General features: G+C 72.9%; 43 protein-coding genes, 1 tRNA gene and 1 rRNA gene (1 of these 45 running past the window's edge). 25 read left to right on the forward strand and 20 right to left on the reverse strand.

Annotated elements, in window-relative coordinates; translation table 11 throughout:
* The 3 genes from rrf to IF09_RS0131300 form a co-directional block, all read left to right on the forward strand.
* Positions 1 to 97 (forward strand): 5S ribosomal RNA (gene rrf, locus IF09_RS42100); the annotation flags it as partial.
* Positions 98 to 102: 5 nt separating this feature from the next.
* Positions 103 to 178 (forward strand) — tRNA-Thr (locus IF09_RS0131295).
* Between the two features lie 184 nt (positions 179 to 362).
* The gene (locus IF09_RS0131300; protein ID WP_030301481.1) at positions 363 to 977 is read left to right on the forward strand and encodes an HdeD family acid-resistance protein; all 615 of its coding nucleotides are present in this window, start codon (positions 363 to 365) and stop codon (positions 975 to 977) included.
* Here IF09_RS0131300 and IF09_RS0131305 read toward each other — a convergent pair.
* Complete coding sequence (locus tag IF09_RS0131305; protein WP_063607454.1) at positions 974 to 3,535, reverse strand: SpoIIE family protein phosphatase; 2,562 nt, start codon at positions 3,533 to 3,535, stop codon at positions 974 to 976. The genes IF09_RS0131300 and IF09_RS0131305 overlap by 4 nt on opposite strands.
* 192 nt (positions 3,536 to 3,727) lie before the next feature.
* On the opposite strand from IF09_RS0131305, the gene IF09_RS0131310 reads away from it, so the two are divergent.
* From IF09_RS0131310 to IF09_RS47455, 9 genes are all read left to right on the forward strand, one after another.
* A complete protein-coding gene (locus IF09_RS0131310; RefSeq protein ID WP_199920512.1) occupies positions 3,728 to 9,250 on the forward strand; it encodes a HAMP domain-containing protein in 5,523 nt (1,840 codons plus the stop codon).
* Positions 9,251 to 9,527: 277 nt separating this feature from the next.
* Positions 9,528 to 10,205 (forward strand): response regulator, encoded by a 678-nt coding sequence (locus IF09_RS0131315; protein WP_030301487.1) that lies wholly within the window; start codon positions 9,528 to 9,530, stop codon positions 10,203 to 10,205.
* A 143-nt stretch (positions 10,206 to 10,348) separates the two neighbouring features.
* A complete protein-coding gene (locus tag IF09_RS0131320) occupies positions 10,349 to 13,120 on the forward strand; it encodes an FtsK/SpoIIIE family DNA translocase (protein ID WP_051833187.1) in 2,772 nt (923 codons plus the stop codon).
* A 217-nt stretch (positions 13,121 to 13,337) separates the two neighbouring features.
* On the forward strand, positions 13,338 to 14,234 hold the full coding sequence (locus IF09_RS0131325; protein WP_030301491.1) for a helix-turn-helix domain-containing protein: 897 nt from the start codon (positions 13,338 to 13,340) through the stop codon (positions 14,232 to 14,234).
* Between the two features lie 115 nt (positions 14,235 to 14,349).
* Positions 14,350 to 15,846: a 30S ribosomal protein S12 methylthiotransferase RimO gene (rimO, locus tag IF09_RS0131330; protein ID WP_030301493.1), complete on the forward strand. Its 1,497-nt coding sequence runs from the start codon at positions 14,350 to 14,352 to the stop codon at positions 15,844 to 15,846.
* Positions 15,843 to 16,499, forward strand: coding sequence for a CDP-diacylglycerol--glycerol-3-phosphate 3-phosphatidyltransferase (pgsA, locus tag IF09_RS0131335; RefSeq protein ID WP_030301499.1), 657 nt, complete (start codon positions 15,843 to 15,845; stop codon positions 16,497 to 16,499). Before rimO ends, pgsA begins: the two co-directional genes overlap by 4 nt.
* A gap of 86 nt (positions 16,500 to 16,585) precedes the next feature.
* Positions 16,586 to 17,086 carry a CinA family protein gene (locus IF09_RS0131340; protein ID WP_030301501.1) on the forward strand — a complete coding sequence of 167 codons (501 nt, stop codon included), beginning with the start codon at positions 16,586 to 16,588 and terminating at the stop codon, positions 17,084 to 17,086.
* A 109-nt stretch (positions 17,087 to 17,195) separates the two neighbouring features.
* The gene (locus IF09_RS0131345) at positions 17,196 to 17,576 is read left to right on the forward strand and encodes a helix-turn-helix domain-containing protein (RefSeq protein WP_030301503.1); all 381 of its coding nucleotides are present in this window, start codon (positions 17,196 to 17,198) and stop codon (positions 17,574 to 17,576) included.
* 268 nt (positions 17,577 to 17,844) lie between these two features.
* The gene (locus IF09_RS47455) at positions 17,845 to 18,096 is read left to right on the forward strand and encodes a hypothetical protein (protein WP_078613565.1); all 252 of its coding nucleotides are present in this window, start codon (positions 17,845 to 17,847) and stop codon (positions 18,094 to 18,096) included.
* Here IF09_RS47455 and IF09_RS0131350 read toward each other — a convergent pair.
* From IF09_RS0131350 to IF09_RS0131365, 4 genes are all read right to left on the reverse strand, one after another.
* A complete protein-coding gene (locus tag IF09_RS0131350; protein ID WP_106975176.1) occupies positions 18,044 to 18,814 on the reverse strand; it encodes an SDR family NAD(P)-dependent oxidoreductase in 771 nt (256 codons plus the stop codon). The two genes, IF09_RS47455 and IF09_RS0131350, sit on opposite strands and share 53 nt — an antisense overlap.
* Before the next feature lie 36 nt (positions 18,815 to 18,850).
* Positions 18,851 to 19,648: a DNA-formamidopyrimidine glycosylase family protein gene (locus IF09_RS0131355; protein WP_030301507.1), complete on the reverse strand. Its 798-nt coding sequence runs from the start codon at positions 19,646 to 19,648 to the stop codon at positions 18,851 to 18,853.
* A gap of 167 nt (positions 19,649 to 19,815) precedes the next feature.
* Positions 19,816 to 20,502 (reverse strand): hypothetical protein, encoded by a 687-nt coding sequence (locus tag IF09_RS0131360; RefSeq protein WP_051833177.1) that lies wholly within the window; start codon positions 20,500 to 20,502, stop codon positions 19,816 to 19,818.
* Positions 20,503 to 20,712: 210 nt separating this feature from the next.
* Positions 20,713 to 25,305, reverse strand: coding sequence for an ATP-dependent helicase (locus tag IF09_RS0131365; protein WP_030301511.1), 4,593 nt, complete (start codon positions 25,303 to 25,305; stop codon positions 20,713 to 20,715).
* Between the two features lie 97 nt (positions 25,306 to 25,402).
* On the opposite strand from IF09_RS0131365, the gene IF09_RS0131370 reads away from it, so the two are divergent.
* The 3 genes from IF09_RS0131370 (at position 25,403) to IF09_RS0131380 (ending at position 27,493) form a co-directional block, all read left to right on the forward strand.
* Positions 25,403 to 26,239, forward strand: a complete 837-nt coding sequence (locus IF09_RS0131370) for an AraC family transcriptional regulator (RefSeq protein ID WP_030301512.1) — start codon at positions 25,403 to 25,405, stop codon at positions 26,237 to 26,239.
* A 250-nt stretch (positions 26,240 to 26,489) separates the two neighbouring features.
* Entirely contained in the window at positions 26,490 to 27,188 is a 699-nt protein-coding gene (locus IF09_RS0131375; RefSeq protein ID WP_158710093.1) for an AzlC family ABC transporter permease, read from the forward strand.
* Positions 27,185 to 27,493 (forward strand): AzlD domain-containing protein, encoded by a 309-nt coding sequence (locus IF09_RS0131380; RefSeq protein WP_030301516.1) that lies wholly within the window; start codon positions 27,185 to 27,187, stop codon positions 27,491 to 27,493. The genes IF09_RS0131375 and IF09_RS0131380 overlap by 4 nt, the downstream gene beginning before the upstream one ends.
* On the opposite strand, the gene IF09_RS0131385 is transcribed toward IF09_RS0131380, so the two are convergent.
* Positions 27,490 to 28,452 carry a hypothetical protein gene (locus tag IF09_RS0131385; RefSeq protein WP_030301518.1) on the reverse strand — a complete coding sequence of 321 codons (963 nt, stop codon included), beginning with the start codon at positions 28,450 to 28,452 and terminating at the stop codon, positions 27,490 to 27,492. The two genes, IF09_RS0131380 and IF09_RS0131385, sit on opposite strands and share 4 nt — an antisense overlap.
* 82 nt (positions 28,453 to 28,534) lie before the next feature.
* Between IF09_RS0131385 and IF09_RS0131390 the strand changes: the two genes are divergently transcribed.
* Both IF09_RS0131390 and IF09_RS0131395 read left to right on the forward strand, forming a co-directional pair.
* Positions 28,535 to 28,729, forward strand: a complete 195-nt coding sequence (locus IF09_RS0131390) for a DUF3046 domain-containing protein (RefSeq protein WP_030301520.1) — start codon at positions 28,535 to 28,537, stop codon at positions 28,727 to 28,729.
* Positions 28,730 to 28,945: 216 nt separating this feature from the next.
* Entirely contained in the window at positions 28,946 to 30,070 is a 1,125-nt protein-coding gene (locus tag IF09_RS0131395) for an AI-2E family transporter (protein ID WP_030301521.1), read from the forward strand.
* On the opposite strand, the gene IF09_RS0131400 is transcribed toward IF09_RS0131395, so the two are convergent.
* A complete protein-coding gene (locus IF09_RS0131400) occupies positions 30,021 to 30,782 on the reverse strand; it encodes a Clp protease N-terminal domain-containing protein (protein WP_030301523.1) in 762 nt (253 codons plus the stop codon). The genes IF09_RS0131395 and IF09_RS0131400 overlap by 50 nt on opposite strands.
* Before the next feature lie 64 nt (positions 30,783 to 30,846).
* Positions 30,847 to 31,224 carry a hypothetical protein gene (locus tag IF09_RS0131405; protein WP_030301526.1) on the reverse strand — a complete coding sequence of 126 codons (378 nt, stop codon included), beginning with the start codon at positions 31,222 to 31,224 and terminating at the stop codon, positions 30,847 to 30,849.
* 723 nt (positions 31,225 to 31,947) lie between these two features.
* Here IF09_RS0131405 and recA point away from each other — a divergent pair.
* From recA to IF09_RS0131420, 3 genes are all read left to right on the forward strand, one after another.
* Complete coding sequence (recA, locus tag IF09_RS0131410) at positions 31,948 to 33,057, forward strand: recombinase RecA (protein ID WP_030301528.1); 1,110 nt, start codon at positions 31,948 to 31,950, stop codon at positions 33,055 to 33,057.
* A gap of 3 nt (positions 33,058 to 33,060) precedes the next feature.
* The gene (gene recX, locus IF09_RS0131415) at positions 33,061 to 33,702 is read left to right on the forward strand and encodes a recombination regulator RecX (RefSeq protein ID WP_037636509.1); all 642 of its coding nucleotides are present in this window, start codon (positions 33,061 to 33,063) and stop codon (positions 33,700 to 33,702) included.
* A gap of 96 nt (positions 33,703 to 33,798) precedes the next feature.
* Complete coding sequence (locus tag IF09_RS0131420; protein WP_030301530.1) at positions 33,799 to 36,339, forward strand: FtsX-like permease family protein; 2,541 nt, start codon at positions 33,799 to 33,801, stop codon at positions 36,337 to 36,339.
* A gap of 442 nt (positions 36,340 to 36,781) precedes the next feature.
* Here the strand turns inward: IF09_RS0131420 and IF09_RS0131425 are convergent, their stop codons facing one another.
* From IF09_RS0131425 to IF09_RS0131455, 8 genes are all read right to left on the reverse strand, one after another.
* Positions 36,782 to 37,174 (reverse strand): rhodanese-like domain-containing protein, encoded by a 393-nt coding sequence (locus tag IF09_RS0131425; RefSeq protein WP_030301531.1) that lies wholly within the window; start codon positions 37,172 to 37,174, stop codon positions 36,782 to 36,784.
* Positions 37,165 to 37,728 carry a cysteine dioxygenase gene (locus IF09_RS0131430; protein WP_030301532.1) on the reverse strand — a complete coding sequence of 188 codons (564 nt, stop codon included), beginning with the start codon at positions 37,726 to 37,728 and terminating at the stop codon, positions 37,165 to 37,167. The genes IF09_RS0131425 and IF09_RS0131430 overlap by 10 nt, the downstream gene beginning before the upstream one ends.
* Before the next feature lie 61 nt (positions 37,729 to 37,789).
* Positions 37,790 to 37,876 (reverse strand): putative leader peptide, encoded by an 87-nt coding sequence (locus IF09_RS48620; protein WP_311318651.1) that lies wholly within the window; start codon positions 37,874 to 37,876, stop codon positions 37,790 to 37,792.
* A 33-nt stretch (positions 37,877 to 37,909) separates the two neighbouring features.
* Positions 37,910 to 39,493: an FAD-dependent monooxygenase gene (locus tag IF09_RS0131435; protein ID WP_030301533.1), complete on the reverse strand. Its 1,584-nt coding sequence runs from the start codon at positions 39,491 to 39,493 to the stop codon at positions 37,910 to 37,912.
* A 202-nt stretch (positions 39,494 to 39,695) separates the two neighbouring features.
* The gene (locus IF09_RS0131440; protein WP_030301535.1) at positions 39,696 to 40,589 is read right to left on the reverse strand and encodes an amino acid ABC transporter permease; all 894 of its coding nucleotides are present in this window, start codon (positions 40,587 to 40,589) and stop codon (positions 39,696 to 39,698) included.
* The gene (locus IF09_RS0131445; RefSeq protein WP_030301537.1) at positions 40,586 to 41,260 is read right to left on the reverse strand and encodes an amino acid ABC transporter permease; all 675 of its coding nucleotides are present in this window, start codon (positions 41,258 to 41,260) and stop codon (positions 40,586 to 40,588) included. Before IF09_RS0131445 ends, IF09_RS0131440 begins: the two co-directional genes overlap by 4 nt.
* Before the next feature lie 84 nt (positions 41,261 to 41,344).
* A complete protein-coding gene (locus IF09_RS0131450; RefSeq protein WP_030301539.1) occupies positions 41,345 to 42,196 on the reverse strand; it encodes a glutamate ABC transporter substrate-binding protein in 852 nt (283 codons plus the stop codon).
* A gap of 87 nt (positions 42,197 to 42,283) precedes the next feature.
* Positions 42,284 to 43,069, reverse strand: coding sequence for an amino acid ABC transporter ATP-binding protein (locus IF09_RS0131455; RefSeq protein ID WP_030301540.1), 786 nt, complete (start codon positions 43,067 to 43,069; stop codon positions 42,284 to 42,286).
* 275 nt (positions 43,070 to 43,344) lie between these two features.
* Here IF09_RS0131455 and IF09_RS0131460 point away from each other — a divergent pair, with 275 nt between their 5' ends.
* Positions 43,345 to 44,049, forward strand: coding sequence for a response regulator transcription factor (locus IF09_RS0131460; RefSeq protein ID WP_030301542.1), 705 nt, complete (start codon positions 43,345 to 43,347; stop codon positions 44,047 to 44,049).
* An 11-nt stretch (positions 44,050 to 44,060) separates the two neighbouring features.
* Positions 44,061 to 45,473, forward strand: coding sequence for a sensor histidine kinase (locus IF09_RS0131465; protein ID WP_030301543.1), 1,413 nt, complete (start codon positions 44,061 to 44,063; stop codon positions 45,471 to 45,473).
* A 34-nt stretch (positions 45,474 to 45,507) separates the two neighbouring features.
* Here the strand turns inward: IF09_RS0131465 and IF09_RS0131470 are convergent, their stop codons facing one another.
* A complete protein-coding gene (locus IF09_RS0131470; protein ID WP_078613563.1) occupies positions 45,508 to 47,709 on the reverse strand; it encodes an endo-beta-N-acetylglucosaminidase in 2,202 nt (733 codons plus the stop codon).
* Positions 47,710 to 47,765: 56 nt separating this feature from the next.
* Positions 47,766 to 49,031: a glycoside hydrolase 5 family protein gene (locus tag IF09_RS0131475; protein ID WP_030301552.1), complete on the reverse strand. Its 1,266-nt coding sequence runs from the start codon at positions 49,029 to 49,031 to the stop codon at positions 47,766 to 47,768.
* Positions 49,032 to 49,230: 199 nt separating this feature from the next.
* Between IF09_RS0131475 and IF09_RS0131480 the strand changes: the two genes are divergently transcribed.
* The 3 genes from IF09_RS0131480 to IF09_RS0131490 are packed head-to-tail and all read left to right on the forward strand — an operon-like array spanning position 49,231 to position 55,656.
* Complete coding sequence (locus IF09_RS0131480) at positions 49,231 to 53,502, forward strand: NEW3 domain-containing protein (protein ID WP_030301554.1); 4,272 nt, start codon at positions 49,231 to 49,233, stop codon at positions 53,500 to 53,502.
* An 18-nt stretch (positions 53,503 to 53,520) separates the two neighbouring features.
* Positions 53,521 to 54,630, forward strand: coding sequence for a LacI family DNA-binding transcriptional regulator (locus IF09_RS0131485; RefSeq protein WP_030301556.1), 1,110 nt, complete (start codon positions 53,521 to 53,523; stop codon positions 54,628 to 54,630).
* A gap of 27 nt (positions 54,631 to 54,657) precedes the next feature.
* On the forward strand, positions 54,658 to 55,656 hold the full coding sequence (locus IF09_RS0131490) for an ROK family protein (RefSeq protein WP_051833179.1): 999 nt from the start codon (positions 54,658 to 54,660) through the stop codon (positions 55,654 to 55,656).
* Positions 55,657 to 55,702: 46 nt separating this feature from the next.
* Here IF09_RS0131490 and IF09_RS0131495 read toward each other — a convergent pair whose 3' ends face one another.
* Entirely contained in the window at positions 55,703 to 56,698 is a 996-nt protein-coding gene (locus IF09_RS0131495; RefSeq protein ID WP_030301559.1) for a TAXI family TRAP transporter solute-binding subunit, read from the reverse strand.
* 32 nt (positions 56,699 to 56,730) lie between these two features.
* Positions 56,731 to 57,671, reverse strand: the 3' portion of a protein-coding gene (locus IF09_RS0131500; RefSeq protein WP_051833181.1) for a LysR family transcriptional regulator. It continues 16 nt past the right edge of the window; the window shows 941 of its 957 coding nt (coding positions 17–957); its start codon lies beyond the right edge, outside the window; it ends in the stop codon at positions 56,731 to 56,733.

Raw genomic sequence — 57,671 nt, forward strand, 5'->3', positions numbered from 1 at the left:
GGAAACGCCCGGTTACATTCCGAACCCGGAAGCTAAGCCTTTCAGCGCCGATGGTACTGCAGGGGGGACCCTGTGGGAGAGTAGGACGCCGCCGAACAACCCGCCCTTTTAGCTCAGTCGGTAGAGCGTCTCCATGGTAAGGAGAAGGTCAACGGTTCGATTCCGTTAAAGGGCTCCAAAGAAAAGGCCCCCGCCTCATGGCGGGGGCCTTTTTGCATTTCCGGGAGTCGGCTGCTCCGTCGTCTCGTCCGCCGGCGGGCGGGTTGCACCATAGCTCTCTAAAATGGGCGCGAAGGGTGGACAAGGCACGACCGGCGGCCACGAGGTGCCCTGAGGGGCGCCCGGCAGGCCTGGGAGGCGTGATGACCGTACCCTCTGGCGCGGCGGCACCGCAGCACACGCAGAGCGACCCCGAGGACGTCCTGAAGCGGGTCGGAAGTACCTGGCACTGGGCACTCGGTTTCGCCCTCGCGACCCTGATTCCAGGCATCCTGGTACTCGTCTGGCCCGACGAAACGCTGCACATCCTGGCCGTCATCATCGGTCTGCAGCTTCTTGTTGCGGGTGTCTTCCGTTTCGTAGCCGCCTTCTCGCACAGCAGCGACGGCGGCAGCAGACTGGCCGGCGTTCTGGTCTCCATGCTGGCGTTCCTGGCCGGCGTCCTGGTACTGCGGCATCCGATGCAGACGATCGGCGCGCTGTCCCTGATCCTCGGGGTCTTCTGGCTGCTGACCGGAGTACTCACGGCATACACCGCGATCGCAAGCCGCACGCTCGTGCACCGAGGCCTGCTCTTCGGCCTGGGAGTTCTCGCCACCGTCGCAGGAATCGTCGTGCTCTGCTTCCCCGTGGACTCGGCGGTCGCACTGACACGGCTGCTGGGACTCTGGCTCGTCCTGCTGGGAGTGTTCGAAGTGGTGATGGCCTTCGCCCTGCGCTCCGCCACCCGTCATCCGAGGCGCCAGGAGGTGCCCTAGTCGCTCTCGCGCTGGTGGGGGACGCGGAAGGCCAGGATGGCCATGTCGTCCGAGGCGGGTTCGGCCGCGAAGCGTTCCACTGCACGGAGGACGCGGGACGCGACGGCGCCTGCGGTGAGGCCCGTGCACGTGGTGAGGACCTCCGCGAGGCCGTCGTCGCCCAGCATGCGGGTGCCCTCGCGGCGTTCCGTCACGCCGTCCGTGACGCAGAGGAGGACGTCGCCCGGGTCCAGGGTGAGGGTCTGCTCGTAGAGGTCGAGGTCGTCGATCACGCCGAGCAGGGGCTGCGGGTCCGCGGCCGGGGTGACCTGGCCGTCCGGGCGTAGCCGGAGCGGCAGCGGGTGGCCTGCGCAGACGACCTTCATCAAGGCGCCGCCGTCCGGCTGCGGGTGGAGCTCGCCGTACAGAAGGGTGAGGAAGCGGCTGCGGGCGCCCTCGTCGAGGATGGCCGCGTTGAGCCGCTCCAGTACCGCCGGGCCGCCCAGTCCTTCGCGGGCCAGGAGGCGCAGGGCGTGCCGGGCGAGGCCTGTGACGGCGGCCGCCTCGGGGCCCGTGCCGCAGACGTCGCCGATGGCGAAGCCGTACGCTCCGTCGCGGATCGGGAAGACGTCGTAGAAGTCGCCGCCCACCTCGTTGCCCTCGCCGGCCGCGCGGTAGATGACCTCGACCTCCATGCCGGGGATGGCCGGGGAGCCGGGCGGGAGCAGGCTGCGCTGCAGGGAGCGGCTGATGGCGGTGCGCTCGGAGTAGAGGCGGGCGTTGTCGAGGGCGAGGGCGGCGCGGCGCGACAGGTCCTCGGCGAGTTCGAGGATCTCCTGGCGGAAGTGCTCCTCGGACGGCTTGCCGAGGGTGAGCATGCCGATCACGCGGTTGCGGGCCAGGAGGGGGAGGACGACGGTCTCCCCGCCGACCGCCGAGGTCGTCGCCGGCCAGGGGCGGGCGCCGGCCTCGCGGACCGGTTCGGGCGGGCTGACCCTGGAGAGGAGGGCCTTGAGGCCGTCGATGCGTTCCTCGTCCTCGTGCAGGACGTACGAGAGGTACGGGTCGGAGGACTGGTCGGCGATGGTGTAGACGGCGCACCAGGTGGCCAGGGTCGGGACGGTCATCTGGGCCATGAGGGCCAGGGTCTGGTCCCGGTCGAGAGTGCCGGCGAGCAGGTCGGAGGCCTCGACGAGGAAGGACAGGGAGCCGCGGCGCAGGCGTTCCAGTTCGCCGAGGCGGGCGGATTCGACGGCGAGGGCGATGCGGTCGGCGGCGAACTGGAGGCGCAGGGCCTCGGCGTTCGAATAGCGGCCGGGGCTCTCGGTGGCGACGCCGAGCGAGCCGGTGAGCCGGCCTTCGACCTTGAGCGGGACGGTGATGACCGAGCGCATCCCGGTGGCTTCCAGGAGCGGGACGGCTCCGGGGACGGCGGAGAGGTCGTCGTGGACGGCGGGCATGCGGGCGGAGCCGTACCGGTTGGTGCCGGCCTCGACGGGGACGCGGGCGAAGCGCTGGCGCGTGGAGGGGAGCCCGGTGGTGGCGCGGACCTCGAGCTCCGTCTCGTCGTCGGTGGCCAGCAGCAGGAACGCGGCGTCGGCGTCGAGCATGTCGCGGGCGCGCTCGACGGTGCGCTGGAGGAGTCCGTCGAGGTCGTCGGGGGCGGGGGAGCCGATGAAGACCTCGAAGGGGTCCGCGGGGCGGGGCTCGGTGAGCTGGAGGTTGTCGGAGGGTGCCACCCGTACGGGGGTCTGGAGCAGGGCCCGCTCGTCGTCGTGGACCAGCAGGCAGACGATGGAAGGCTCCCCGTGGGCATCGCGGACCCGCAGGTGGGAGGCGTACACGGGGATCACGCGGCCGTCGGCGCCGCGGATGCCGTAGCTGCCCTCCCAGCGGGACAGGCGCAGGGCCTCGGCGATGCCGGTGCCGGTGCCGGGGGTCTGGGGCCAGGCGGCGAGCTCGGCGAGGGGCCGGCCGAGGACCTTCTCGGCGGTGTAGCCGAAGACGTGCTCGGCGTCCTCGTTCCAGGCGGAGATGGCGTCGGAGGCGTCGATCTGGAGGACGGCGACGCGGACCCGGCTGTCGGCGAGCGGGAGGAGCCGGTCCGGGACGACGGGTCCGGCGGAGCGGGTACCGACCGGCCGGTCTGGCAGGTCGAGCCGGAACCACACGTGCTTGTGGGTGGCGGTGTACTCGACGCCCCAGCGGGTGGCGAGGGCGGCGCAGAGCATCAGCCCGCGGCCGTTCTCGCGGTCGGGGTCGGCGTACGGGCGCTCGTCGGGGTGGCGGAGCGGGAGCTCGCGTTCGGGATACCGGTCGGCGATCTCGACGCGTACGCCGTCTCCGGAGCGCAGGCACAGCACCTCGGCCTTGGTTCCGGCGTGGACCACGGCGTTGGTGACGAGCTCGCTGGTGAGGACCACGGCGTCGTCGACGATGTCCGCGAACCCCCAGCCCTGGAGGGTGTCGCGGACGAACGCGCGGGCTGCGGCGACCGAGCGCCCGAGGGGGTCGAAGCTGGCAGCCGCCCGAGCCGTGATCACGAGTCTCCTTCGACGCGGTTGGACATCGGATGCCAGGTTACTTACCTTCGCGGTCGGCTTGGTGCCGTCGTCCGGGATTCGACCCGCAGGGTGCGGCCGGTGTGCGATGGTGCCGAAGTGTTATGGCCGGGTTCGGCCAGGGTGAAACACTGGGCAGGATCGGATAGCCGGGCGTGCGACTCGCCGGGTGTCGGTGGAACAGCGGTCGACCCTTTCGGGAGGGACACGGTGGAGTCTGGCGCAGCGGTGCGGCGTACGGGAACGCGCCCGAAAGGCGGGAGGTCCCGCCGGAACGGCACGACGGAAGTCGATACCGCCGCCCTGAACCGGCTGCTCACGGCCCTGGTGTCGATGCGGGACGGGAACTTCCGCAAGCGGCTGACGGTGTCCGGCGAGGGCGTGATGGCGGAGATCGCCGCCGTCTACAACGAGGTCGCCGACCGCAACCTCCATCTGACGGGAGAGCTCTCCCGGGTGCGGCGGACGGTGGGCCGCGAGGGGAAGCTGAGCGAACGGCTGGAAACAGGTGCCTGCGAGGGCTCCTGGGCGGCCGCGATCGATGCCTCGAACCAGCTGGTGGACGATCTTGCCCGGCCGGTGTCCGAGGTGGGCCGGGTGCTGTCGGCGGTCGCCGAGGGTGATCTGGACCAGCGGATGGACCTGCGGACGCAGACGGCGGACGGGTCCGGGCATCCGCTGCGCGGTGAGTTCCTGAAGGTCGGGCGTACGGTCAACAACCTGGTCGACCAGCTGTCCGCGTTCACCGACGAGGTGACGCGTGTGGCGCTGGAGGTGGGTACCGAGGGCAAACTCGGCGGTCAGGCCCAAGTGCGCGGAATGTCGGGTTCTTGGAAGGATCTGACCGACTCCGTCAACACGATGGCGTACCGGCTCACCGCTCAGGTGCGTGATATCGCTCTCGTCACGACGGCGGTCGCGAAGGGCGATCTGTCGCGCAAGGTCACGGTGCACGTGGCCGGCGAGATGCTCCAGCTGAAGAACACCGTGAACACGATGGTGGACCAGCTGTCGTCGTTCTCCTCCGAGGTGACGCGGGTCGCCCGTGAGGTGGGTACGGAGGGTGAGCTCGGCGGCCAGGCGAAGGTGCCCGGGGTCGCGGGCGTGTGGAAGGACCTGACCGACTCCGTCAACACGATGGCGGGCAACCTGACGGCACAGGTGCGCGGGATCGCGCAGGTCACGACGGCCGTCGCCAACGGTGACCTGTCGCAGAAGGTACGGGTCAGCGCGCGCGGCGAGGTGGCGCAGCTGGCCGAAACGATCAATCAGATGACGGAGACCCTGCGGACGTTCGCGGACGAGGTCACGCGTGTGGCCAGCGAGGTCGGGGCGAAGGGCCTGCTGGGCGGTCAGGCGCAGGTGCCGGGTGCGGCGGGTACGTGGAAGGACCTCACCGATTCGGTGAACACGGTCTTCCGTAACCTCACCACGCAGGTGCGGGACATCGCGCAGGTGACGACGGCGGTGGCCAACGGCGATCTCTCGCAGAAGGTCACGGTCGACGTGGCCGGCGAGATGCTGGAGCTGAAGAACACCGTCAACACGATGGTGGACCAGCTGCAGTCCTTCGGTGCGGAAGTGACGCGGGTGGCCCGTGAGGTCGGCGTCGAGGGTGAGCTGGGCGGTCAGGCGCAGGTGCCGGGTGCGGCGGGTACGTGGAAGGACCTCACAGATTCGGTGAACACCGCCTTCCGCAACCTCACCGGACAGGTGCGCAACATCGCACAGGTGACGACGGCGGTGGCCAACGGCGACCTTTCGCAGAAGGTCACCGTGGACGTCTCGGGCGAGATGCTCCAGCTGAAGAACACCGTGAACACGATGGTGGACCAGCTCTCCAGCTTCGCCGACCAGGTCACGCGGATGGCGCGGGACGTGGGCACGGAGGGCCGCCTCGGCGGTCAGGCCCGGGTGGAAGGGGTGTCCGGGACGTGGAAGGAGCTCACCGACTCCGTCAACTTCATGGCCGGGAACCTGACCTCCCAGGTGCGCCAGATCGCGCAGGTGACGACGGCGGTGGCCCGTGGTGACCTGTCGCAGAAGATCGACGTGGATGCGCGCGGCGAGATCCTGGAGCTGAAGAACACCATCAACACGATGGTCGACCAGCTCTCGGCCTTCGCCGAGCAGGTGACCCGGGTGGCCCGGGACGTGGGTACGGAGGGCCGGCTCGGCGGTCAGGCGCAGGTGCCCGGGGTGGCCGGTGTCTGGCGCGACCTGACCGATTCCGTGAACGGCATGGCAGGGAACCTGACCTCTCAGGTGCGCAACATCGCGCAGGTCGCGACGGCGGTGGCCCGTGGTGACCTGTCGCAGAAGATCGACGTGGACGCGCGCGGCGAGATCCTGGAGCTGAAGAACACCCTCAACACGATGGTCGACCAGCTCTCGAACTTCGCGGAGCAGGTGACGCGGGTGGCCCGCGAGGTGGGCACCGAGGGCATCCTGGGCGGCCAGGCGGAGGTGAAGGGGGTCTCCGGCACCTGGAAGGACCTCACGCAGTCCGTCAACTTCATGGCGAACAACCTGACTTCTCAGGTGCGCAACATCGCCGAGGTGACGACGGCGGTCGCGATGGGCGATCTCTCCAAGAAGATCACCGTGGACGCCAAGGGCGAGATCCTCGAGCTGGTCACGACCGTGAACACGATGGTGGACCAGCTGTCCTCGTTCGCCGAGCAGGTGACGCGGGTGGCCCGCGAGGTGGGTTCCGAGGGCATCCTCGGCGGCCAGGCCCGGGTGCGCGGCGTGACGGGCATCTGGAAGGACCTGACCGACAACGTCAACCTGATGGCCAACAACCTGACCTCGCAGGTGCGCAACATCTCGCAGGTCTCGGCGGCGGTCGCCAACGGTGATCTGACGAAGAAGGTCACGGTCGAGGCGCGCGGCGAGGTCGCGCAGCTCGCCGACACCGTGAACACGATGGTGAAGACCCTGTCCTCCTTCGCGGACGAGGTCACGCGCGTGGCCCGCGAGGTGGGCACGGAGGGCCGCCTGGGCGGCCAGGCGCACGTGCCGGGTGTTTCGGGTACGTGGAAGGACCTCACCGACTCGGTGAACTTCATGGCCTCCAACCTGACCGGCCAGGTGCGGCAGATCGCCATGGTCACGACCGCCATCGCCAAGGGCGACATGACCAAGAAGATCGACATCGACGCCCGGGGCGAGATCCTGGAGCTCAAGACGACGATCAACACGATGGTCGACCAGCTGTCCTCGTTCGCGGACCAGGTGACCAGGGTGGCCCGCGAGGTGGGCACCGAGGGGATCCTGGGCGGTCAGGCGCGGGTCCGGGACGTGGACGGCACCTGGCGCGACCTCACGGAGTCCGTGAACGAGATGGCCGGGAACCTGACCCGGCAGGTGCGCGCGATCGCGGCCGTGGCCACCGCGGTGACCCGCGGCGATCTCAACCTGAAGATCGACGTGGACGCGGCGGGCGAGATCCAGGTCCTCCAGGACAACATCAACACGATGATCGCGAACCTGCGCGACACCACCTTGGCCAACAAGGAGCAGGACTGGCTGAAGGGCAACCTCGCCCGGATCTCCGCCCTGATGCAGGGCCGCCGCGAGCTGGACGACGTGGCCTCGCTGATCATGAGCGAGCTGACCCCGGTGGTTTCGGCGCAGCACGGGGCCTTCTTCCTGGCGCTGCCGTCGGGCGGCACCACCGAGATCGGGACCGAGGGCGGTCCCGACGGTGCGTACGAGCTGCGGATGCGCGGGAGTTATGCGTACGCGGGCGGTCAGATGCCCACCTCCTTCCGGCCGGGGGAGGGGCTGATCGGGACCGTGGCGGAGGAGAAGCGGACGATTCTCGTCGAGAACACCCCGCCCGGTTACCTGAAGATCTCCTCGGGGCTCGGGGAGGCGCCGCCGGCGCACGTGATCGTGCTGCCGGTGCTGTTCGAGGGGAAGGTGCTCGGCGTCATCGAGCTGGCGTCCTTCCAGCCCTTCACGCAGATCCAGAAGGACTTCCTGAGCCAGATCGCCGAGATGATCGGCACGAGCGTCAACACGATCAGCGTCAACTCCAAGACGGAGATGCTGCTCAAGCAGTCGCAGGAGATGACCGAGCAGCTGCGCGAACGTTCCGACGAGCTGGAGAACCGGCAGAAGGCGCTCCAGGCGGCCAACGCCGAACTCGAGGAGAAGGCCGAGCTGCTGGCCCAGCAGAACCGGGACATCGAGGTGAAGAACACCGAGATCGAGGAGGCCCGGCAGGTCCTGGAGGAGCGCGCCGAGCAGCTGGCGGTCTCGATGCGCTACAAGTCCGAGTTCCTGGCGAACATGTCGCACGAGCTGCGTACGCCGCTCAACTCGCTGCTGATCCTGGCCAAGCTGCTCGCCGACAACGCGGACGAGAACCTGTCGCCGAAGCAGGTGGAGTTCGCGGAGACCATCCACGGTGCGGGCTCCGACCTGTTGCAGCTGATCAACGACATCCTGGACCTGTCGAAGGTCGAGGCGGGGAAGATGGACGTCTCGCCGACGCGGATCGCGCTGGTCCAGCTCGTGGACTACGTGGAGGCCACCTTCCGGCCGTTGACCGCGGAGAAGGGCCTGGACTTCTCGGTTCGGGTCTCCCCGGAGCTGCCCGCGACCCTGCACACGGACGAGCAGCGCCTCCTGCAGGTGCTGCGCAACCTGCTGTCGAACGCGGTGAAGTTCACCGACACCGGGGCGGTGGAGCTGGTGATCCGGCCCGCGGGTTCGGACGTGCCGACGGCGATCCGGGAGCAGTTGCTCGAGGCCGGTTCGCTGCGGGAGGCGGACGGGGACCTGATCGCCTTCTCGGTGACGGACACCGGGATCGGGATCGCGGCGAGCAAGATGCTGGTGATCTTCGAGGCGTTCAAGCAGGCCGACGGAACCACCAGCAGGAAGTACGGCGGTACGGGCCTGGGGCTGTCGATCAGCCGGGAGATCGCCCGGCTGCTGGGCGGGGAGATCCACGCGGCGAGCGAGCCCGGCCGCGGGTCCACGTTCACGCTGTACCTGCCGCTGCACCCGAGCGAGCTGCCGCCGCAGGGGTACGCGCCGCCCACGCCCGGCGGCGGCCGCGGCGAGGTGTACCGCAGGCAGGTCGACGGCCCGCGGCCCGCTCTGCCGACGGCGCCCGCCGCCGCGGCACAGGTGCAGCCGCAGCAAGCGCGCCCCGGGGTGCCGGCCGCCGAGGCGGCCGGTCAGGGACAGGGCGGCGCTGCGCTGTTCCGGCGGCGGCGCAAGGCGCTGAGCGACCTGGAGCCGCGTACGGCGGTGCCGGGGCAGCCGAACGCGCAGGGGCCCGAGGACGGCTGGGTCAATCCGGAAGAAGAGCTTCCGGTGGTGCCCCGGACGTATGACTTCCACGGGGAGAAGGTGCTCATCGTGGACGACGACGTCCGCAACGTCTTCGCGCTGACTAGTGTCCTGGAGCAGCACGGACTGGCGGTCCTGTACGCGGAGAACGGCCGGGAGGGCATCGAGGTCCTGGAGCAGCACGACGATGTGACCGTCGTGCTGATGGACATCATGATGCCCGAGATGGACGGTTACGCGACGACCTCGGCGATCCGGCGGATGCCGCAGTTCGCCGGTCTGCCGATCATCGCGCTGACGGCGAAGGCGATGAAGGGGGACCGGGAGAAGGCGATCGATTCCGGTGCCTCCGACTATGTCACCAAGCCGGTCGACCCGGACTATCTGCTGTCGGTGATGGAGCAGTGGATGCGCGGCAAGTGATCGACTGCAGAGCGCTCTGATACCAATTGCTGACTGACTGTGGCGAAAACGGTGTGGAAGGGCGGGAGACGGGGAACCTTCTGCTCTCCCACACCGTTTCTGCTTCGTGCACAGTGACATCTTGGTGACAGGGTGTGGCGATCTCGGGACTGGGGCTACGATGACCGGCACAAGGACGGACGGCGTAAGGATGCCGTCCTCTTCTGGGGCGGGGCCCGGCGTACAGGCCGGCGCCAGGAGCCGGGGAGGCCCCATGCCGGGGCGAGGAGGACAGGGCATGGTGCAGAAGGCCAAGATCCTCCTGGTCGACGACCGGCCGGAGAATCTGCTCGCGCTGGAGGCCATCCTCTCCGCGCTCGATCAGACACTGGTCCGGGCGTCGTCGGGCGAGGAAGCGCTCAAAGCGCTGCTGACGGACGATTTCGCGGTCATCCTGCTGGACGTGCAGATGCCCGGGATGGATGGATTCGAGACGGCCGCGCACATCAAGCGGCGTGAGCGGACCAGGGACATCCCGATCATCTTCCTCACCGCGATCAATCACGGTCCGCACCACACGTTCCGCGGTTACGCCGCCGGCGCGGTGGACTACATCTCCAAGCCCTTCGACCCGTGGGTGCTGCGGGCCAAGGTCTCGGTGTTCGTCGAGCTGTACACCAAGAACTGCCAGCTCAGGGAGCAGGCGGCGCTGCTGCGCCTCCAGCTCGAGGGCGGCGGCTCGGGCGCTGACAGCAAGGAGACGGCCGGTCTGCTGGCCGAGCTCTCCGCGCGGCTCGCGGCGGTCGAGGAACAGGCCGAGGCGCTGACCAAGCAGCTCGGCGAGGAATCGGCCGATGCCGCGGTCGTGGCGACCGCGGCCCATCTGGAGCGCAAGCTCACCGGTCTGCGGCGGGCGCTCGATGCGCTCGAGCCCGGGACCGGCGGGGGAGCGCCGGTGCTGCCCGCGCAGAGCTGAGCGCATCGAGGCGCTGACCGCCCGGCCGTTCGGACGGTGCCGGGCCTGGCGGTGCGTCAAAGCACCGACACGGCCCGCGACACGAACGGGTGAAGGGGTGGGCACGCGTGTCCACCGGCGCGCGCACCGGTAACCTCGGCCCCATGGCCTCACGTACGTCCGGCAAGGGTTCCCAGAGCACTGCGGGCACCGCGAAGGGCCGCACCGGCCGGACGACGGCGCCGGCGAAGAAGGCGGCCCCCGCCCGCAAGCCCGCAGCGAAGAAAGCCGCGGCGCCCCGGCGCGCCCCCGTCAAGAAGGTGCCGCCCAAGCCCGCGCCCTCCCCGACCGGGGGCGTGGTGCGGCTGGTGCGCGCCGTGTGGCTGGGCTGTGCGCACGCCGTCGGCGCGGTGTTCCGCGGGATCGGCCAGGGCGCCAAGAACCTCGACCCCGCCCACCGCAAGGACGGCGTCGCGCTGCTGCTGCTCGCCCTCGCGCTGATCGTCGCCGCCGGTACCTGGTCGAACCTGAGCGGTCCCGTCGGGGATCTGGTCACCATGCTGGTCACCGGCGCCTTCGGACGACTGGATCTGCTCGTGCCGATCCTGCTCGGCGTCATGGCGGTACGTTTCATCCGCCATCCCGAACAGCCCGACGCCAACGGCCGGATCGGCGTCGGCCTGTCCGCGCTCGTCATCGGGGTGCTCGGCCTCGTGCACATCGCCTGCGGGGCGCCGGGCCGGGACGAGGGCACCACCGCCATGCAGAACGCGGGCGGGCTGATCGGCTGGGGCGCCTCGAAGCCGCTGATCTTCACCATGGGTGCGCCGCTGGCCGTGCCGATGCTGGTGCTGCTCACGATCTTCGGGCTGCTCGTGGTCACGGCGACCCCGGTGAACGCGATCCCGCAGCGGCTGCGGCGGCTCGGCATCCGGCTGGGGATCATCGCCCCGAACCAGTACGACGAGGGCTTCGGGGAGGACGGCGCCGCCGGCCGGCACGACCCCGAGCAGTGGCGGGCCCGGTCGGGAGCTGCGGGTTCCGGCGACCCCGCCGACCTCGATGCCGCCGATGCCGCCGAGGAGCAGGCGCTCGCCCGGCGGCGGCGCCCCCGGCGGACCCCGGCCCGGCCGGCCCCCGAGCGGGAGATGGACGCCGTCGACGTGGCCGCCGCGGCCGCCGCCGCGCTGGACGGGGTGGTCTACGGCGGAATGCCGCCCTCCCCGCTGGTGGCCGACCTGACCCACGGCATCTCCGTCGAGCGCGCGGGCGTGGAGATCACCGCTCCGGTGCCGCCCGCCCGGGAGGAGCGGCCCAAGGCCGCCGCCCCGGAGCCGGCCGAGCCGCCGCACGACACCACGGCCGCGGCTTCCGGGACCTTGTCGGTGCCGGACCTCACCAAAGCCCCTCCGCCGCCCCAGCCGCTGCCGCCCCGCGCCGAGCAGCTCCAGCTGCGGGGGGACATCACGTACGCACTGCCCTCGCTCGACCTGCTGGAGAAGGGCGGGCCCGGCAAGACCCGCAGCGCCGCCAACGACGCCGTGGTCGCCTCGCTGCGCAACGTGTTCACCGAGTTCAAGGTCGACGCGGACGTCACCGGCTTCACCCGGGGACCGACGGTCACCCGGTACGAGGTCACCCTGGGCGCGGCGGTCAAGGTCGAGCGGATCACCGCCCTGACCAAGAACATCGCGTACGCCGTGGCCTCGCCGGACGTCCGGATCATCAGCCCGATCCCGGGCAAGTCGGCAGTCGGCATCGAGATCCCGAACACCGACCGCGAGATGGTCAACCTGGGGGACGTGCTCCGGCTGGCGGACGCGGCCGAGGACGACCACCCGATGCTCGTGGCGCTCGGCAAGGACGTCGAGGGCGGCTACGTCATGGCCAACCTCGCGAAGATGCCGCACGTGCTCGTCGCCGGCGCCACCGGCTCCGGAAAGTCCTCCTGCATCAACTGCCTGATCACCTCGGTGATGGTGCGGGCCACCCCGGAGGACGTCCGGATGGTGCTCGTCGACCCCAAGCGGGTGGAGCTGACGGCGTACGAGGGCATCCCGCACCTGATCACGCCGATCATCACCAACCCCAAGCGGGCCGCCGAGGCGCTCCAGTGGGTCGTGCGCGAGATGGACCTGCGCTACGACGACCTGGCCGCCTTCGGCTACCGGCACATCGACGACTTCAACCGGGCCATCCGGGACGGCAAGATCAAACTGCCGCCCGGCAGCGAGCGGGAGCTCAGCCCGTACCCGTACCTGCTGGTGATCGTCGACGAGCTCGCCGACCTGATGATGGTGGCCCCGCGGGACGTCGAGGACTCGATCGTCCGGATCACCCAGCTGGCCCGCGCGGCCGGCATCCACCTGGTGCTCGCCACCCAGCGGCCCTCGGTGGACGTGGTCACCGGCCTGATCAAGGCGAACGTGCCCTCGAGGCTCGCGTTCGCCACCTCCTCGCTCGCCGACAGCCGGGTCATCCTCGACCAGCCGGGCGCCGAGAAGCTCATCGGCAAGGGGGACGGGCTGTTCCTGCCGATGGGAGCGAACAAGCCGGTCCGCCTCCAGGGCGCCTTCGTCACCGAGGACGAGATCGCCGGGATCGTGCAGCACTGCAAGGACCAGATGGCCCCGGTCTTCCGGGACGACGTCACCGTCGGGCAGAAGCAGAAGAAGGAGATCGACGAGGAGATCGGCGACGACCTGGACCTGCTGTGCCAGGCGGCCGAGCTGGTGGTCTCCACGCAGTTCGGGTCGACCTCGATGCTCCAGCGCAAGCTCCGGGTGGGCTTCGCGAAGGCCGGGCGGCTCATGGACCTGATGGAGTCGCGGGGGATCGTCGGCCCGAGCGAGGGGTCGAAGGCGCGCGACGTGCTGGTCAAGGCGGACGAACTGGACGGGGTCCTCGCCGTCATCCGGGGAGAGACCCAACCGTAATTCTCGGGCGGGCAACCGTTTCCCTTGGGTCCGCGTCAAGTTGAGGGAGGTGGCGGCACCGTGCCCTGTGCGGGTCCGCCGCAGCACCCGGACTTCCTGCACTGTTCGGATTGCCATTCGGATGGCGTAGGAAGTCCACCCTCCGGTTGCTCCACCCTTTCGTCACCCCCCTAGACTGGACATCCAGCAGGTGGCTACACGCTCGAAAGGCGCCCTCGTGTCCATCGGCAACTCCAACTCCCCCGAAGATGAGCGGCCTTCGACCGACGACCGGTCCGAGGACCGCATCATCGAACCCACAGTCGAAGGACCGTCCATCGGGACGGCCCTGAAGCAGGCCCGGATCGCCGCCGGGCTCACTGTCGACGAGGTCAGTTCCACCACCCGCGTGCGCATCCCGATCGTGCACGCGATCGAAGCTGACGATTTCACGCGGTGCGGCGGCGACGTCTACGCCCGCGGTCACATCCGTACGCTCGCCCGCGCCGTCCACCTCGATCCCGAACCCCTGGTCGACGCGTACGACGCCGCCCACGGCGGCCGGCCGGCGCCCACGCCCGCCGCGCCGATGTTCGACGCCGAGCGCATCCGTCCCGAGCGGCAGCGGCCCAACTGGACCGCGGCCATGGTCGCCGCCATCGTCGCCGTCATCGGCTTCGTGGGCTTCACCGCCTTCGGCGGCGGCGACGCGAAGGACAAGCGGCCGGTGGCGGAAGGTTCCGCCTCCCCGCAGGCCGCACCCAAGCAGTCGGCCGGCAAGCCGGCCGCCCAGCCCCAGCAGACCCCGAAGGCGCCCCAGCCGGAGCCCTCGGACAGTGCCATCGCCGCCGCGCCCAAGGACCTCGTCACGGTCGTCCTGACGGCCAACGACGGCGAGAGCTGGATCTCGGCGAAGGACCACAGCGGCCGGCTGCTGTTCGACGGCACGCTGACCCCGGGCCAGTCCAAGACCTTCACGGACAAGGAATCCATCGACCTCGTCCTCGGCGACGCCGGGGTCGTGAAGCTCTTCGTGAACGGCAAGGAGATCAAGGACGATTTCCGGCCCGGTCAGGTGGAACGCCTCACATACACCAAGGACGACCCCCGCCAGGGAGCCGCACAGGCGGGCTGATATAGCGCTGAATGCTTGATTCCGGGTCCCCGGGGTGCTGCGCCGCACTCCGGGGATCTTGGTTTACCGGGACTTGGGGCGGGGGTCGGTGTTTGGACAAAGTAGTCTTGAGTCCATGCCCGAACGCCGTACCGTCGCCCTTGTCACTCTTGGCTGCGCCCGTAACGAGGTGGACTCGGAGGAGCTCGCAGGCCGCTTGGCGGCGGATGGCTGGGAGCTCGTCGAGGACGCCGCCGATGCGGACGTAGCCGTCGTCAACACCTGCGGCTTCGTCGAAGCCGCCAAAAAGGACTCCGTAGACGCCCTGCTGGAAGCCAACGATCTCAAGGATCACGGCAAGACCCAGGCCGTCGTCGCCGTCGGCTGCATGGCCGAGCGCTACGGCAAGGAGCTCGCCGAGGCGCTGCCAGAGGCCGACGGCGTGCTCGGTTTCGACGACTACGCCGACATCTCCGACCGCCTGCAGACCATCCTCAACGGTGGCATCCACGCCTCCCACACCCCGCGTGACCGGCGCAAGCTGCTCCCGATCAGCCCCGCGGCCCGCCAGGACACCGAGGTGGCGCTGCCCGGCCACGCCCAGTCGACGCCCGTCGAGGAGCCGGCCGAAGCCCCCGCCGACCTGCCGGACGGGCTCGCGCCCGCCTCCGGGCCGCGCGCGCCGCTGCGCCGCCGCCTGGACAAGAGCCCGGTCGCCTCGGTCAAGCTCGCCTCCGGCTGCGACCGCCGCTGCTCCTTCTGCGCCATCCCGTCCTTCCGCGGCTCTTTCATCTCCCGCCGTCCCAGCGACGTGCTGGGCGAGACGCGCTGGCTCGCCGAGCAGGGCGTCAAGGAGATCATGCTGGTCTCCGAGAACAACACCTCGTACGGCAAGGACCTCGGCGACATCCGCCTGCTGGAGACCCTGCTGCCCGAGCTGGCCGAGGTGGACGGCATCGAGCGCGTCCGCGTCAGCTACCTGCAGCCCGCCGAGATGCGGCCCGGCCTGATCGACGTGCTGACCTCGACCCCCAAGGTCGTGCCGTACTTCGACCTGTCCTTCCAGCACTCGGCCCCCGACGTGCTGCGCGCCATGCGCCGCTTCGGTGACACCGACCGGTTCCTGGAGCTGCTGGACACCATCCGGACCAAGGCCCCGCAGGCCGGCGTCCGGTCCAACTTCATCGTCGGCTTCCCCGGCGAGAAGGAGTCGGACTTCGCCGAGCTGGAGCGTTTCCTCACCCACGCGCGGCTCGACGCGATCGGCGTCTTCGGCTACTCGGACGAGGACGGTACCGAGGCCGTCACGTACGACGGCAAGCTGGACGAGGACACGATCGCCGAGCGGCTCGCCCACATGCAGCGGCTCGCCGAGGAGCTCACCTCGCAGCGCGCGGAGGAGCGGATCGGGGAGACCCTGGAGGTACTCGTCGAGTCCGTCGAGGCGGTTGACGACGAGGGTGACGGCGCCTACGGGCGTGCCGCGCACCAGGCGCCCGAGACCGACGGCCAGGTCGTCTTCACGGACAGCACGGGCCTGGTGCCCGGCCGTATCGTGGCGGCCAAGGTGGTCGGCACGCTGGGCGTGGACCTGGTGGCAGAGCCCCTGCATCTCGAGGAGGCGGCCGGATGACCGGAGTCCCGGCATCTGCGGCGGGCGGGACCGGCCGCCGGCCCGCGCCCGGCGCGAAGCTGGGGGCTGCGGCGGTCGATCAGGCCAGCCTGTGGAACATCGCCAACATCCTGACGATGATCCGGCTGGTCCTGGTGCCGGGATTCGTGTTGCTCCTCCTCGCCGACGGCGGGTACGACCCGGTGTGGCGCGCGTGGGCCTGGGCCGCGTTCGCCGTCGCCATGATCACGGACATCTTCGACGGGCACCTGGCCCGTACGTACAACCTGGTCACGGACTTCGGGAAGATCGCCGACCCCATCGCCGACAAGGCGATCATGGGGTCGGCGTTGATCTGTCTCTCCTGGCTGGGCGACCTGCCCTGGTGGGTGACCGGGCTGATCCTCGGGCGGGAACTCGGGATCACGCTCATGCGTTTCTGGGTCATCAGGTACGGAGTGATTCCCGCCAGCCGGGGCGGCAAGCTCAAGACCCTGGCCCAGGGGACGGCGGTGGGGATGTACGTGCTCGCGCTGACCGGGGCCCTGGCGAGCATGCGCTTCTGGGTGATGGCGGTCGCCGTCGTGCTGACCTTGGTCACCGGTTTGGATTACATCCGCCAGGCCGTGGTGCTGCGGCGCAAGGGTCTGGCTGCGGAGCAGGCCGCGAGGTGACACAACCGGTGGGGGAATCTCCGGTGGCCGGTGGGGCGGCTCCGGACGCCGCGGGGGCGGCGGCCGGGACCGGGGACACCGCCGCGATCGCTGCGGAAGTGCTGCGCCTCCTTGCGGAGAGTGACCAGACCCTCGCCGTCGCCGAGTCGCTGACCGGCGGGATGGTCGCCGCGGAACTCACGGCCGTCGCCGGGGCCTCCCGGTCCTTCCGCGGGTCGGTCACGGCGTACGCGACGGAGCTGAAGCACCGGCTCCTGGGCGTGGACGCCGGGCTGCTGGCCGCGCAAGGGGCGGTGAACGCGCAGGTCGCGGACGAGATGGCGACCGGCGTACGGCGCGTACTGGGGGCTTCGTGGGGGATCGCGACCACCGGAGTGGCCGGTCCGGACCCGCAGGACGGGCAGCCGGTGGGCACCGTCTTCATCGCCGTGGCGGGTCCGGCGGGCAGGAAAACCGTCCCGCTGAGGTTGAACGGCTCCCGTACGGAAATCCGTAGGGAGAGTGCACGGACAGTGCTCGAACTGCTCTCGAGCGAACTCCGCGAGAATGTGCGGGGGCAGGATACGGAACAGAACGGGGGGATTTGATGTTTGCAGCCCTGAGTGAACACGACATAGCTCCCCGCACGGCCGCGGCGCGAGGCGGTACGGTGGGGCGTGAAGGATGCGGCTACACGGTCAGAGGAGGGAGCCACCGATGATTCTGCTCCGTCGCCTGCTGGGTGACGTGCTGCGTCGGCAGCGCCAGCGCCAGGGCCGTACTCTGCGCGAAGTCTCCTCGTCCGCCCGAGTTTCTCTCGGCTATCTTTCCGAGGTGGAGCGGGGGCAGAAGGAGGCATCCTCCGAGCTGCTCTCCGCGATCTGCGACGCGTTGGACGTACGGATGTCCGAGCTGATGCGCGAAGTCAGCGACGAGCTGTCGCTGGCCGAGCTGGCGCAGTCGGCCGCGGCAAGCGAACCGGTGACGGTGCCGGTCCGCCCGATGCTCAATTCGGTCTCCGTGACTTCGGTCGCGGGTGGCCCGGAGCGGGTGACCATCAAGGCGCCTGCGGAAGCGGTGAATGTCGTAGCCGCGTGAGCTCGATGCGCGAGCTGTGAAGAAATGAGCGTGGCCGGAGCCCCGGTCGGTGCGTGACGCACCGACCGGGGCTCCGTGCCGTTTGCTGCGCTCGCTCGTACGGGGCTTTGCGGCGGGCCGGGGGCCCCGGGCGGGCTCGCCGCGTGCCGTGCCGTGCCGTGCTGTTCTGGGTGCGGGGGCGGCGGGGTTGCGGGACGATGGTCCGGTCCGGGTCCCCGGCCGCTGGGAGGTAGCCGTGCGGCGGTTACTCATACCCCTCGCGCTGGCGATGGGCGTGCTGTGGTGGTGGGCGGTGCTGCGCCTGGCGCTGGCCCCGGGCGAGTCGGGGCCGGTGGAGGGCGCGGTGGCCGTGGGCGGCTGGGGGCTGGGCCTGCTGCCGGTGCACTGCACGCCGCGGCCCGTACGCAGGACACGGCGGGCGGCGGGCGACGGACCCCGGGGGGATGGGGCGGCGGCCGGCCGGGCGGCTACCAGGGCATCGACACTCCCCCGTTCGGGCGGAGGATCTGGCCCGTCATGAAGGACGAGGCGTCCGAGGCGAGGTAGAGCACGGCCTGGGCGATGTCCTCGGGCTCGCCGACGCGGCGCAGGGGGGACATCCGGACCATCGCGGCCTCGGTCTGCTCCTGGACCTCGGGGCTGTGCCGCCCGGTCATCGGGGTGCGGATCCAGCCCGGGGCGACGGCGTTGACGCGGATGCCGTGGGGGCCGGCCTCGGTGGCGAGGGTCTTGGTGAGCTGGACGACGGCGGCCTTGGCGGCGCTGTAGCAGAGCAGGCCGGGCTGGGCGGCGTCCACGGCGCCGGAGGCCATGGTGACGATCGAGCCGGGGCGACCGGCCGCGATCATGGCGCGGGCGGCCTCCTGGCAGGTGCGCAGGATCCCCTTGAAGTTGATGTCCAGGACCCGGTCGAGGTCCTCGTCGGAGGTCTCCAGGACGCTGCTGGTGTGCATGATCCCGGCGATGGCGGCGGTGATGTCGAGCGGTCCGGCGGCTGCGACGGCAGCGCGCAGGGCTGCACGGTCGGTGACGTCGAGGGGGTGGACGGTGGCGGATCCGCCGGCCTTGGCGACGAGGTCCGCCGTCTCGGCGAGGCCGGGCTCGTCGCGGTCCGCGCAGTGGACGGCGGCGCCCGCCCCGGCGAGGAGCACGGCGGTGGCGCGGCCTATGCCGCTCGCGGCGCCGGTGATCAGGGCGGTCCGGCCGGAGAGGTCGTACGGGGCTCTGGGTGTGGGCATGCCGGGACCGTACGACCGGATCTGACGGAGCGTCAACTAGGCCGTAGGGCCGCGTTGGCAGCGGGGGCACCAGTAGGTCGGGCGGTCGTTCTGCGGGGCCTCGCGGACGGGGGTGCCGCAGCGCAGGCAGGGGCGGTGCGCACGGCCGTAGACGAAGAGCTCCTGACCGGGGCGGCGGCTGCCGGTGGTGTTGCGGATCCGGCGGTCGCCGATGTTGGCGCGCAGCAGGCGGTGGGCGGCGCCGGCGAGGCGGACGGCGGTGGTCGCGGGGTCGGGGAGGTCGCCGACAGGGGTCCAGGGGGTGACCTGGGCCAGGAAGCAGAGCTCGCTCTTGTAGATGTTGCCGATGCCGGCGAGGTTGCGCTGGTCGAGCAGGGCCTCGCCGAGCGGGCGCCCGGGGGTGGCGAGGAGGCGGGCGGCGGCTCGGTCGGCGTCCCAGTCGGGGCCGAGGAGATCGGGGCCGAGGTGGCCGACGGCGCGGTCCTCGTCGGCGGTGCGGAGCAGCTCGACGACCGGGAGGCGGTAGCCGACGGCCGTGTGTCCGGTGGTGGCGAGGACGACGCGGATCTCGTGGGCGGGGCCGCCGTGCCACTTCTCGTGCGCGGCGAAGACGTGCCAGGCGCCGTCCATGCCCAGGTGGGTGTGGAGGGTGAGGCCGCCCTCGAAGCGGGCGAGGAGGTGTTTGCCGCGCGGGGTGACGTCCAGGGTGGTGCGGCCGGTGAGGTCGGAGGTGGCGAAGCGGGGGACGCGCAGGTCGCAGCGGGTCAGCTCGTGGCCGGCCAGGGCCGCGTGCAGCCGGGCCGCGGCGCGCCAGACGCTGTCTCCTTCGGGCATGGCGCCATTGTCGCCCCGGCGGGGGCCGGGGGTGGTGCGCTGTGGCCGGCGCGCGGTGCGCGGGGGCTCCGGCACGGCCGGAGCCCCCGCCGCGCTGTGGCGCGGGCGGGGGCTCGTCGTCTGGAAGGGAGGGTGCGGAGGTGACCGCTACCGCTTCCGCCGTGCCGCTACTTCCAGAAGAGGCCCTTGCCGTCGCTCAGGTTGTTGTACGGGTCGCCCCAGTACTCGGCGCCGACCACCTTCGTCTGGGCCGAGGGCGCCAGGGCGATCGCGCAGCTGGTCTGCGTCTGGCCGTTGGTGAAGCCCTTCGGCAGCGACTCGTCCTTGCACTTCTCGAACTTGCCGATGACGGAGACGCCCTGGGCCTCGGAGCCGTCCGGGAGCAGGCCCTTCATGTGGCCCACGGAGGCGTACGAGAGGTCCACGGTGCCGATGTTCTTGACCGAGTAGCGGATGTAGTAGGGGATCATCCCCTTGACCTTGTCGCCCAGCTTGAGCGCGTCCAGGTCGGCCGGCTGGCCCTGCTCGACGGCGGTGACGGTGAGGGCGAGGGTGCCGCCCTTGGTGCTGCCGTAGTTGAACGGCACCTGCGCCGTCTCGCCGATCTTGAAGGTCTGGCCGGGCTTCGCCTGGCCCGCCGCGCCTGCGGGGGCCTGGCCGCCGGTGGAGGGGCTGGCCGGGGTGCTGGGCTGGGCGGACTCCTGCCCGCCCTGGCTGGGCTGGGCGGCGGGCGCGCTCGACTGCGCGGGTGCGACCTCTTCGTTGCCGTTCTTGCAGCCGGTGAGGGTCAGGGTTCCGGCAACCGCCAGACCGATGACGCCCGTTGCTGCTCGCCGCATGGTGTTGGTGCTCACTTTTCTGGTCCCCCATGAGTGTGATCTTTTGACGTGGCATCGTCACGCTCGATGCCTGCGCTGATCTTGATAGTCCAGAAAGGGGCCGGGCTGCCAGCCGAGAAGGGCTTCGTGACGGGCTCAAGACATAAGCGGAACGTAAGCGCGATGGTCGAGACCGGAATGCCGGATTCCATCACTGGATCCGGGTACCGGATGCGGCTGCCGGATTCACGAGCGCAGGCGCAGGCCCCGAGGGGTGGCGTGGAAGCCGGCGGTCTCCAGGGCCGGGCCCAGCGGGGAGGTCAAGGCCGGGGCGGCGTTGATGCGTTCCACCGTGAGCGCCGGGAGTGTGCCGATCCGGGACGCGGCCGCCAGGGCCGCGGTGGCCGCCGCGAGGCGGGGGTCGTCCGCCGGGGGCCAGGCCAGCAGCGTCTTGCCGCCCCGCTCGAGGTACAGCGTGAGTTCGCCGTCGACCAGGACCACCAGCGAGCCCGCCTTGCGGCCCGGCTTGTGGGTGGCCCCGGCCGGGGGCTCCGGCCAGGGCAGGGCCGCCCCGTACGCGTTGGCCGGATCGGCGGCGGCCAGGACCACCGCCGCCAGCGGGGGCGGGTTCCGTTCGGCCGACCGCAGCCGGTCCACCGCACCGTCCATCGCGAACTGGGCCGCGCCCAGACCCTCCACCACGTAGCCGCGGCGGGCCTGGCCGCTGTCCTCGAAGGCGGACAGGACCCGGTACACCGCGCTGAAGCCGCCCTCCACGCCCTCGGCGGCCACCGCGCCCCGCGTGACCACGCCGTGCCGGTCCAGCAGGGTCCGGGCCAGTGCGTGGGCCCGGTGGGTGGGGTCGGGGGCCTGGGAAGGCAGCAGCGACCAGCGGCCGGAGACCGTGGGCGGGCCCGGGCGGGACACCTGCGCGCTGAGCGTCCCGTACCGGCCGCGCGGGATCGTGCGCCGGGCCCGGTGGGCGGTGGCGCCCGCCGTACGGCCCGAGCCGAGCAGGGAACGCAGGGGGGACAGGGTGTCGTTCGTCAGCCGGCCCGACCAGGCCAGGTCCCAGACGGCCTCGGACAGTTCGAGGTCCGTGGCCTCGGACCACTTGGCGCGCACCGATTCCGCCAGCTGGCGGAAGAACAGCCCGTACCCGCCGGACAGGGTGTCCAGGATCGACCGGTGAAGGGGCGTCAGCTCCAGCGGGTGCGGCGGCGGCAACAGCAGCGGGGCCGCGTCCGCCAGGTACAACGAGACCCAGCCGTCCTTGCCCGGGAGGGCCCCGGCGCCCGCCCAGACCACCTCCCCGGTGGTGGTGAGCTCGTCCAGCAGGGCCGGAGAGTACCCCGCGACCCGCGACGGCAGGATCAGCCGCTCCAGCGCCGATGCGGGCACGGGGGCGCCCTGGAGCTGTTCGACGGCCCGGGCCAGGCCGTCGATGCCGCGCAGGGCCCCGCCCAGGTGCTGCCACTGCGGCAGGAAGGTGGCCAGGGAGGTCGGCGGGACCGGCTCCAGCTCCTGGCGCAGCGCCGCCAGGGAGCGGCGGCGCAGCCTGCGCAGCACCGTCGCGTCGCACCACTCCTGGCCGATGCCGGCCGGGTGGAACTCGCCCTGCACCACCCGGCCCGCCGCCGCGAGCCGGTGCAGGGCGCCCTCGGTCACCGCCGCGCCCAGGCCGAAGCGGGCGGCGACGGCGGTCGTGGTGAACGGCCCGTGGGTGCGGGCGTACCGGGCCAGGAGGTCGCCGAGCGGGTCCTTGACCGGCTCGGTGAACGCTTCCGGGACCCCGACCGGGAGCGCCGTGCCCAGCGCGTCGCGCAGCCGGCCCGCGTCCTCGATCGCCGCCCAGTGGTCCGTACCGCCGATCCGGACCAGGATGGCCCGGCGGGCCTCGGCCAACGCCTTCGGCCAGGCCGGGTCGGCGCCCCGCTCGGCCAGTTCGGCCGTGGTCAGCGGGCCGAGCAGGCGCAGCAGGTCGGCGACGGACTCGGCGTCCCTGGCCCGCCGGTCCTCGCCTCGCCACTGGAGCTCCCGCTCCAGCTCCTCCAGTACCTCCGCGTCGAGCAGTTCGCGCAGCTCGGCCTGGCCGAGCAGCTCCGCCAGCAGGCGGGAGTCCAACGAGAGCGCGGCCGCCCTGCGCTCGGCGAGCGGCGAGTCCCCCTCGTACAGGAACTGGGCGACGTACCCGAAGAGCAGCGACCGGGCGAAGGGGGACGGTTCGGGGGTGGTGACCTCGACCAGGCGGACCCGGCGCGCCTCGATGTCCCCCATCAGCTCCGTCAGGCCCGGTACGTCGAACACGTCCTGGAGGCACTCCCGTACGGCTTCCAGCACGATCGGGAACGAGCCGAACTCCGAAGCCACCTGGAGCAGTTGGGAGGCCCGCTGGCGCTGCTGCCACAGCGGGGTGCGCTTGCCGGGACTGCGGCGCGGCAACAGCAGGGCGCGCGCCGCGCACTCGCGGAACCGGGAGGCGAACAGGGCCGAGCCGCCGACCTGGTCGGTGACGATCTGGTTGATCTCGCCGTGGTCGAAGGCGATGTCCGCGGCGCCCAGCGGAGCCTGTTCGTCGTCGAACTCGAAGGCGCGGGAGGCCGCAGGGTCGTGGTCCAGCAGGTCCATGGAGAGCAGGTCCGCGTCGGGTAGCCGGAGCACGATCCCGTCGTCGGCATGCATGACCTGCGCGTCCATGCCGTACTTCTCGGCGAGGCGGGCGCCGAGGGCCAGCGCCCAGGGGGCGTGCACCTGGGCGCCGAACGGGGAGTGGACCACGACCCGCCAGTCGCCGAGCTCGTCGCGGAACCGCTCGACCACGATGGTCCGGTCGTCCGGGACGTGGCCGCAGGCCTCGCGCTGCTCCGCGAGATATGCCAGGACGTTCTCCGCGGCCCAGGCGTCGAGGCCGGCCGCCACCAGCCGCAGCCGGGCGTCCTCCTCGGGCAGGCCGCCGAGCTCGCGCAGGAACGCGCCCACCGCGCGGCCCAGTTCCAGCGGGCGGCCCAGCTGGTCGCCCTTCCAGAACGGCAGCCGCCCGGGGACCCCGGGGGCGGGGGAGACCAGGACCCGGTCGCGGGTGATGTCCTCGATCCGCCAGGAGGTGGTGCCCAGGGTGAACACATCGCCCACGCGGGACTCGTAGACCATCTCCTCGTCGAGCTCGCCGACCCGGCCGCCGCCCTTCTTCGGGTCCGCGCCCGCGAGGAAGACGCCGAACAGCCCGCGGTCGGGGATCGTGCCGCCGGAGGTGACCGCGAGCCGCTGGGCGCCCGGCCGGCCGGTGATGGTCCCCGCCACCCGGTCCCACACCACTCGTGGTCTGAGCTCCGCGAACGCGTCGGACGGGTACCGGCCCGCCAGCATGTCGAGCACCGCGGTGAACGCCGACTCCGGCAGCGCCGCGAACGGCGCCGCCCGCCGCACCAGCGCCAGCAGCTCGTCCAGCTGCCACGTGTCCATCGCGGTCATCGCGACCAGCTGCTGCGCGAGCACGTCCAGCGGGTTGGACGGGATGCGCAGCGACTCGATGGATCCGGTGCGCATCCGCTCCGTGACCACGGCGGCCTGGACCAGGTCCCCGCGGTACTTGGGGAACACGACGCCCGTGGAGACCGCGCCCACCTGGTGCCCGGCCCGGCCCACCCGCTGGAGCCCGGAGGCCACCGAGGGCGGGGACTCCACCTGCACCACCAGGTCCACGGCGCCCATGTCGATGCCCAGTTCCAGGCTGGAGGTGGCGACCACGGCGGGCAGCCGGCCCGCCTTCAGATCCTCCTCCACCAACGCCCGCTGCTCCTTGGAGACCGAGCCGTGGTGCGCCCGCGCCAGCAGTGCCGGGGCGCCCCGGGCGGCCCCCGACTGGGCCATGATCTCGGCCGGCGGCGCTGCCCCCTCGGACAGCTGCTCGCCGGTGGCCCGCTCGTACGCGATCTCGTTCAGCCGGTTGCACAGCCGCTCGGCGAGACGGCGCGAGTTGGCGAACACGATCGTGGAGCGGTGCGCCTGGACCAGGTCCGCGATGCGCTCCTCCACATGCGGCCAGATCGACGGCTTGTCCCCGCCGTCCTTCCCCTCGGAGGCCGGGGAGCCGCCCAACTCGCCCATGTCCTGCACCGGGACGACCACCGACAGGTCGAACTCCTTCGCCGAGGGCGGCTGGACGATCTCGACCTTGCCGCGCGGCGCGAGGTACCGGGCCACCTCGTCCACCGGCCGGACCGTCGCCGACAGCCCGATCCGGCGCGCCGGGCGGGGCAGCAGCTCGTCCAGCCGCTCCAGTGACAGGGCCAGGTGCGCCCCGCGCTTGGTCCCCGCGACCGCGTGCACCTCGTCCAGGATCACCGTCTCGATCCCGGCCAGTGCGTCCCGCGTCGCGGAAGTCAGCATCAGGAACAGCGACTCGGGCGTGGTGATCAGGATGTCCGGCGGCCGCGTGGCCAGCGCCCGCCGCTCCGCCGGCGGGGTGTCCCCCGAGCGGATCCCCACCCGGATCTCCGGCTCGGGCAGACCCAGGCGGACCGACTCCTGGCGGATCCCGGTCAGCGGGCTGCGCAGGTTCCGCTCGACGTCGACCGCGAGGGCCTTCAGCGGGGACACGTACAGCACCCGGCAGCGCTTCTTCGGCTCGGCCGGCGGCGGGGCGGACGCGAGCTGGTCGAGGGCGGCGAGGAAGGCGGCCAGGGTCTTGCCGGAACCGGTCGGCGCCACGACGAGCACGTCGGAGCCCTCACGGATGGCCCGCCAGGCGCCCTCCTGCGCGGAGGTGGGCTGGACGAAGGCCCCCGTGAACCAGGAGCGGGTCGCGGGGGAGAACGAATCGAGCGCAGAGCCGGCCATGCCCCCATCCTGCACCCGGGTACTGACAACGGGCCGGACCTGGGGAAACGGCCGGACCGGGCGGCGTGCCAAACGGGCCGGGGCGCAGAATGGGGGGATGGCGGACGAGGCGGTCGAGCGGGAGTGGGCCCGGCACTGGCAGTACGCGGAACTGCCCGGCCTGGACCTGCTGCGCGCCCACTACGTGCGCCACACCTTCCCGCGCCACGCCCACGACGGCTACGTCATCGCGGCGGTCACCGGCGGCATCGAGGAGGTCGGCCTGCCCGGCGGCATCGTCCGCGCCGGGCCCGGGAGCGTGGTCCTGATCAACCCCGAGGTGCCGCACACCGCACGGGCCGGGGCCCCCGAGGGCTGGGCCTACGCCACCCTGTACCCCTCCCGCGAGCTGATCGCCGAGGTCGCCGCGGAGATCGGCGGCCTGCGCGGGACCCCCGGCTTCACCGCCGACTCCGTCTCCGACCCGCAGACCTCGCACGTGATCACCGAGGTGCACCGGGCCGCCGAGGAGGGCAACGCGCTGGCCGCCGACACGCTGCTGCGCCGTGCGGTGGCGCGGATGCTGACCCGGCACGCCGGGCCGCTGCCCGCCCGTACCGTCCGCAGCGCCGGAGCCGCCGACGCCGCGGCGGCCCGGGCGGTGCTCCAGGAGCGGATGGCGGGGCCGCCTTCGCTGGAACAGCTGGCCGCGGAACTGGGGACCAGCCCGTTCGCCCTGCTGCGGGCCTTCCGAGAGCGGTACGGGATGCCGCCGCACACCTGGCTGACCGACGCCCGGGTCCGGCAGGCCCGCCGGCTCCTGGACGCGGGAACGCCGCCGGCTCAGGCGGCCGTCGCCGTCGGCTTCACCGACCAGCCGCACCTGAACCGGCACTTCACCCGCATCGTCGGCGTCCCGCCGGGCGCATACCGCCGCGAACGCGCGGGCGGCTAGGTCCCCGGGCGGGGACCACCACCTCTACGTGCACCCCGACCAGCGCTTCGGCCCGTTCGGCCACCCGTGGGAGCGCACCCTGTGCGTATGGGGCGCCGGACTGCTCGCCGGGGTCCGGGCGCAGCTGATCGCGCTGCTCGGCGAGCCGGTGCGGCGCCGGGGCCGAGCCGGTCCCCGCCTCCCGCGTGCAAGAACGTACAAGACCCGACCCGCCTGGCCTGCGTACTTTCGCCGGGTGGGAGAACAACGGATGGTGATGGAGGCGACCCCCGAGGGGGTCGCCGGGCGGCCGCGCGGCGCCGTCGTGCGGGACGCGCTCGGTGTCGGGGTAGCCGTCGGGCTGTCGGGGTTCGCGTTCGGGGTGACCGCGGCCGGGGCCGGGATCAGTGCGCTGCAGGCCTGTGTGCTGAGCCTGCTGGTGTTCACCGGAGCCTCGCAGTTCGCGCTGGTCGGCGCACTGGCCGCGGGCGGGAACCCGTTCACCGCGGCCGCCGGTGCCTTCTTCCTCGGTACGCGCAACGCCTTCTACGGGCTGCGGCTTTCGCAGCTGCTCGCCCTGCCCAAGGCGGTGCGGCCCCTCGCCGCCCACTGGGTGATCGACGAGACCACCGCCGTGGCGCTGGCGCAGCCCGACCGCAGGTCGGCGCGGCTCGGGTTCACCGTGACCGGGCTGAGCCTGTACGTCCTGTGGAACCTCACCACCCTGCTCGGTGCCCTCGGCGCCGAAGCCCTCGGCGACACCTCTGCATGGGGGCTGGACGCCGCCGGGCCGGCCGTGTTCCTGGCCCTGCTGGCGCCGATGCTGAAGACCGCCACCGAGCGGGCCGTCGCCGCGCTCGCCGTCGTCCTCGGGCTGGGCCTGCTCCCCGTCCTGCCCGCCGGGCTGCCCGTGCTCGTCGCCGCCCTCGCCGCCCCTGTGATCCTCTGGCTGAAGGGACGCCGCTCGTGAACGTCTGGCTCGCCATCGGACTCACCGTCGTCGGCTGCTACGCCGTCAAGCTCGCCGGGCTGCTCGTACCCGCCGGGGCACTGGAGCGGCCGCTCGTGCGCCGGCTCGCCGCGCTGCTGCCGGTCGCGCTGCTCGCCGCGCTCACCGCCCAACAGACCTTCGGCACCGGGCACGAGCTCGTGCTCGACGCCCGCGCCGCCGGGCTGGCCGCCGCCGGGCTCGCGCTGCTGCTGCGGGCCCCGTTCCTGTTCGTGGTCGGCGCCGCGGTGGTCGTCACCGCCGGGGTCCGTGCCCTGGGAGGCTAGCTCCCGCCCGGGGGGTCGCCGGCCAGGGGCCGGCCGTACGCGCGCAGGGTCAGCAGGGCCTCCAGGGTGGCGATCGGGCGGCGTTCCAGCGAGCTGCCGGGGGCCCACGCGAGGCGGCGCACCGGCCAGCCGCCGTCCGGCTGCTGCGCGGCGGCGAGGAAGTCCAGCGAACGCCTCAGTTCCTCGTCGGTGAACCAGCCGCGCGCCAGCGACTCCGGCCGCCGGGCGAGGTCGTGCGGGAACAGCTGCTCGCCCGGCGCGTGACCGGGGTACGGCGGGTACTCCCGGCGCCGGCGCGGATCGAGCACGACGATCCGCTGCTCGCGCACGAGCCGCCCCAGCCGGTCCGCGGCCGCCACGGCCCGCGCCCGGTCGGGGGCGCCGTCGAGGAAGGCCACCGCGCTCTGGATCTCGTACGGGTCCGCCCGGCGCAGGGTCTCGACCCGCTCCCAGCAGAAGTCCGTGGCCCGGAACAGCCAGGCGTGCCAGATCCGGTTGCGGTGCAGTACGCCGACCACCGGCCCCGTGGTCAGCAGCTCGCCCGGCGGATCGTCGTACACCCGGTGGTACGGGGCTCCGGGGTGGCCGCGCGGGGCCGCGCGGAGCACCGGGAGCGCGCCGTCCGCGGTGGAGACCTGGGTGAGGTGGCGGCAGAGCCGCTCGATCCGCTGCCCGGCGCAGCGGCCCAGGCTGTCCAGGACGCGCAGGGCGTGCGCGGTGTGCAGCGGCTGGCTGAGCGGACCGCGCAGATCCGGATCGAGGGCGTGGCCGTAGCCGCCGTCGGCGTTGAGGTACGAGCCGAGCGCGGTGTCCACCGCGTCGGGGTCCCCGCCGAGGAAGTGGAACGCGAACCGCCGCTGCTCCAGGACGCGGGCCGTGAGCCAGATGAACTGCTCGGCACGGGCCAGCGGGGTCGGTGGGGTGGGTGGGGCCAGCGAGGAAGCTTCGTCTCCAGGCATGCGTGAAACCGTAGGGCGCGGCGGCGCGGGGACGGGGGCCGAACAGCGCCGGTGCACTCTCCCGGGGCGGGATACTGGGGGCATGCGGTTGACGATTTTCTGGGAGCGGATGGCCGAGCACTTCGGTGCGGGCTACGCGGACTCCTTCGCACGGGACCACGTCATGACGGAGCTGGGCGGACGCACCGTCCACCAGGCGCTGGAGGCGGGCTGGGAGGCCAAGGACGTGTGGCGTGCCGTGTGTGCGGCGATGGACGTTCCCGCTTCGCTGCGCTGACGCCGACGGCCGTTTCCCCGTCCGCGCGGCGGGTGGGACAGACTGGGGCGCGTGGCAGCCACCGATGAGACGACCGTGACGACGACCGGCACCGCCGACACCACCGGGTCGGCAGGTACCGCCGAGGCGGCGACCGGCCCGACCGGGCCCGCCCCCGCCGGTCCCGCAGGGCCTCCCGGCGGCGGCGCCACCGCCCAGGCGGCGCCGGGGGCCCGGATGCCGCGCTGGCTGCCGCGCGCCGTCGTCCTCGTCCTGGCCCTCATCGCCTGCTTCCAGCTCGGCAGCTGGGCCTTCCACCAGCTGACCGGGCTGCTCATCAACATCCTGATCGCGTTCTTCCTCGCGCTCGCGATCGAACCCGCCGTGGCCCGGATGTCGGCCCGCGGCATGCGCCGCGGGCTCGCCACCTTCCTGGTGTTCCTCGGGGTGTTCGTCGCGGCCGTCGGCTTCGTCGTCCTGCTCGGCTCGATGCTCGCCGGGCAGATCGTCGCGATGGTGCAGGGCTTCCCGGGCTATCTCGACTCGGTGATCGGCTCGATCAACACCACCTTCCACACCAAGCTGTCCCGGCTCGCGATCCAGGACAGCCTGCTGCACTCGGACTGGCTCCAGAAGTACGTACAGAACAGCGCGACCGGCGTGCTCGACGTGTCCGCCACCGTGCTCGGCGGACTCTTCAGGCTGCTGACGGTCGGCCTCTTCTCCTTCTACTTCGCCGCCGACGGGCCGCGGCTGCGGCGCGCGCTGTGCTCCGTACTGCCCCCTGCGAAGCAGTCGGAGGTGTTGCGCGCCTGGGAGATCGCGGTCGCCAAGACCGGCGGCTACCTCTACTCGCGCGGACTGATGGCCCTGGTCTCAGGCATCGCGCACTACGTCGTGTTCGCGGTCCTCGACGTGCCGTACGCGCCCGCGCTCGCGGTGTGGGTGGGGCTGGTCTCCCAGTTCATCCCCACCATCGGCACCTACCTGGCGGGCGCGCTGCCGATGCTGATCGCCTTCCCGGACTCGCCCTGGAACGCGCTGTACGTCCTCGGATTCGTGGTGGTCTACCAGCAGTTCGAGAACTACGTGCTCCAGCCGAAGCTGACCTCGAAGACGGTCGACATCCACCCGGCGGTGGCCTTCGGGTCGGTCATCGCGGGCACGGCCCTGCTGGGCGCGGTCGGGGCGCTGATCGCGATCCCGGCCGTCGCCACGCTGCAGGCCTTCCTCGGCGCGTACGTGAAGAGGTACGAGGTGACGGAAGGGGCGGCGGGGGCGGGCGGGACCGCCGGGGCTGCCGGTGATCCCGCTACTTCTTCTCCTCGGCCGCGGCGACGAAGGCTGCCAGGGCCTCGCTGACGGTCGCCTCGACGGCGGCCTTGTCCACGCCGAGGCCGCTGAAGACGCCCTCGCCGTTCTCGAGTTCGAGGAGCGCGAGCAGGATGTGCTCGGTGCCGACGTAGTTGTGGCCGAGGCGCAGGGCCTCGCGGAAGGTGAGCTCCAGGGCCTTCTTGGCGGACGCGTCGAAGGGGACGAGGGCGGGAAGCTCTTCGGTGGCGGCCGGGGGCAGGGCGGCGGTCGCGGCGGCGCGTACGTCGTCCGCCGAGACCTGCTGGGCGCGCAGGGCGAGCGCGGCGAGGCCCTCCGGCTCGGCGAGCAGGCCGAGGACGAGGTGCTCGGTGCGGATCTCGCAGTGGCCGGCGGCGCGCGCCTCGTTCTGCGCGGTGACGACGACGTTGCGGGCGCGGGGGGTGAAGCGGCCGAAGCCCTGGCTGGGGTCGATGCCGCCCTCGCCCTCCTTGTCGGCCTTGGGGACGAAGCGCTTCTGGGCGGCCTGGCGGGTGACGCCCATGCTGCGGCCGATGTCGGTCCAGGAGGCGCCGGAGCGGCGGGCCTGGTCCACGAAGTGGCCGATGAGGTGGTCCGCGACGTCACCGAGGGACTCGGCGACGACGACGGCGCCGCTGAGCTGCTCCAGGGTGTCGGTGTGGACCTTTTTGATGGCCTCGATCAGGTCGTCGAGGCGTACCGGATTGGTCATGCGAACGGGTTCCACTGAAGGGTTCGTCATGGGTGCAACCGTAGGTTGACAGTCCAGGGGTGTCAACCCTGGGTTGTCAGTCGGTGGGCCCGGGTCAACCCGGGGCGCCGTGGGGCGGTGCGGGGGAGGGCGGGAGTGCGGGCACGAGGCGGGCCAGGGTGGCGGGGGCGCGGGAGACGCCCTGGCGGGCCACCTCGACGAGCGTGGACCGGGCCTCTGCAGGGGCCGGGGCGTCGGCCCCCGGCCAGGGGATCCGCGGCGACCGCGTCCCGCCCCCGGAGACCTCGTCGCAGCGGCGGCCGCCCGCCGCGGTGGCGCGGTCCGGCACGGGCCCGGCGCACAGGGTGGTGAGCCCCACCGCCGCGCCGAGCGCGGCGAACGCGAGGAACGGCCCCAGGCCGCCGCCCTCCCCGGTGGCGGAGTCGACGGCGCAGGCCGCGGCCGTGGCCAGGACCGCGAGCGCCAGCAGCACCTGCTGCCGGCCTGGGTGCGCGCGGCCCGCTCGCGCCGCCCGGGGCCGACGGTCAGGCCCCGCGCAGCCGGGCCCTTCGCGACCGCGGCGTTGGCGGGGAGGCGGCGACGGGCTTCCCGAGCCGGTCCGCGTGCGGCGCCGGAGAGCCTGCTGCCCGGCGGAGGGCCTCCGCCTGGACCGGGGTCGGCCGGCGGGGGGTGCCGCCTCCGTACGCCGGCCCCCGGGCGGCCGTCGGCGCCACCCGGCCGCATCCCGGCCAGGTGCAGCGTGGTGAGCGCCACTTCGGCAACGCACTGCCGGCCGCCGTCCAGGTATGCGGCTTCGTACGGGCCGAGCACCCCGGTGTCCGCCCGGTCCGCGGGGCCGGATCCGCGCTGCAGCAGGACGCGGGCGAGGGTCACGCCGGGCAGTGGCACGGCCGAAACCCGGGAAGATGTAGACCCACACCGTCGCCCCCGGCTTCGTGTCCCGTCTCCGTTCCGCCCGAGTGTGGGCCTGCCCGGGGGCCGGGGCAATGCGTCGGACCGGACCCGTCCGGCCGCGGGCCGGACGGCCTCGCGGGGTGGCCCGCTCCGGGTGGGACGTGGCGCGCTTGACAGGGAAATCGAACATCCATTCTGATGAGTTATCCACAGCCGAAACGGACGTGGGAGCGCATTGTCAGTGGCAGGCGTTAGCGTCAATGGCGTGAAGCGATCGACTCAAGCAAACCGGGTGGAACCCATGGCAGGCACCGACCGCGAGAAGGCTCTCGACGCCGCGCTCGCACAGATTGAACGGCAATTCGGCAAGGGTGCGGTCATGCGCCTCGGCGACAAGCCGAACGACCCCATCGAGGTCATCCCGACCGGGTCGACCGCGCTGGACATCGCCCTCGGCGTCGGCGGGCTGCCCCGCGGCCGCGTGATCGAGGTGTACGGCCCGGAGTCCTCCGGTAAGACGACCCTGACCCTGCACGCCGTGGCCAACGCACAGAAGGCCGGCGGCACCGTCGCCTTCGTGGACGCCGAGCACGCGCTCGACCCCGAGTACGCGAAGGCCCTCGGCGTCGACACCGACAACCTCATCCTGTCGCAGCCGGACACCGGCGAGCAGGCGCTGGAGATCGTGGACATGCTCGTCCGCTCCGGTGCCCTCGACCTGATCGTCATCGACTCCGTGGCGGCCCTGGTGCCGCGCGCCGAGATCGAGGGCGAGATGGGCGACTCGCACGTGGGTCTCCAGGCCCGTCTGATGAGCCAGGCGCTCCGGAAGATCACCGGTGCGCTCAACCAGTCCAAGACCACCGCGATCTTCATCAACCAGCTCCGCGAGAAGATCGGTGTGATGTTCGGCTCGCCGGAGACCACCACCGGTGGCCGCGCGCTGAAGTTCTACGCCTCCGTGCGCCTCGACATCCGCCGTATCGAGACCCTGAAGGACGGCACCGACGCGGTCGGCAACCGCACCCGCGTCAAGGTCGTCAAGAACAAGGTCGCGCCGCCGTTCAAGCAGGCCGAGTTCGACATCCTCTACGGCCAGGGCATCAGCCGCGAGGGCGGCCTGATCGACATGGGCGTGGAGCACGGCTTCGTGCGCAAGGCCGGCGCCTGGTACACGTACGAGGGCGACCAGCTCGGCCAGGGCAAGGAGAACGCCCGCAACTTCCTGAAGGACAACCCCGACCTCGCCAACGAGATCGAGCGGAAGATCAAGGAGAAGCTGGGCGTGGGCGTGCGCAAGGACGCCGCCGCCGACGAGGCGGCCGCCGGTGCGCCTGCCGAGGCCGCGGCCGTGCCCGCTCCCGCATCGAAGGCCAAGGCGACGGCCAAGGCCGCCGTCGCCAAGAGCTGACCCGTGCGGGAGCAGGAAAGGGGCGGCGGGAACGGCGGCCGGGAGGGCCGTCGCGAAGGCAGCCGCGAACGCGGCCGTGAGGGGCGTCGCGACGGACGCGCCGAAGGCCGTGGCGAAGGCCGCCAGGAGCTGCCGCCCCAGAGTCCCGAGGAGCAGGCGCGGGCGATCTGTCTGCGCCTGCTCACCGGGATGCCGCGCACCCGGCGCCAGCTCGCGGACGCCCTCGAGAAACGGGGCATCCCCGAGGAGGTGTCGCAGGCGGTCCTCTCCCGGTTCGAGGAGGTCGGCCTGATCGACGACGCCGCCTTCGCCGGGGCCTGGGTCGAGTCCCGGCACCGCGGCCGTGGCCTCGCCCGCCGGGCGCTCGCCCAGGAGCTGCGCACGAAGGGGGTGCACGCCACCCTCGTCCAGGAGGCCCTGGAACAGCTGGACTCCGACCAGGAGGAGCAGACCGCCCGGGAGCTCGTGGAGCGCAAGCTCCGCGCCACCCGGGGCCTGGAGCGGGACAAGCGGATCCGGCGGCTCGCCGGGATGCTCGCCCGCAAGGGGTACCCGGAGGGCATGGCCCTGCGGGTGGTCCGGCGCGCGCTGGAGGAAGAGGGCGACGGTGCGGACGCGGACGACCTGGGGTACCCCGGGTTCTGAGCTGCGCGGCAGGACCCGGGGGTGGGGATAGCCCCCGGGTGCAGACGCCAGGGTGCTTCACTGCCAACCACCAAGCGCGGCGGCAGAGTTGCCCGCATGATGCTGCGTTACGCCCTCCAGACCGTCAGGGACCGCAAGGCCGGTTTCCTCGGCGCCTTCACCGCACTGCTCTGTGCGGCCGCCCTCGTCACCGCCTGCGGCACGCTCCTGGAAACGGGACTCCGTGGAAGGATCGCCGCCGAGCGCTACGCGGCCGCTCCGATCGTCGTCTCCGCGGACCAGAACGTCCACCAGACCACGGTCAAGGAGAAGAAGGGCAAGGCCAAGACGAAGCACAAGGCCAAGCCCGTCGCCGAGCGGGCCTGGCTCCCCGCCGCCACGGTGGACGCGGTCCGGTCCGTGCCGGGCGTCGAGCGGGCCGTACCGGAGCTCAGCTTCCAGGCCGTCCCGCTGGTCGAGGCCCCCGGCGGCGCGAAGCCCTCGTACGGGCACGCCTGGACGTCGGCCGCGCTCACCCCCTTCACGCTCACCGAGGGCCGCGCCCCCCAAGGCGGCGGCGAGGTCGTCGTCGACCGTGAACTGGCCGCCCGCGCAGGACTGAGGACCGGCGCCCCGCTCACCGTGCAGGCCACCGGCGAGCCGAAGACGTACACCGTCAGCGGGATCGCGCAGACCGCCCGGGGCGGTCTCGCCCGGCAGAACGCGCTGTTCTTCGGCGACGCCGAGGCGCAGCGGCTGGCCGCCCGCGACGGACAGGTCACCGCCATCGGCGTACTGCCGGCACCCGGGAAGGACCCCGGCGAACTGGCGGGGCGCATCCGGCAGGCCCTGGGGGGCACTGGCGCGCAGGTCGCCGTGGGCGACGCACGCGGGCCGGTGGAGTTCCTCGACGCGGCCGGCGCACGCATCAAGCTGGTCTCCATGGGCGGGGCCATGGGCGGCACCTCGCTGCTCGTCGCGATCCTCGTCGTCGTCGGCACCTTCGCCCTCTCCGTCCAGCAGCGGTACCGCGAACTCGCCCTGCTGCGCGCCATCGCCGCCACGCCCAAGCAACTGCGCCGCATGATCGGCCGCGAGGCCCTGGTCGTGGGCCTGGCCGCCGGTGTGGCGGGGGCGCTCGCCGGGCTCCCGCTCGCCGCCTGGCTGCACGGCCGGTTCATCGAGAGCGGGGTCGTCCCCGCCAACCTGGAGCGCACCGCCGGGATCTTCCCGATGTTCGCCGCCGTCGGCGCGAGCCTGCTCGGCGCCTGGGCCGCGGCCAGGATCACCGGGCGGCGGATCGCCCGGATCCGTCCGGCCGAGGCGCTCGCCGAAGCCGCCCTCGAGCGGGGCCGGCCCGCGTGGCTCCGGATCGCGACCGGGATGCTGCTGCTCGCCGGCGGTGTGGTGCTGGTCGCCGTACTGAGTGGGCTGCGCACCGAGCCGGCGTCGACCCCGGTGACCTTCCTGGCCGTCGTGGTGCTCGCCGGGGCGGTCTCGCTGCTCGGCCCGCTGCTGGTCCGGGGCGCGACCGCGCTGCTCGCAGGGCCGCTGCGGCTGGCCGGCGCGGGCGGGCACCTGGCCACCGCGAACCTGCGCGGCAACGCCACCCGGATGGCCTCCGCCGTCACCCCGCTCGCCCTGCTGATCGGCATGACCTGCACCGTCCTGTTCATCACGCCGACCCTGGGCAACGCCGCCCGGGCGCAGGCCCGGGACGGGGTCCGGGCCGGCTGGGTGCTGGCCGCGCAGGGGCCCGGTGTCACCGGCGCTGCCGCGGAGCGGATCCGCCGGACCCCGGGGGTCACGGCTGCCACCGAGGTCGTGCACACGTCCGTACGGGTGGGGCTGACGAGGTACGGCGCGCAGGGGGTGACCCCGGCCGGGCTGACCCGGACCTGGGACCCCGGTGTGACGAGCGGGAGCCTGGACGGCTTCGGCGAGAAGAGCGTGGCGGTGAGCGAACTGGCGGCCGATCAACTGGGGCTGAGGCCGGGGAGCCCGCTGAAGCTGGCGCTGGGCGACGGGACCCCGGTCACCCTGACCGTCTCGGCCGTGTACGCGCGGGGGCTGGGCTTCGGGGACATGACCCTGCCGCACGACCTGGTCGCGGCGCACATGGACGACCCCCTGGCGAGCAGCGTGCTGGTTGCGGCGGAGCCGGGGACCGGGCGGGAGCAGCTGGCCGCGGCGGTACGGGAGTTCCCGGGGGTCGGAGTGCTGTCGGCGCGCGATGCGGACGAGGTACGGGCGGAGCGGCAGCAGGCCGGCGCCGAGATCAACCTGCTGGCGATGGGGCTCGTGCTGGCGTTCACCGCGATCGCCGTGGTCAACACGCTGGCGATGTCCACGGCGGAGCGGTTCCGGGAGTTCGCGATGCTGAGGCTGGCGGGGGCGAAGCGGCGTCAGGTGCTGCGGATGCTGCGGACGGAGGCGCTGGCGGTGCTGCTGATCGGGGCGGTGCTGGGGTCGGGGATCTCGCTGGCCGTACTGACCGCGTTCAGCGTGGGCATGACGGGGGCGGCTGCGCCGGCGGTGCTGCCGGTGGTGTACGTGGGGGTGCTGGGGGTGGCGGGGCTGTTGGCCCTCGCGGCCACCGCCCTGCCGGGCCGGGTGGCGTTGCGGATCCCTCCGGTGGAGGTGGCCACCTCGCGGTAGCGGCCGCCGCATGCGGGCCCGCTGTTCGCCGGTCGCCGTCCGCCGCTCGCCGCCCGCCGGCCCGGGGCCGCACCGCTTCGGTGGTGCCGGCCCCGGGCCGGGGGTGTGGGCGGGGCCTGCGGCGCCGGTCCCCTACCCGCCCTTCCACCGTTCCCCGGGCTCCGCCCGGACCCGGTTCTCAAGCGTCGGACGGGCTGGGAGACGTGGGCGTTGCCCGGACGTTGTCCTCAAGCGCCGGACGGGCTGGGAGACCTGGGCTCCCCCCGGGTTCCGGTTCTCAAGTGCCAGACGGGCTGGAGACCCGGGCTCCGCCCGGGCCCGGTTCTCAAGCGCCGGACGGGCTGGGAGACGTGGGCTTCGCCCGGACGTTGTCCTCAAGCGCCGGACGGGCTGGAAGGGTCGGGGTCCCCCCGGAGGGCCGGGGCGGGGCCCGGACCGGGCTTCAGGCTACTGGGAGGCCTGCGGCCTTCCAGGCCTGGAAGCCGCCGGTCAGGTCCGTGGCGCGATGGAGGCCCAGGGTGTGGAGGGAGGCTGCTGCCAGGGAGGAGGCGTAGCCCTCGTTGCAGATCACCACCACCCGGAGGTCGTGCGAGGTGGCCTCGGGGGCGCGGTGCGAGCCCTGGGGGTCCAGGCGCCACTCCAGCTCGTTGCGCTCGACCACCAGCGCACCCGGGATCAGGCCGTCGCGCTCGCGCAGCGCCTGGTAGCGGATGTCCACCAGGAGCGCGTCGCCGGCCCGGAACGCGGCGTACGCCTGCGCCGGCTCGATGCGGGCATAGGCCGAACGGACCCGTTCCAGCAGGGCGTCGATGCCGACCGGGGCGCTCACTGCCAGTCCGCCGGGCGCTCGACCTGCTCCAGCGTCAGCACCTGGCCGGTGCGGCTGTAGCGGCGGATCAGGGGCAGCGGCGGGTAGTACGCGTGCACCGAGACGGCGTGCTCCGCCCCGGACTCGTTGAGCACCTCGTGGACGTGGTGCTCGCCGAAGGCCCGGCCCGTCCCGGCGCCCAGGCTGCGGCTGCGGTCCAGGTCGGCGGCGAGTTCCAGGCTCCGCCAGCCCTCCGAGGGCAGCCGGACCGCCAGGGAGTGTTCCCGGAGGCGGCCCCGGGCGGTGGCGAACGCGCCCCGTGATTCGGCGTGGTCGTGCCAGCCGGTGCCGGTGCCCGGCGGCCAGCCGATCACCCAGGCCTCGCTGCCGCCCGGCCCGTCGAGGCGGATCCAGGTGCGGCCCTCGGGGTCGAGGGGAAGGGAGTCGATGACCGCCGGGTCGGCGGCGGTACGCAGGGCGAAGTCGAGGAGTTCCGCAGCCGTCACCGCATGGGCGCGTGCGGGGGCGTGCGGAGGTGAGAGGGGCGCAGAGGGTGCACTGGGTGCAAGGGGCGCAGACATGGGGGCGTGACCGTCCTGGGGGTTCGCGAAAGTGCGCGCGGAGCGCGGAGGGATCGGCGAATCAGCAGGAAGGGCGACACACGCAGCCCGCGTAGCGGAGCAGGTCCATATGGACCCTCCGCCACAGGCGTACGTCGTTGCCGGTCATGTCGGCGAGTGAAGCATGCGGACCGGAGACCGGTCAATCGATCACGGCCGGATGAGTCGAAGACGACTCGAGCGGGGCGGGCGCCCCCAGCCGGACGGTGTCCGCCGCCTCGTACAGCTCGGCGGGCCGCACGCCCGCGAACGTCGCCGCCAGGTGTCCGTCCGGCCGTACCAGCAGGACGGTGTGCGCCGGCGCCCCCGGGTACCCGTCCGCGACCAGCAGTTCGGTACGGACCGGGAGGGCACTCACCGCCGCCGCGAGCCGGGGCATCAGCCCGGCGCCCAGCCAGTGCCGCCGGTCCCAGACCCCGGTCCCCGGGGCCACCAGCACCACCAGCAGGCGGCCCCGCCCCAGCAGGTCGCGCAGCGGCACGGTCGCCCCGTCGGGCGCGGTGACGGGAACGTTGGCCACCTGACCGCCCGGCTCCGTGCCGGTGGGCACCTCGCGCACGGCCACCGGCGGGGCGTACGTCGGTGCCGCGCCCAGCGGCCCGCGCCCCAAGTGGCCGTCGGTCAGCAGCAGCTCGCCGGAGCGGGTGGCGCCCGGCAGGTACGTGCGCAGCCCGCCGCCCCCGCGCAGTACGGGCATCGCCTGGTCGGCGGCGCGCAGCCGGGCCGCGACGGCGGTGCGGCGCTCGCCCTCGTAGCTGTCGAGCAGGGCCTCGGAGGCGCCCTGGTGCCAGGCCACGCTCAGCTTCCAGGCGAGGTTCTCGGCGTCCCGCAGCCCCTCGTCGACCCCCTGCGTGCCGAGCGCGCCCAGCAGGTGCGCGGCGTCCCCGGCGAGGAAGGCGCGGCGGTCGCGCCAGCGCCGGGCGAGCCGGTGGTGCAGCGTGTGCACCCCGGTGTCGAGGAGGTCGTACGGCGGAGTGGCGCCCCCGCACCAGACGGCCAGGGTGTCCCGGATCAGGGTGACGAGCGCGTCGGGCGTGACCAGTTCCCCGCGGGCCGGGAGCAGCCAGTCCAGCCGCCACACCCCGTCGGGCAGCGGCCGGGCGCTGACCTCGGGCACGCCGGGCGACGGGGCGCGGTGCAGCAGGGCCTCGCCGGGCCAGGGGAGTTCGGTGCGCAGCGCGGCCACGGCGTGCCGTTCGACGGCGGTGCGGCCGGGGAAGCGGATGCCGAGCAGCTTGCGCACGGTGGAGCGGGCTCCGTCGCAGCCGACCAGGTAACTCCCGCGCCACCACGTGGTCTCGGCGCCCCGGGTGTGCGCGGTGACCCCGCGGTCGTCTTGCTCGAGGGAGTCCAGTTTGCTGTCGGTGACCAGCTGGACCAGCGGATGTGCGGCCGCGGCGTCGCGCAGCCCGCGCGTGAGGGCGTGCTGCGGCAGGTGCAGGGGGGCCTGGCGGTCCTCGAAGGTGATGCGCCGGGGGTCGTCGGTGCGGCTGCGCCGCATGGTGCGCCAGGCGGCGAAGAGCGCGCCCTCGTCGCGCAGCGTCGTACAGCCCAGCCGGTGGACCATGGCCGAGGTGTCCTCGTGCAGCACGACGGTACGGGCGGGTCGGGGCAGGTCCTTGCCGGGTCCCTCGTCGAGCACGACGCTGGGCACGCCCGAGCCGGCCAGGGCCAGGGACAGGGACAGTCCGACGGGCCCCGCGCCGACGACGATCACCGGGTCCATGGTGCGGCTCCCGATGTCCGGTATGTGATCACAGAAGTATGCAACCCACTGGAGGTGCCTGCGTCAAGTGACGCCGGTCCGGGCAACGCCGTGTGGTGCGGCGGATGAGTTCCGCCGCACCACAGGTGTCACGCCAGTGTACTGACCGGGCGTCAGGCTCCCGCGTCAGGGGAGCCGTGTCCGCCGGGCTTCGGGCCGGGGCTCAGGGGGCCTCGCCCACGCCGGCCGCGCCGCCGGCGTCGACCTCGGCCACGTCCCCGGCGACGACCGCGCCGGTGCCCTTCTTCGACTTCCGCAGCCGGCCTTCGATCCAGGAGGCGAAGGTGGTGAGCATGAAGTTCACTGCGATGTAGATCAGGGCGATCACGACCATGGTCGCGATGGTGTTGCTGTAGTTGGCGGAGATCTGCCGGTTCATCGACATCAGGTCGGCGAAGCCCAGGGCCGCGCCGCCGAGTGCCGTGTCCTTGAGGATCACCACGAGCTGGCTCACCAGAGCGGGCAGCATCGCCGTGACAGCCTGCGGGACCAGGACGTTCGTCATGATCTGGCCCTTGCGCATGCCGATGGCCTTGGCCGCATCGGTCTGGCCTCGGGGCAGCGTCAGGATGCCGGCCCGGACGATCTCGGCGATGACCGAGGCGTTGTACAGGACCAGGCCGGTGACCACCGCGTACAGCGGCCGGAGATCGGAGCTGACGGTCCCGAGCATCACGTACAGGGCGGAGCTGAAGAACATCAGCATCAGGACCGGGATGGCGCGGAAGAACTCCACGACCGTGCCGACCGGGACGCGGATCCACGCGTGGTCGGAGAGTCGCGCGATGCCGAGGAGCGCGCCCAGGGGCAGCGCGATCACCATGGCGATCAGACCGGCCTTGAGGGTCTCACCGAGGCCGGGCAGCAGATACGTCGTCCAGACCTGGCTGTCGGTGACGAACGGGGACCACTTGTCGGCGTCGAGCTGGTTCTTCTCGGCCATGAGGGACAGCGCCCACCACAGGACCAGAGCGAGAACCACCAGGAAGATGCCGGTGTAGACCCAGTTGCGGGCCTTGGCCTTGGGGCCGGGGGTGTCATACAGAACGGAGCTCATCGCTTCACCGCCACTCGCTTGGCCACCCAGCCCAGCAGCAGGCCGGTGGGCAGGGTCAGCAGGACGAAGCCGAGAGCGAAGACGGCGAAGACAGCGAAGATCGCGTCCGACTCGTTCTCCAGCATTTCCTTCATCAGCAGGGCCGCCTCGGCAACGCCGATGGTCGCTGCCACCGTGGTGTTCTTGGTGAGGGCGATCAGTACGTTGGTGAGCGGCGCGATGACCGCGCGGAAGGCCTGGGGCAGCACGATCAGGGTGAGCACCTGGAAGAAGCTCATACCCAGCGCGCGGGCGGCCTCGGCCTGTCCCACGGGAACGGTGTTGATGCCCGAGCGGATCGCTTCGCAGACGAAGGTGCCGGTGTAGGCGATCAGGCCCAGGACCGCGAGGCGGAACCCGGTCTCCTTGAAGGTCCCGCCGCCGAGCGAGATGCCCAGCGTCTGGTTGAGGCCCAGCGAGCAGCCGAGGATCAGCAGGGTCAGCGGGGTGTTGCGCACGGTGTTGACGTACGCGGTGCCGAAGGACCGCATCAGCGGTACGGGGCTGACCCGCATCCCGGCCAGCATCGTGCCCCAGATCAGGGATCCGACTGCTGAGTAGAGGGTGAGCTGAACCGTCACCCAGAAGGCCCCGAGCACGTCGTACTGCCCGGAATTTAGAAAGTCGAACACGTTGCCCTGCGCTCTCCCCAGGATGGACCGGTGAGGTGTGCCGCCGCCCCCGGCAGGCGGGCGGCGACACCCCTCACCGATGAATCAGCTGCCTTCGGTGATCTGCGGGGCAGGCTCGCTCTTGTAGTCGGCGGGGCCGAAGTTGCTGTCCACCGCCTTCTGCCACGAGCCGTCTTCGACCATCTTCTTCAGCGCGGCGTTGACCTTGGTCTGCAGGTCCTTGTCGCCCTTCTTCAGGCCGATGCCGTAGGGCTCGTCGCTGAGCTTCAGGCCGGTGAGCTTGAACTTGCCCTTGTTCTTCTCCTGGGCGGCGTAGCCGGCGAGGATCGAGTTGTCCGTGGTCAGGGCGTCGACCTTCTTGTTCTCCAGGCCGGTCAGGCACTCGGAGTAGCCGCCCTGCTCCAGCAGGTCCGCCTCGGGGGCGAGCTTGGTCTTGACGTTCTGCGCCGAGGTGGAGCCGGTGACCGAGCAGAGCTTCTTCTTGTTGAGGTCCTCGGCCTTGGTGATCGACGTGTCGTCGGCGCGGACCAGCAGGTCCTGGTGGGCCAGGAAGTACGGGCCGGCGAAGTCGACCTTCGCCTTGCGCTTGTCGTTGATCGTGTAGCTCGCGACGACCAGCTTCACGTCGCCGTTGGAGATCAGGTTCTCGCGCTCGGCGCTGACGGCCTGCTTGAACTCGATCTGGTCGGGCTGGTAGCCGAGCTCCTTGGCGACGTAGGTCGCCACGTCGACGTCGAAGCCCGAGAACTTGCCGTCCGGGGTCTTGAGGCCCAGACCCGGCTGGTCGAACTTGATGCCGATGACGATCTTGTCCTTGGCGCCGCCGGACGCGCCGCCGTCACCGTTCGCCTTGTCGCTGCTGCCGCCGCAGGCGGTCGCGGTCAGAGCGAGGACTGCGGCCACGGCCGCGGCCGCACCGGCCTTGAAAACCTTCATGGTGAACTTCCCTCGGATGAGACGTTGTTGGACGACGAGCGACACGCGTGCTCTGAGCCGCCAGGGGATCACTACCAGACGAGACCGTCAGTGGTGCAGGATCTTCGAAAGGAAGTCCTTGGCGCGGTCACTGCGCGGGTTGCTGAAGAACTGCTCGGGCGCGGCCTCTTCGACGATCTTTCCGTCCGCCATGAAGACGACCCGATTGGCCGCGGAGCGGGCGAAGCCCATCTCGTGCGTGACGACCACCATCGTCATGCCCTCCCGGGCGAGCTGCTGCATGACCTCGAGCACCTCGTTGATCATCTCCGGGTCGAGCGCCGAGGTCGGCTCGTCGAACAGCATCACCTTCGGCTCCATGGCCAGCGCACGGGCGATCGCCACGCGCTGCTGCTGGCCGCCGGAGAGCTGCGCCGGGTACTTGTCGGCCTGCGAGCCGACGCCCACCCGGTCCAGCAGCGCCTTCGCCTTCTCCAGCGCCGCCGCCTCGTCCGTCTTGCGGACCTTGAGCTGGCCCAGCATGACGTTCTGGAGCACCGTCTTGTGCGCGAAGAGGTTGAACGACTGGAAGACCATGCCGACATCGGCACGCAGCTCGGCCAGCTTCCTGCCCTCCGACGGCAGTTCCTTGCCGTCGAGGGTGATGGTGCCCGAGTCGATCGTCTCCAGGCGGTTGATGGTCCGGCACAGCGTGGACTTGCCCGATCCCGAGGGACCGATCACCACGACGACCTCACCGCGGGCAATGCTCAGATCGATGTCCTGAAGCACGTGCAGCGCGCCGAAGTGCTTGTTGACGTTGCTCAGTACGACCAGGTCGTCCGCGGCCCCGGCCGCATCCTGCACGTCCTTGGTCACTGATACTCCGCTCATCGGCAACTTGCTCCGTCCTCCTCGGTTGGGAGGACAGTAGTGACGTGGCGCGCACACCGTCATCACATCTGAGGGAGAATTGAGCATAACGAAACGGCCTCGCTCCGATACGCTCCGTGCGCACCACGACACTCGGGCCGGTTTCCCCGTACCGGGTGCATAACGGAAGACGCGCCGGACCGGAACCCCCTTGACGTGGGCCTCTCCATCGGCGTGGATGCAGGGTGGCCCTGACCGCGGGCCCTGATCGGAAGTAAACAGGAAAGGGGGACGCAATGAGACTGCTGCTCGTCGAGGACGACGACCACGTCGCCGCCGCCCTGTCCGCGATCCTCGCCCGGCACGGCTTCCAGGTGACCCACGCCCGCAGCGGCGAGGAGGCCCTGCAGGCGCTGCTGCCCGCCGGAGCGCCGCCCTTCGGCGTCGTCCTCCTGGACCTCGGCCTGCCCGACCAGGACGGCTACGAGGTGTGCGGCAAGATCCGCAAGCGCACCGCGACGCCCGTCATCATGGTGACCGCGCGCGGCGACGTCCGCTCCCGCATCCACGGCCTCAACATGGGCGCCGACGACTACGTCGTCAAGCCCTACGACACCGGTGAACTCCTCGCACGCATCCACGCCGTCGCCCGGCGCACCGGCGCCTCCGAGGAGGCCGCCGCCACCGGGACGGGCACCCTCGACGTGGTCCGGCTCGGCCCGGTCAGCATCGAACTGCCCACCCGGCGGGTCAGCGTGGACGGCACCGACGTACCGCTCACCCGCAAGGAGTTCGACCTGCTGGCCCTGCTCGCGCAGCGCCCCGGAGTCGTCTTCCGCCGCGAGCAGATCATCAGCGAGGTGTGGCGCACCAGCTGGGAGGGGACCGGCCGGACCCTCGAGGTCCACGTCGCCTCGCTGCGCTCCAAGCTGCGCATGCCCGCCCTCATCGAGACCGTCCGCGGGGTGGGCTACCGGCTCGTCACCCCGGCCGCCTCCTAGCGGGTCCCGTCGTGCGCGCCCGGCTGCTCCCGCTGCTCGTCGTCCTGATGGCGGGCGTGCTGCTCGCCCTCGGCCTCCCGCTCGCCGTGAGCCTGGCCGCCGGACAGCAGCAGCGCGTGGTCGTCGACCGGATCGACGACAGCGCCCGTTTCGCGGCCCTCGCCCAGTTCGTCATCGACGCCGAGGGCTCCGGGTCCACCGGCGCCACCGAGCGCGGCGAGACCCTCCAGCACGAACTGGCCCGCTACCAGGAGCTCTACGGCATCCGTGTCGGCATCTTCCTGCGCGACGACAACGCCATGGCCCGCGCCCCGGGCTGGTGGCAGCTCCCGGAGGAGGGCGAGGGCCGGCTCGCCTTCGAGGAGGCCCTCGCCGGGCGGCGCAGCCACGACCCCGCCCAGGTGTGGCCCTGGCAGACCCACGGCAAACTCCTCGTCGCCTCCCCGGTCGTCCTCGACGGCGACGTCGTCGCGGTCGTCGTCACCGAGTCGCCCACCGACCAGATGCGGGCCCGGATCCTGAGCGGCTGGCTGCTGATCGTCGCCGGGCTCGCCGCGGCCATGCTGGTGGCCTTCGGCGCCGCCCTGCGGCTCACCAGCTGGGTGCTCAAGCCCGTCCGGACGCTCGACGCGGCCGCCCACGGCATCGCCACCGGGCGGATGAACTCCCGGGTCGCAGCGGCCGGCGGGCCCCCGGAACTCCAACGCCTGGCGCGCTCGTTCAACGAGATGGCCGACAACGTGGAAGAGGTCCTGGAGCAGCAGCGGGCGTTCGTCGCCGACGCCTCCCACCAGCTGCGCAACCCGCTCGCGGCGCTGCTCCTGCGGATCGAGCTGCTCGCCCTCGAACTGCCCGAGGGCAACGAGGAGATCGCCTCCGTGCGGACCGAGGGCAAGCGCCTGACCCAGGTCCTGGACGACCTGCTGGACCTGGCGCTGGCCGAGCACGCCTCCGCCGAGCTCAGACTGACCGACATCGCGGCCCTGACCACCGAACGGGTGACCGCCTGGCGTCCGTACGCCGAGGAGAAGGGCGTACGGCTCACCGAGACGGGCCGGGCCGCCGTCACGGGCTGGACCGACCCCATCGCCCTCTCCAGCGCGCTCGACGCCGTCATCGACAACGCCCTCAAGTTCACCCCTGAGGGTGAAGGGGTCGAGGTGTCCGTCGCCCTGGCGGGGGCCTTCGTCCACGTCGTCGTCGCCGACCGGGGTCCCGGCCTGACCGACGAGGAGCTGCTGCGCGTCGGCGACCGGTTCTGGCGCAGCGGCCGCCACCAGAACATCAAGGGCTCCGGGCTCGGCCTGTCGATCTCCCGGGCCCTGCTCGCCGCGGGCGGCGGGTCCCTCTCGTACGAGACGAACCCGCCGCACGGACTGCGGGTGACGGTGGCCGTCCCGCGCAGCGATCCGCACACGCCCTGACGGCCGCCGCGGCAGGCGCCCGGCCCGGGCCGGGTCAGATCCAGGCGAGGGTGGTGCCGGCCGGTGCCGAGGCCGCGTACAGCTCGTCCACGGCCCGGACCTCGAAGGCGGCCGCCCGCTCCCGGCCGGCGCGGGTGACGGCCGGGAGGTGCAGGGCCGTGCCGCAGGTGCCGCCGAGGAAGCGACGGGCGCCGTCCGGGAGCAGGCGGTACAGCTCGTAGTGGCGGACCGGCCCGGCTGCCCGGCGCCAGGACAGCCGCACCGAGGCCTTGCCGTCCTGCTGGGTCTGGGCGTCCACGGTCAGCGCACTCGGAGACGCCGGGCGCCGCCGCGCCGTGTCGTCGCGTACCGACAGGGCGCCGAGCCTCCACACCACCGCCGTTTTCCCGCGGGCCGTGATCCGTACGGCCAGCCCGTACGCGGTCCGGCCCGCCAGGGACGAGAGCCCGGCCCGGGAGGTGCGCCAGCCGCCCTGGCCGGAGCCCCGGGTCTGCGTCTTCAGCCAGGTGTACGGGACCGGCTCGCCCGGGGCGGCCGGCTCGCGCGTGGCCACGCCCACCTCGACGGTGAGCGCGCCCGCCTCGGTGGCGTGCACCAGCTCCAGCACGGTGGAGCCGGTCAGCGGCAGCCGGGTCGCGTGCAGCCCGACCGCCGCCGGGGCGGTGAGTCTGCCCGCCACCAGGAGGCTGGAGCCGCCGCGCCAGGCCCTCGCGAAGTCCAGCGTGACGGCCGGGCGCCGCCCGGTGCTCGTCACGGCCCAGCGGCGGCCCGGGAGCCGGTCCTGCAGCCCGAGGTGGTTCCACGGGGTGTCGGAGGTGACCTTGCCGTCCTCGTACCAGCGCTCCCCGTGCCCGGTGTTGAAGGCGCAGGCGAAGGGCAGGGCGGCGACGGTGGACCGGTCCGCGACGGCGGTGGCGGGAGCCCGCCAGGTGCCCTCGGGCGCGGGGTGGGCCGGGTCCAGGGACTCGCCCGTCCAGAACCGGTCGTCGGCGCGGTGGAAGGCGCCGGGGGAGCGGTCGGTGAGGTGGTTGCGGGTCCACTCGGGCCGGTAGAAGCCGATGCTGACGACGTGGTCGCGGTCGCGCGGGATGATCGCATCCCAACGGACCGTGGAATCCCAGCCGTTTGACTCCATGTCGAGCGCCGCCCACAGCTCGTGGCGGGAGCGGCCCAGCCGGCCGGCGAGCGCGCCGGAGGCGGCCAGGGTCTGCGGGGTCCAGCGGAAGTCGACGAACACCGTGTCCGCGACCCGGCCCGCCCGGTCCTCGAAGAACTCCTGGTTGAGCTGGTTGAGCGCGCCCTGCCAGCCGACCCGGCCCGTGCTGTTCATGGCGTCGTACCACGTGATCCGCAGGCCGTGCGGGGCGCCGGCCGCCCGCAGGGCGCGCAGGAACTCCCGCATCCGGGCGGCGAGCGCGCTGTCCCCGCCGTCGGTCTCGGCGTTCACGAACCAGCCGTCGAACCCGTACGTCCGCGCCACTTCGACGAGCTTCCCGGCGACCGGAAACCGGCCGAGGCCGTCCTGCTGCACCAGGTCCCGCGTCCACCGGAGGTCGCCGCCGTACGCGACGGGCGGCAGGAAGATGTTGCCCAGCACCGGGACGCCGTTGCGGTGGGCCGCGTCGACCACGGGCGCGTTCGGGGCGAGGACGATGCCCTCGCCGGAGGAGCCGCCCCAGAACACCAGTTCGTCGAGGTACGCCCAGTGCGTCAGCGCGTAGTGGTCGGCGGTCGCTGAGCCCTGGGAGGGGTTCTGGGCGGTGGGCCCGAAGGAGACGAGCGCGGAGATCCGCGCCTGGCCGGTGCGGGCGCCCGCGTTCGGGGGCACCGGGGTGAAGCGGGGCGCGAGCGGCACGGTCGCGGTGTTGTACGCGAGGTCCGGGTCGGACTCCGGGGTCCACTGCTTCAGCGAGCGCCAGGTGATGCCCGGGCCGGGGGAGCCCTGGGGGAGCGAGTCGGGGAACCAGTAGGAGGCGTACGGGGCCAGGTCGGCCGGGGCCGGTGTGGCGTCGGCCCGGGTGCCCGGTGCGGTCGCTGCGGCGGCCTGCGCCGTGGTGGACGCGCCGGTCGAGCCGAGCAGCGCGGCGGCACCTGCCCCGGCCCCGGCGGCGAGCAGCCCGCGCCGGGTCGGCGGCGCCGTACGGGCAGGACGTGTCGCAGGTGCCGGGGGTGCCGGGTGTGCCGTACGGAGGGAACGGGCGGTGCGAGGGTCGGCGCCGTTGCCGGTCTCGGACATGCGGGGCTCCTCGGTGACGGGTGACGGGTGACGGATGGCGGGTGACGTGGTGATCGTCAGGTGACGTCGGGCACGCGCAGCACCTCGGTGATGCCGCGCGCGGACAGATGGGCGGAATCCTCCGCGAGCTCCGCCAGGACCACCGCAGGGCGGACCCCCTGGGCCGTCAGCGCGGCCCAGGCCTCGAAGAAGGTCCCGCCCGGGGCGCACACCGAGCGCCTCGGCGCGGCCTCCGGCCCGCCGACGTCCACCGCCAGCGCCGTGGACCGGACGGGCGGGCGGTGCTCCCGGCCCCGCCACTCCGCGGCGATCCGGGCGACGGCGGCACCGGCCGGCTTGGCCTTGCGGTCGTTGGTGAACAAGCCGAGCCCGTACTCCAGTTCCGGGAAGTCCGCGAGCTCCCGGGACACGTCGTGCGAGCACCACCAGGTCACGCCCCACAGGTCCGGGCAGTCCAGCACGTTCGCCACGGTCGCCTCGGTGAAGGCGGCCGCGTGCTCCGCCGGGATCAGCGGCGCGGGCGCCCCGACCTCCTGGAGCCACACCGGCCGGTGCGGATCGAGCGCCCAGGCCTTCGACAGCTCGACCAGGTACGCGGCGTGCTGCTCGGTCGCCGTACCGGTCCGGCCGTGGCGCTGCGCGGTGCCGTTGAACACCCACGAGTGCACGGCCGTGGCCGCGCCCAGCCGGGCCGCCTGCGCGACCGTGAACGGGTGCCCGTCCCGGTACCAGGCGGCGTCGTACTCGGCGTGCAGGTGGAACCGGCCCGGAGCGCCCTTCTCGCAGGCCGCGAGCATCCGCTCCAGCCAGCGCCCCGCCTCCTCGCGGGTGATCCGGTCCGGGTCCGGATGCGGGGCGTCGGAGAACTGGTTGATCTCGTTGCCGACGGTCATGCCGAGGAAATTGGGCCGGTCGGCGAGGGCTGCGGCCAGCGTGCGCAGGTACTCCTCCTGCCCGGCGACGACGTCCGGGTCGGTGAAGACGTTCCGCCGGTGCCAGGTGCCGGTCCACGCGGGCAGGAAGTCGAAGCTCGACAAGTGACCTTGCAGACCGTCCACGCCGACGTCGAGCCCTCGCTCGGCGGCCGCATCGGCGAGCGCGACGAGCTGTTCGACGGCGCGCGGCCGGATGAGCGTCCGGTTCGGCTGGAACACCGGCCACAGCGGGAAGACCCGTACGTGGTCCAGGCCGAGGGCGGCGACCGAGTCGAGGTCGGCCCTGACCTCGTCGAGGTCGAAGTCGAGCCAGTGGTGGAACCAGCCGCGGGACGGGGTGTAGTTGGCGCCGAAACGGAGCGGACGAGGGGCGGATTCGTCGTGCATAAGGCGTCCTGGAGTTCTCGGAAATGCGCCGGGTGAGCACAACCTGCCGGGTGTCAAGGATTAAGTCAACAGGGCCTCTGAAACGGGAACTTATGCGCTTCAGTCCCGTTGACAGAAGGGCTCCTGCCCTCCCAAGCTGATCGAGCTAATGCGGTTTAGTTCTGCCGGTTTCAGTTCTCACACAGGAAAGCGTGCGGAAATGGACAGCGGTATTTCGGTCACCGAGGTCGCCGCCCCGGCCCTCTTCACCGGTTCTGCGCAATGCCCTGCCCAGGTGGTCCGCGTGCGGATCCGCAGGGAGCGTCCGGCCGGCCCGCTGTACGTCACCGTGCACGGCCCCGGGGTCACCACCCCGCACCCGCGCATCCTGCGCGCCGACACCGCCGACGCCTGGGACACCACCGACGCCCGGGACAGCGCCGATGCCGGGACCGGCCCGGTGGTGGAGTCCACCGTCGAGGTCGCCGTCCGCACCGGCGGCGCCGCTCCGGGGGCGTTGCTGCCCGCCACCGCCCGCGTCGCCACTCCCGACGGGCGGCCGCTCGCCGAGCTGCCGTTCGGCCTGGCCGTCGCCGAGCCGGGCTGGACCGTCCGGCTCGTCCCGCACTTCCACTACGACCCCCTGTGGTGGAACACCCAGGCCGCGTACACCGCCCTGTGGGACGCCCCGCTGCGGCCCGGCGAGCCCGAGCGCGGCTGGGAGTACACCGGTGTCCCCGCCTTCACGCTGATCCCGCTCCACCTCCAGCAGGCGCGCGAGGACCCGGCGTACCGCTTCGTGCTCTCCGAGGTCGACTACCTCAAGCCGTACTGGGACAGCCGTCCCGAGGACCGCGCCGAGCTGCGCGCCCTGATCGCCGAGGGCCGCGTCGAGATCGTCGGCGGCACGTACAACGAGCCCTCCACCAACCTCACCTCCTCCGAGAGCACCATCCGCAGTGCCGTCCACGGACTCGCCCTGCACCGCGGCACCTTCGGCGCCGACCCGCGCACCGCCTGGCAGCTCGACGTGTTCGGCCACGACCCGTCGTTCCCGTCCCTGATGGCCGGCGCCGGGCTAGACTCCGCCGTCCTCGCCCGCGGCCCGCACCACCACTGGGGCCCGATGCAGGACACCTGGGGCGACGCGCTCCGGGCCCCGTCCGCGATGCAGCTGCCCGCCGAGTACGAGTGGATCGCGCCCGACGGCCGGGGGCTGCTGCTGCACTACCTGCCCGCGCACTACTCGGCCGGCTGGCCCTCCCACATGGCCCCGGACGCCGAGGCGGCCGCCGGGCAGCTGCTCGAGCTCTACGAACTGCTGCGGACCGGCGCCGCGACGCGCAACGTCCTGATCCCGATGGGCACCGACTTCTCCTGGCCGCACCGCTGGGGCCTGGAGGTGCAGCACGCCTGGAACCGCCGCTACTGCTGGCCGCGCATGGAGCACTCCGGCCCCCGCGCCCACTTCGAGGCCGTCCGCGCCGAACTGGCCGCCCGCGGGGAGCGGCCGCTGCCGGTGACCCGGGAGATGGGCCCGGTGTACACCGGCAAGGACGTCACCTACGCCGATGTGAAACAGGCCCACCGGGCTGCCGAGAACCTGCTCGAACAGGCCGAGACCTTCGCCGCGCTGGCCTGCGCGGAAGGGCTGCTGGACTACCCGGAGCAGACCCTCGCCAAGGCCTGGCGGCACCTGCTGCACGCCGCGCACCACGACGCGGTCACCGGGACGTTCTCCGACCAGGTGTACCTGGACCTGCTCCCGACCTGGCGGGAGGCCCACGAACTGGCCGCCGCCGTACGGGAGGAGGCGCTGCGCGCGCTGACCCGGGCGGCCGACACCCGCGGGCCGGGCGCCCTCGCCGTGACCGCCCACAACCCCGTGTCCTGGACGCGAACCGACCTGGTCCGTACGACGGTGGACCTCGCGGAACTGGGCCTGGGTGCGGGCATGGACGACGCCCGGCGCATCACCGTCCTGGACGCCGAGGGGGGCGGCACGCCCGTCCACCTCGAAGCGGTGGCCGGCGGCCGGGCGGAGCTGGCCTTCCTCGCCGTCGACGTGCCGCCGCTGGGGCACCGGACCTGGTGGCTCGCCGCCGCCCCGTCGCCCGTCTCCGGCGGCTGGGAGCCCGCGCCCGGCCTCGCCGTCGAGAACGCCTGCTTCCGGGCCGAGGCCGATCCCGCGCGCGGCGGCGGCCTCGCCCGGCTGCTGGACCGGCGCACGGGGGACGAGCTGCTGACGCCGGGGGAGGTGGACGAGCTCGTCGTCCAGGAGGAGCACGACCAGCACCCCTTCTTCGGGGAGGGCCCCTGGCACCTGCTGCCCAAGGGGCCGGGCACCGGCTCGGGCAGTGCGCCCGCCGACTCCTGCCGCGTGGAGCGGGGCCCGCTGGGGGCGCGGATCGTGGCCTCCGGGCGCACCGGCCCGGTCCGCTGGACCCGGACCACGACCCTGTGGGACGGCCTCGACCGCGTCGAACTGACCACCACCGTGCACGAGTTCCACGGCGCCGACCGGCTGCTGCGGCTGCGCATCCCGGCCGACGTGCCCGGGGCGCTGCCCGTCGCGGAGACGGCGGCCGCGGTGGTGGGGCGCGGGTTCGCGTTCCCCGGCGTGGATGCGGGGGCCGACCACACGCGGGCGCCGTGGACCCTGGACAGCCCGTGTCTGAACTGGTTCGGGCTCTCGGCGCCGCTGGTGGTGGGCGGTGGCCGCGGTCCGGGCCGGGGTCCGGGCCGGGCGGTGGGGGCCGGCGAGATCGTGCTCCCGGATGCGGGAACCCCCGACGGCCTGCGGGAGTTGGTCGTCGCGCTCGCCCGGTACGGCGTCACCGCCACCCCCACCCGGCCGGGCGGCCCGCGCTGGGGAGACCTCGCCGCGGACAGCAGCCTCCCGGACTTCCGCATCGCACTCGGCGGCCCCGAGCGGAACACCTTCACGGCGGCGGTGCTGGCGGCGGCCGATCCCGCGTACGAGAAGGCCGTACGAGAACACGCGCAGGTCTGGGTACCCCCCAGGGCCGGGCTCCGCGCACTCTGGAGGCCCGGCTGCGACCTGACCGGCATCCGGGACCTGCCGGTCCTGGTGATCGCCGGGCCGGCGGGGGAGGCCGCATCGGCCGTCGCCGCGTCGGGCCGGCTCGAAGCCGTGGACCCGCCGGCCGGCGAGCCCGCGCCCGAAGCCCCGTACGCCGGCCGGACCGTCGGGGTCCTGGTCAGGGGGACGCCCGGCTTCGCCGTCGACACCGAGGGCCGGCTGCACGGCAGCCTGATGCGGTCCTGCACGGGCCGTCCCGCGGGGGAGTGGATGGACCCGCCGCGGCGCACGGCCCCGGACGGCAGCTCCTTCCAGCTCCAGCACTGGACCCACGTCTTCGAGCACGCGCTGGTCGCGGGAACCGGAGACTGGCGAGAGACCGATCTGGTCCGCCGGGGCCGGGAGTTCAACAAGCCCCTGACCGCGGTCACCGCCCTACCGGACGCCGGCCCGCAGCCGCCCGCCCGTTCCCTGCTCGGCGTCGAACCCGCCGACCGGGTCCTGATCGACGCGCTGAAGCGCGCGGCAGGCGGCTCGGGCGCTCTGGCGGTCCGGCTCCACGAGGCCCACGGCCGCCCGGCGCAGGTCCGGCTGCACTGGCCCGCGGCCCCCGCCGCCGAGGCGGATCTGCTGGACAGCCCCCGGGGCCCGTTCCCCGGCGGGATCGGTGGCGCGGCGACGACCACGGTGCTGCTGCCGACCGCATCGGGCATGCCGCTGCGGCAGGGCGAACGCGAGCCGCACCAGCCAGTGTTCAGCCGGTACTGGCTCCACAACACGGGAACGGCGCCGATGGGCGACGCCCCGTACGCGGTGACCTGCACGGGCGTCCCGGCCGACGCCGCCGTGACGGTCGCGGCGCACGGCGAAGGGGCCGGCGGCCCCGTCCGGCTGGAGGTCCGGGCACCCGGGGGCTGGCAGGCCTCCTGGACCCGGCGCACGGTCGAACTGCCGCCCGGCGGCTACGAGCGGCTCCCGCTGACCGTGACCCCCGCGGCCGGCGCCCGGCCCGGCACCCACCTGGTCCGCGTCCTCGCGGCCACCCCGGCGGGGGAGTTCGAGGACGTCCTCGCCGTAGACGTGCCCGGCGGCCCGGACGTCCCTCCCGCGCTGTGGGTGGAGGCGCCCGATCCGGAGGTGGATGTGGCCCCCGGCGGACGTGCCCTCGTACGGGCCAGGATCGGCACCACCGGGATCCGGAGCCCGCTGACGGGCCGGGCGTACGCCGTCTCCCCGTACGGGACCTGGCAGTTCACCGGTCCCCCCGGCCGGCCCGTGCACGTACCCGCGGACCGCCCGGCGGAGGTGGAGTTCGAGCTGCGGCCGCCGCCGGGAGCCGTGCCGGGCACGTACTGGATGCTGGTCAAGGCCGCCTGCCAGGGCAGGATCGCGTACGGTCCCGCCATCGCCGTGCGCGTATCCGGCGTGCCCGACGTACCCCAGGGATGAGGAAGAGGCAGGCAGGCCATGGCCCGCAGACCCACCATCAAGGACATCGCCCGCCGGGCCGGGGTGTCCGAGAGCGCCGTGTCCTTCGCGCTCAACGACCGGCCCGGCGTGTCCCAGGACACCCGCGCCCGCATCCGCCGGGTCGCCGAGGAAATCGGCTGGCAGCCCAACAGCGCCGCCCGCGCCCTGTCCGGCGAACGCTCCGGCGCGGTCGGACTGGTGCTCGCCCGGCCCGCGCAGACCCTCGGCGTCGAGTCCTTCTTCCTCCAACTGGTCTCCGGCATCCAGGAGGTGCTGTCCGCCGGCCGGGTCGCCCTGCTCTTCCAGGTCGTGGACGGCATCGACGCCGAATGCGCGGTCTACCGCCGCTGGTGGGCCGAGCGGCGCGTGGACGGGGTCCTCGTCGTCGACCCGCGTACGGACGACCCGCGCCCGGAACTCCTCGCGCAGCTCGGGCTCCCGGCGGTCGTGATCGGCGGAACGGGCGGCACCGGGCCGTTGCCCCCGGCGGGGCCCGACGGGAGCGGGGCCGGGCCCCTGTCCCGCGGCCGGGGCGACGGGAGCGGCCCCGGGCCCCTGTCCTGCGTCTGGGCCGACGACGCCCGGGCCATGGCCCAGGTCCTGGACCACCTGTACGGGCTGGGCCACCGCCGGATCACCCACATCGCCGGGCTCCCCGGCCTCGCCCACACCGCCCGCCGGATGGCCTCGCTGCGCGCGGAGGCCGGGGCGCGCGGCCTCGGCCCGGAGCACGTGCGCTCGGTGGTCACCGACTACTCCGACGCCGAGGGGGCGGCCGCCACCCGCCGGGTCCTCGCCGAGCCCGAACCGCCGACCGCGCTCGTCTACGACAACGACGTGATGGCGGTGGCCGGCATCGCCGTCGCCGCCGAGCTGGGCATCGCGGTCCCCGGCCGGATCTCCATGGTCGCCTGGGACGACTCCGCGCTGTGCCGGGTCACCCACCCCCGGCTCACCGCCCTCGTACGCGACACCGCCGGCTTCGGCAGGCTCGCCGCGCAGGAGCTCCTCGCCGTGCTCGCCGGGAGCCCGCTGCGGGCCCGCGAGAGCGAGCAGCCCCGGCTGGAGCCCCGGGAGAGTACGGCCCCGCCGCCGCCCGCATACTGAATCCGACCCCTTCCTGGAGCCGCTGCCGTGACGAGTCCCCACCCCGCCTTCCCCGCACCGCGGGCCACCGCCTCGGCCACCGGCCTGACGGTAGCGATCGACATCGGCGGTACGAAGATCGCCGGCGCCCTGGTGCACCCCGACGGCACGATGACGGCCACCACCCGCCGCCCGACCCCGCGGGGCGCGGACGGCGACGCGGTCTTCGCCGCCGTCGCCGAGGTCGTCGCCGCGCTCGCGGAATCCCCGCTCTGGCCCTCGGCGGTCCGCTGCGGGATCGGCAGCGCGGGCCCCGTGGACGCCTCTCGCGGCACCGTGAGCCCGGTCAACATCGGGGCGTGGCGGGAGTTCCCCGTCCTGGCCCGGGTCGAAGCCGAACTGGCCCGGCACGGCGCGGCCCTTCCCACCGTCCTCGTCGGCGACGGGCCCGCGATGACCGCCGCCGAGCACTGGCTGGGCGCGGCCCGGGGGCACGCGAACGCCCTGTGCATGGTGGTGTCCACCGGGGTGGGCGGCGGGCTGATCCTGAACAACCAGCTCCACCCCGGCCCCACGGGCAATGCGGGTCACATCGGCCACATCAGCGTGGCCTTCGACGGTGAGCCGTGCGTCTGCGGGGGCCACGGCTGCGTGGAGTCCATCGCCTCGGGCACCGCCATCGCCCGGTGGGCCAAGAGCCGGGGCTGGACCCCGGCGAGCCCGGGCGGGGACGCCACCGCAGCGGGTGTGGCCGTGGCCGCCGAGGCCGGGGACCCCGTCGCCGTGGCCGCCTTCGACCGCGCGGGCCGCGCCCTGGCCGCCGCCATCGCGGCCACCGCGACCCTCGTCGAAACGGACATCGCGGTCATCGGCGGGGGCGTGGCCACCTCGGGCGACACCCTCTTCGCGCCGATCCGGGCCCACCTGGCGGGCTACGCCACGCTCTCGTTCGTGAGGGGCCTGCAGGTGGTCCCGGCGGCCCTGGGCACCCACGCCGGACTGATCGGCGCGGCTGCGGCGGCGCTGATGCTGCTGCCGGCCGCGTGAGCGCGCCCGAGCGTCCTTCCGGCTCGCCCTCCTCCGGCTCGTCCTCCTACGGCTTGACCGAGCGGTAGTACCGCTGGGCCCCTTCGTGCAGGTCCAGCGGGTCCGTGTAGATCGCCGTGCGCAGGTCCACCAGCTGCGCCGCGTGCACCTCGTGCCCGATCCGGTCGCGGCTGAGGATCACCGTCCGCGTGAACTGCTCGGTCAGCTCCGGGTCCGTGCCCTCGGTGGTGACCAGCAGGTTCGGTACGGCCAGGGTCGCCACCGCCGAGGTGTTCCGGGCCCGGGTGTACGCGTCCTGGGGCATCACCGCCGCACGGTAGTACCGCGCCGGGCTCCCGCTCGCCTGGAGGGACTCCACCAGGTCGCCGAGCTGTACGAGCCGGATGTCGAACCGGTCCGACAGCTCGCGCACGGCGTTGGTCGGCAGGCCGCCGGACCAGAAGAACGCGTCGATCCGGCCGGCCTCCAGCTCCGCCGGCATCGTGTCGATGCCGATGGACACCGGGGTGATGTCCCGCGCCGGATCCAGCTTGGCCGCCGTCAGCAGCCGCTCCGAGACCAGCCGCACCCCCGAGCCCGGCTGGCCGATCGCGACCCGCTTGCCCTTCAGGTCCCGCGCCGACTGCACCGGCGAGCCGGCCGGCACCACGAGCTGCACGTAGTCGTCGTAGAGCCGGGCGACGCCGCGCAGCCGGTCCGCGCCGGGCTTGCCGTCGGCCCGGTACTTGGAGACGGCGTCGGCCGTGGCGATGGTGAAATCGGCCTCCCCGGAGGCCAGCCGCTGGAGGTTCTCCTGCGAGCCCTGGCTGGGCTCCAGCCGCACCTTCATCTCGGGCATGTCCTGGGCGAGCGCCTGCTCCAGCAGCTGGCCGTAGCGGTGGTACACGCCGGTACGGACACCCGTGCTGATGCTCAGCCCCCCCTTCAGCTCCGGCTCGCCGAAGGGCTTCAGCCACCACGCGAGCAGCGCGAGCACCCCGAGTACGGCCACCAGCCCCCACAGGGCGGTGCGCCTGCGGATGCGGGACGGTACGTGAGCCATGGCCGCGATCCTGCCACCGACCCGCCGCCCTGTCACGGCCCGCCCGATCCCGGGCCCACGGAGCCGGCGGCCGGTGCGGCCGGCGGGGCGAACCTGGTCCGCAGCTGTTCCAGCAGCTTGCGCGCCGCCGGGCCCGACGGGCCGTCCGCGGGCCAGGCCAGGGCGACCCGGCCGTGCAGTGCCGGCTCGGTGATGCGCAGCGCGACCAGCCCCCGCGAGGCCCCCGACTCCGCCCCGGCCGGCACCACCGCCACCCCCAGCCCCCGCGCGGCGAGCCGCACCAGCACCCCGGGAGCCGCCGCCTCGAAGTCCACCCGCGGAGCGAACCCGGCCTCCGCACAGGCCCGCTCCAGCACCCCGCGCAGCCCGGTCCCGCGCGGCAGGCTGATCACTGCCCGCCCGCGCAGCGCCGCCAGCGGAATCCCGCCGTCCGTGCTGTCCCGTACGAGGGGGTCGTCGGACCGGACCGCGGCCACCAGCGGTTCGTCGATCACCACCTGGACGGAGATCCCGGCCGGCGGCTCCCCGCCGAGCCCGACCACCGCCAGGTCCAGCCCGCCCTGCCGGAGCGCGGCCAGCATCCGCTCCGACGTGTCCTCCGCCAGCGCGATCTCCACCTGCGGGTGCGCGTCGTGGAAGTCGCCCAGCACGCCGACCACGTCGGAACCGCCCATCACGGCCCCGGCCGCACCCGGGATCAGCCCGATCGACACGCGCCCCCGCAGCAGGCCGCGGACCTCGTCCGCCGTCCGCCGGATGCCCTCCACCGCCGCCAGCGCGGCCCGCGCGTACGAGAGCACCGCCTCGCCCGCCTCCGTCGGGGTCACCCGCCGCCCCGACCGGTCCAGCAGTCGCAGCCCGAGCTCCCGTTCCAGCTGCCCGATCTGCGCGCTCACCCCCGGCTGGGACACGTGCAGGCGGGCCCCGGCCCGGGTGAACCCGCCCTCCTCGACCACCGCCACGAAATACCGCA

Origin of the sequence: Streptomyces katrae, from assembly GCF_000717655.1 — a bacterium.
GTDB classification, from domain to species: Bacteria; Actinomycetota; Actinomycetes; order Streptomycetales; family Streptomycetaceae; genus Streptomyces; species Streptomyces katrae_B.

Bases quoted from the DNA above. Each gene is read 5' to 3' on its own strand.
- IF09_RS0131375 (WP_158710093.1), top strand. From the start codon at position 26,490: ATGGTGATGGAGGCGACCCCCGAGGGGGTCGCCGGGCGGCCGCGCGGC.
- IF09_RS0131395 (WP_030301521.1), top strand. From the start codon at position 28,946: ATGCCGCGCTGGCTGCCGCGCGCCGTCGTCCTCGTCCTGGCCCTCATC.
- IF09_RS0131495 (WP_030301559.1), bottom strand. From the start codon at position 56,698: ATGGCTCACGTACCGTCCCGCATCCGCAGGCGCACCGCCCTGTGGGGG.
- pgsA (WP_030301499.1), top strand. From the start codon at position 15,843: ATGACCGGAGTCCCGGCATCTGCGGCGGGCGGGACCGGCCGCCGGCCC.
- IF09_RS0131475 (WP_030301552.1), bottom strand. From the start codon at position 49,031: ATGCACGACGAATCCGCCCCTCGTCCGCTCCGTTTCGGCGCCAACTAC.
- rimO (WP_030301493.1), top strand. From the start codon at position 14,350: ATGCCCGAACGCCGTACCGTCGCCCTTGTCACTCTTGGCTGCGCCCGT.
- IF09_RS0131460 (WP_030301542.1), top strand. From the start codon at position 43,345: ATGAGACTGCTGCTCGTCGAGGACGACGACCACGTCGCCGCCGCCCTG.
- IF09_RS0131350 (WP_106975176.1), bottom strand. From the start codon at position 18,814: ATGCCCACACCCAGAGCCCCGTACGACCTCTCCGGCCGGACCGCCCTG.
- IF09_RS0131385 (WP_030301518.1), bottom strand. From the start codon at position 28,452: ATGCCTGGAGACGAAGCTTCCTCGCTGGCCCCACCCACCCCACCGACC.
- IF09_RS47455 (WP_078613565.1), top strand. From the start codon at position 17,845: ATGGGCGTGCTGTGGTGGTGGGCGGTGCTGCGCCTGGCGCTGGCCCCG.
- IF09_RS0131440 (WP_030301535.1), bottom strand. From the start codon at position 40,589: ATGAGCTCCGTTCTGTATGACACCCCCGGCCCCAAGGCCAAGGCCCGC.
- IF09_RS0131430 (WP_030301532.1), bottom strand. From the start codon at position 37,728: ATGTCTGCGCCCCTTGCACCCAGTGCACCCTCTGCGCCCCTCTCACCT.
- IF09_RS0131485 (WP_030301556.1), top strand. From the start codon at position 53,521: ATGGCCCGCAGACCCACCATCAAGGACATCGCCCGCCGGGCCGGGGTG.
- IF09_RS0131315 (WP_030301487.1), top strand. From the start codon at position 9,528: ATGGTGCAGAAGGCCAAGATCCTCCTGGTCGACGACCGGCCGGAGAAT.
- IF09_RS0131455 (WP_030301540.1), bottom strand. From the start codon at position 43,069: ATGAGCGGAGTATCAGTGACCAAGGACGTGCAGGATGCGGCCGGGGCC.
- IF09_RS0131365 (WP_030301511.1), bottom strand. From the start codon at position 25,305: ATGGCCGGCTCTGCGCTCGATTCGTTCTCCCCCGCGACCCGCTCCTGG.
- IF09_RS0131320 (WP_051833187.1), top strand. From the start codon at position 10,349: ATGGCCTCACGTACGTCCGGCAAGGGTTCCCAGAGCACTGCGGGCACC.
- IF09_RS0131300 (WP_030301481.1), top strand. From the start codon at position 363: ATGACCGTACCCTCTGGCGCGGCGGCACCGCAGCACACGCAGAGCGAC.
- IF09_RS0131420 (WP_030301530.1), top strand. From the start codon at position 33,799: ATGATGCTGCGTTACGCCCTCCAGACCGTCAGGGACCGCAAGGCCGGT.
- IF09_RS0131390 (WP_030301520.1), top strand. From the start codon at position 28,535: ATGCGGTTGACGATTTTCTGGGAGCGGATGGCCGAGCACTTCGGTGCG.
- IF09_RS0131450 (WP_030301539.1), bottom strand. From the start codon at position 42,196: ATGAAGGTTTTCAAGGCCGGTGCGGCCGCGGCCGTGGCCGCAGTCCTC.
- IF09_RS0131370 (WP_030301512.1), top strand. From the start codon at position 25,403: ATGGCGGACGAGGCGGTCGAGCGGGAGTGGGCCCGGCACTGGCAGTAC.
- recA (WP_030301528.1), top strand. From the start codon at position 31,948: ATGGCAGGCACCGACCGCGAGAAGGCTCTCGACGCCGCGCTCGCACAG.
- IF09_RS0131470 (WP_078613563.1), bottom strand. From the start codon at position 47,709: ATGTCCGAGACCGGCAACGGCGCCGACCCTCGCACCGCCCGTTCCCTC.
- IF09_RS0131400 (WP_030301523.1), bottom strand. From the start codon at position 30,782: ATGACGAACCCTTCAGTGGAACCCGTTCGCATGACCAATCCGGTACGC.
- IF09_RS0131480 (WP_030301554.1), top strand. From the start codon at position 49,231: ATGGACAGCGGTATTTCGGTCACCGAGGTCGCCGCCCCGGCCCTCTTC.
- IF09_RS0131355 (WP_030301507.1), bottom strand. From the start codon at position 19,648: ATGCCCGAAGGAGACAGCGTCTGGCGCGCCGCGGCCCGGCTGCACGCG.
- IF09_RS0131345 (WP_030301503.1), top strand. From the start codon at position 17,196: ATGATTCTGCTCCGTCGCCTGCTGGGTGACGTGCTGCGTCGGCAGCGC.
- IF09_RS48620 (WP_311318651.1), bottom strand. From the start codon at position 37,876: ATGACCGGCAACGACGTACGCCTGTGGCGGAGGGTCCATATGGACCTG.
- IF09_RS0131435 (WP_030301533.1), bottom strand. From the start codon at position 39,493: ATGGACCCGGTGATCGTCGTCGGCGCGGGGCCCGTCGGACTGTCCCTG.